This is a genomic window from Sphingobium lactosutens DS20, assembly GCF_000445105.1.
In the GTDB taxonomy this organism is placed as follows: domain Bacteria; phylum Pseudomonadota; class Alphaproteobacteria; order Sphingomonadales; family Sphingomonadaceae; genus Sphingobium; species Sphingobium lactosutens.
On sequence record NZ_ATDP01000110.1, the window covers coordinates 55,233 to 108,693 of the forward strand.

Here is a 53,461-nt window from a genome sequence, read left to right on the forward strand (position 1 = left end):
ATGCCTTCGCTCAGCAACGCACGGCACAGCGCGCTGATCTGCGTCAGGTTGAGCAGGCCGGGCGTCAGCCCGTCGACCAGCTGCGGCGCCACATCCTTCAGATTGTCGAGCAGCTTGCGCGCTTCGTCCAGGCCGAACATTTCGGCCGCGTTCATCGCGATCAGCTGGTTGAGATGCGTCGCGACGACCGTCGGCGGATCGACCACGGTATAGCCCGCCACGACCGCTTCGCTCCGCTTGGCCTGCGCAATCCAGACTGCGTCCAGCCCAAAAGTCGGGTCCTTGGCCGGGCGGCCGGTGACGGTGCCTTCCAGCGCGCCACTGTCAAGCGCCAGCAGGTCGTCGGGCCAGATTTCGTCCTCGCCCACGACGACGCCGGCGATGGTGATGCGATACTGGTTCGGTTCCAACGCCAGATTGTCCTTCACCCGCACCATCGGCACGACGAAGCCCAGTTCCTTGGACAGCTGGCGACGGATGCCGGTGATGCGGGCCATGAGCGGCGCGCCCTTGCGCTCGTCGACCAGGGAGATGAGGCCATAGCCGATCTCCAGCCCCAGGATCGCGCCGTCCGACACATCGTCCCATTCGATGAGCGCGGGGTTGGGCGCGGGCGGCGGCGGCGCGGGTTCGGCGGCCTTTTTCTGGCTCGCCTTGCGCAATTGCCACGCGATACCGCCGGCAACGGCAGCGGCCGGCAGGATGATCATGTGCGGCATGCCCGGCAGGATGCCCAGGAAGCCCAGGATCGCGGCGACCGGCACCCAGGCGCGGCCGGTGCCGAATTGCCCGGCGACCTGGGCCGACAGGTCCTGCTCGCTCTTGACGCGGGTAACGATGGATGCCGCCGCGATCGACAGCAGCAGCGCGGGAATCTGTGCCACCAGCGCGTCGCCGATCGCCAGGATGATATAGGTCTGCGCGGCCTCGCCGATGGCCAGGCCATGGCTGACAACGCCCAGGATGATGCCGCCGATGATGTTGATCACCAGGATCAGGATGCCCGCGACCGCATCACCCTTCACGAACTTGCTCGCGCCGTCCATCGACCCGTAGAAATCCGCTTCGGTCGCGACTTCGGCGCGGCGGAACTTGGCCTCTTCCGGGGTCAGCAGGCCCGCGTTCAGGTCGGCGTCGATCGCCATCTGCTTGCCCGGCAGGGCGTCCAGCGTGAAGCGCGCGGACACTTCGGACACGCGGCCCGCGCCCTTGGTGATGACGACCAGGTTGATGATCATCAGGATGGCGAAGACGAAGATGCCCACGACATAATCGCCGCCGATCAGGAAATGGCCGAACGCTTCGATCACCTGTCCCGCCGCATCCGCGCCTTCATGCCCCGACACCAGCACCACGCGGGTCGAGGCGACGTTGAGCGCCAGGCGCAGCAGCGTCGCGAACAGAAGCACGGTGGGAAAGCTGGAGAAGTCGAGCGGCTTGGCGGCGTTCAGCGCCACCATCAGCACGGCGAGCGAGATCATGATGTTGGTGATGAAGCCGATATCAAGCATGACCGCCGGGACCGGCACCATCATGAACAGGACCACCATCAGGGTCGCGAACGGCAGCACAGCGCCCTTGGCGGCGCTCATCCAGATCTTCGCTTTGACTTGGGCAGGGGACATGGTCGGCCGTTACCTTCCGAGGGTGGCAAGCATGAGATAGGCAAGACGCGCCGTCTGCGGCTGCGGCCGGACGCTGACGTCGGGCTGCTGGCTGAGGCGCTGGGTTTCGATCCGCACATAATCGGCGGGCTGGACGGTCCGTGCGCCGCTCGGCAAGCTGGCGGCGGCGCCGGAGGCGTCGGCATATTGGACCGGGCCGCCCAGGCTGTCGGAGCTTTTCTGCAACTTGGCGGCGAAACGGTCGCGAATTTCCGAAAAGCTGCGGGCATTGCCCGACCGGTCGTAGAAGATCGACCGGTTGGCGCGCGCGGCGGACGGGAAGAGCGAGGCGGCGCTCGCATCGGGTGCGCGATCATGGACCGACAGGAATTTGGTCGCCCCGCCCACGCCCAGGAAATGCGCGAGATAGAGGTCGACCGGCTCGGCCTCCCGGCCCAGCTTCGATTCCAGATAGGCCTTGTTATCGGCGGCATGCTGCGCCGCCATCACCGAAGCGGTTTCGGGATGCTTGCGAAGGTCGAGTATCTGCTGGCGCAATTGCGGATCGGACACATAATAGCGGCCATTGCTGCCCTGGCTGATCGCGTCCGAAGCCCAGCCCAGCCCATATTCGCTGCCATGCTTGTCGATGACGGCCAGCCAGCTCTGGTCGATGAACTGATAAAGGCCGGTGGCAGAGGAGGTGGTCGCGCGCGCCGTGGGGTTCAGGCTCGATTCGATCTTCGCCTGCCCCAGCAGATAGCTGAAGTCGACACCCGTGCGCCGACTCGCCATGGCGATCGCGTTGGTGACGCGATTGCCGGTCGATCCGGAGGTTGCCGAAATGTCTGCGAATGCCGACACGATGCTCAAAATCCTCAATTGCTAGCGAGGACATTAGAGCAAGGCTTGTGCCAAGATTTGGTTAACGCGGCGGCAGGAAATCGACCGCGCCCCGACGAAAAGCGGCGCCCGAAGGCGCCGCTTTAGCTTTAACGATGAATTTTTTTCAGCGGCCGTAGGTCAGCGGCGCGGCGCGCGCGCCATGCGACGCCAGGATGGACAGGCGCTGGCTGGCATGATCGGCCAGCAGGTTGACCCGCACCCGTGCGCTTTCGATGAGCGGCAGCATCGCGCTGATCCGCTCGACCACCGCCGGGTCGGATCGCCAGGCGCCAACGGCCCGTACCGCGGCAGCCGCGCGGCTCACCCGGTCGCTCGCCTGCTCAATCGCCGTCACGTCGCTGCCGGTCAGCGCGTCGCGCAAGCCGTCAAACGCGGTGAACAGGTCATCAAGGGCAGCAAGGCCAAGCGGCATGGCGGCAAATCCTTATGTCTGGGGCAGGTCGAGTTCGAGCATCCGTTCGGCGATCGCATCCGCATTCACCGGATAATTGCCCGACGCGATCGCGCTCTTGATCGCGGCGATCTTGTCCATGTCCACCGGCGCGCCTTCGGCCGCCATGCGGGCGGCGGGGCTGGCGACGTCCGCCGCAGCCGACGCCGGTACGGAACCGGTGGGCGCGGCAGCGCGGGTCTTGCCGCTTTCGCGCAGGCTGGTCGCGCCGATCGCATTGCCGATGCTCTGTCCAACAGAGTTGATCATGACTTTAATCCTTCACTCGTCCTTTGACCCTTATAACGGACAAGTTCAAAAATCATTAAATCCTGGAATGCGCACCATGCCCATATCGACGATCTGGGCGAAAATCGGCGGACTTTTGCGGTCTTCGCGCACGCGGATCGTGTCGCCGACCGCGCCGCCCTCGTCCGCGATCATCATGCGCGATACGCTGAAACTGGCATTGCCGGCCATCAGCTGCACGGGGTCGCCCTTGCGCACCACATCTTCCCTGGGCGCGGCGGCGACAGCGGCGCGGGTAAAGCCGCTCGACGGCGCGGCGCGCGGCGCGGCACCGGGCACGGGGCCATAGCTGGCGGCGGCGACGCCCTTGACCAACGGCACGCGGATGCGCCAGCCCAGCGCCTCGCACTTCACCATCGCCGCGCCGAAGACCGGACCTTCGACCGTGGGAGTGCTGGGGCAGGCGGCGAGGCGCAGCCGCCGATCGACCGGGGCGGCCGGACCGCCCGGCTCGCCCATATTGGCGCCGACGGTCATCGCGACAAGGCTGTCGATGCGATCGAGATTTTCGAACGTCTGCTGCGCCAGCGCGGGCTGCACGGTGGCAATCGCGGCGGTGGCGGAGAGGAGGAACGAAAGGCGAAGCACGGGCAGTCTCCTGTCAAAACAGAGTGTCTTCCCCTCGCTTCCGCAATTTTCGTGCCAGTCGGCTCAATGCGCGGCCTTGCTGCCGGGGGCGACGCGGATCCACTGCCCCTGCCCCGCCTGCCCGTCCGCCTGCCCGTCTGCCTGGTCCAGGCCCCGGATCAGCAGCCGGTCACGAGAAAGGCCGCGTGCCTGCAAGGCGCGCGCGACCGCGCCCAATCGCGCCGCGGCCAGGTCCCATTCGTCGAACCGTTCATGCTGCCGGTCCGCGCCACGACTGCGGATCTCGACGCTCGGCGCGCTGGCGAAACGGTGCGCCAAATCGGCAATCCGTGCCTCCCCCTGCGCGCTCAACAGAGCCTCGCCCGGCAGGAACAGATCAGCGGCGCGAATCTCGACGCCATCGGCCATCGGCCGCCCGCCAAATTGCCGACTGACCTGCGCGAGCATGGCGTCGCGCCGCGATCCGCTCGCCTGCAACAGCACGAAGAAAGCGAGCAGCAGCAAGAGCAGATCGGCAAAGCTGACCGCCCAGCGATTGCGCCGGGCAAGGGGGATAGGGGGCGCGCTCATGCCACTTCGCGCATGGCCGCGCGACGCAAAGGCGCATTTTCGCGCCGGGCGATCACCAGCATCCGGTCCGCCGCCTCACGCTGCCAGGCCAGTTCCCGCTCCGACAGGTCGGCCAGGCGCGCAGCGATGGGCGCGGCGAGGATGTTGGCGATCACGACGCCATAGAAAGTGGTGAGCAGCGCCAGCGCCATCGACGGTCCCAGCGCGGCGGGGTCCTCCATCGCGGCGAACATGCCGATCAGGCCCAATATCGTGCCCGCCATGCCCAGCGCCGGCGCAGCGTCGGCGACCGACAGCCAGACGCGATGCGCCGCGCCATGGCGCTGCGCGCGGTCGGCCAGCGTCTGCGTCGCCCACAGCGCGAACTGTTCGGTGCGGTCGCAATTGGCCAGCTTGTGCGCGGCCTGCGTCAGGAAAGGATGGGCGGTCTTCACGCGATCGGTGCAGGACAGGCCGCGTAGCTGCGCGACATGGTCGATCTGAAGCAGGGCGGCGCGCGCGGCGTCCTGGTCGCGCAACGGATCGGCGCGCAGCAACGGCGCCAGCGCCCCGATCGCGCGCCCGCAAGCAGCAAGGCCATTTTGAAACAGCGCCACCAGCGCCACCCCACCCAGCATCGCCAGCAGCGTTGCCGGATCGAACAATTGGCTGAAAATCGCGAGCATGCGCTATGTCGTCCCCATCGTTCATCGACGGCCGGCAACGCCCTGCCGCCGACCGGCAAAAATTTGCCGCCCTTGCCGCCCTGTCTGCGGAACGCCTGTATTTCCGTGCTTTCCCGCCGTGCCGATGCGTCACCCACGCAAATTGGCACGGCTCTTGCTGATCACAGGCTGGATCACCCGCAGGCGACGCCATCAGGCTTCAGAACGGCGGGTGAAGGCGAAACTTTAGAGCGAATTTTGAGCATGTCGGTCGAAGACAATCTGTTCGGAATACACGGAAAGGCGCTAGCGCTTCGTTCGCAACGCCTGTCGCTGCTCGCGTCCAACATCGCCAATGCCTCCACGCCCGGTTACAAGGCGCGCGACATCGACTTTGAAGCCGCGCTCAAGGAAGCGACGGCGCAATCGTCGGGCGCGACCTCCACCGACATGGGCAAGGCGGTCGAAGACGCCATGGGCTATCGCGTGCCGCTTCAGCCCAGCCTCGACGGCAATACGGTCGAACTCAGCACCGAGCAGACGCTGTTTGCCGAAAACGCCGTCAAATATCGCACGACCCTCTCCTTCCTTGAGGGCCGGATCAACACCATCAACCGCGCGCTGAAGGGAGAATGAGCATGAGCGGCAATGGCGCCATGAACATTTTCGATATCGCCGGCCGCGCCATGAGCGCGCAGCTGGTGCGTCTCAACACCACCGCGTCCAACATGGCGAATGCGGGCAATGTGACTGGCAGCGCGCAGGACGCCTATCGCGCGATCAAGCCGGTCTTCACATCCGTGACGGACAGCCCGGGCGTATCGACGGTCAAGGTGTCGGACGTCGTCACCACGAAGGCCGAACCGACCAAGCGCCACGACCCCAATCATCCGCTGGCCGACGCCAATGGCGATGTGTGGGAAGCGGCGGTCGATAGCAATGCCGAGCTGGTCGACATGATCGAGACCGCCCGCATGTACCAGAATAATGTCCAGGTGCTCAACACCGCCAAGTCCCTGATGCTCGAAACCATAAGGATCGGCAAATGACGAGCGTTTCCACCGTCACCGACAGCGCCGGGCTTTCGGTCTATAATCCCAACGCGACCGTCGGCACCGGCAGCGCGACAATGGATCAGGCGAGCTTCCTGAAGCTGCTGACCGCGCAGATGCAGTATCAGGACCCGTTCGAACCGGTCGACAATGCCGAAATGGTGTCGCAGATGGCGACCATCACCAATTCCAGCGGCATCGCCGAGATGAACGCCAATCTGGCGTCGATTAAGGAAGAGCTGACCGGAACGCGGCTGGGCGATGCGGCGAGCTGGATCGGCAAGTCGATGCTGGTCCAGAGCAATGTCGCCGTGCCCGACGCCAGCGGCTATTATGCCGGCCAGGTCACTTTCGCCGACGCCACCGATGGCGCGACCGTCGACCTGGTCGATGGCAGCGGCAATGTCGTCAAGACCATTGATCTTGGATCGCAGCAGGCGGGCGACGTCACCTTCTACTGGGATGGCAAGGACGACACGGGCGAAACCGTGTCCACCGACGCCCTGCAGGTGAAGGTCAACGGCGCCACCCCCAGCAAGGTCGCGACCTGGGCCACCATCGCCGCCGTCCAGTCACCCGCGGACGGGTCGTCTTCCAAACTGATCACCGCGCTGGGCAGCTACAGCCCGTCCGACGCGCTGAGCCTGATGTAATTTCCAACCCCATCCTTTTCACCCAAGGAGCAACGCCATGTCCTTTTATGTATCGCTTTCCGGCCTCAAGGGCGCGCAGGCTGACCTGTCCGCCATCTCCAACAATGTCGCCAACGTGAACTCCACCGCCTTCAAGAAAAGCAAGGCGCAGTTCGGCGACATCTTCGCCGCCTCGCCGATGCAGACGACGCATCAGGTCGCAGGCCAGGGCGTCCGCGTGCAGGGCATCACCCAGCAGTTCACGCAGGGCACGATCGAAACCACCGACAAGACGCTGGACCTCGCCATCACCGGCGAAGGCTTCTTCACCGTGAAGGGCGAGGATGGCACGATCAGCTACACCCGCAACGGCGCCTTTGCCGTCGACAATGACCGTTATGCCGTCGACACCACCGGTTCGCGCATTCAGGTGTTCGCGGTCGATCCCGAAACAGGCGAGCTGACCACGCCGCCGACCAGCGCCACCGGTCCGGGCGACCTTACCGACCTGCAAATCCCGACCACGTACAACAATGAAGCCGACGGCGCGCAGCTGACCAGCGTCGGCGTGTCGAAGGAAGGCCTGGTTTCGGCCATCTACGCCGATGGCAGCACCGTTTACCTGGGCCAGGTCGCGATGGCGTCCTTCAACAGCCTGGAAGGGCTGCGCCAGCAGGGCGACGCACACTGGACCTCCACCGTCGAAAGCGGCAACCCCATCCTGGGCACCGCCAATCAGGGCATGTTCGGTTCGGTCAACTCCGGCTCGCTGGAACGCTCCAACGTCGACATCACGGACGAACTGGTCCAGCTGATCGCCGCCCAGCGCAATTTCCAGGCGAACAGCAAGGCGATCGAGGCGGCCAATACGCTGACCACCACCATCGTCAACATCCGCACCTAACTTCTGCTCGCGGGGAAAGGCATCCCGTTCGTGCTGAGCAGAGGCTGAGCGTGTCGAAGCCTCCTATCGAAGCATCCTTCGATACGCCATTTCGACTTTGCTCAATGGCTACTCAGGACGAACGGCCGATAGAAAGGATAGGTAAGCCATGGACCGGCTCGTCAACACGGCACTGACGGCGATGCGCGGCGCGATGGCGCGGCAGGCGTCGATCGCGAACAACCTCGCCAATGCCAACACCGTTGGTTTTCGCGCGGAAATCGCCAATGCCGAAACGCGCTGGATTCAGGGCGAAAGCTTCGACACCCGCGCCCAGGCCTCCGAACAGGTGATCGCCGCTGACATGGCGCAAGGCGCGGTCACCGAAACGGGCAATCCGCTCGACGTGGCCCTGGACGGGGACGCACTGCTCACCGTCCAGGCCACCGACGGCAGCGAAGCCTATACGCGCCGCGGCGACCTCAAGGTTTCCGACAGCGGCCTGCTGACCACCGGCGACGGCCTGCCCGTGCTGGGCGAAGGCGGCCCGGTCATCCTGCCGCAAATGGACAGCGTCTCCATCGCCAAGGATGGCAGCATCTGGGGCGTGCCCCAGGGCGGCGACCCGGCCAATCCGCAGCAGGTCGACAAGCTCAAGCTGGTCAATGCGGCTGGCTCCAGCATCGCCAAGGGCAATGACGGCCTGTTCCGCGAAGTCAATGGCGGCGCCCTGCCCTCCGATCCGCTCGCCACCGTGACATCGGGATCGCTGGAAGGATCGAACGTCAATTCGACCCAGGCGCTGATCGACATGATCGAGGCCAGCCGCGCATGGGAAACGCAGGTCAAGATGATCGACACCGCCAAACAGCTGGACGATGGCGGCGCGTCGCTGATGCGCCTCGACAGCTAGGCCCTATGATTAATTTTGGCACGCCTCTTGCTTGGATGCGTGCATGAGCGGTCCGCTTGAGGATCGCGCCGAAGACTGAGCGGTCCGCATAAGGATCGCGCCACGGAGAATGCACGATGAGCAACGCCGCCCTTCATGTCGCCCGCACCGGCCTTGACGCGCAGAACACGAAGATGCGCGTCATCGCCAACAACCTGGCGAACGTCAACACGACCGGTTTCAAGAAGGACCGCGCCGATTTCGAGACGCTGGCCTATCAGCAGATCGTGCAGGCCGGGGCCAATTCCGACGCGGAAAACAAGTTCGCCACCGGGCTGAACCTGGGATCAGGCGTGGCGCTTCAGGGCACCAGCAAGATCAACACGCAAGGCACGCTGACCCAGACCAGCAATGCGCTGGACATGGCGATCGAGGGATCGGGCTATTTTCAGGTGCAGCAGCCTGACGGTTCCATCGCCTATACGCGCGCCGGCAACTTCAGCGTCACCGCCGAAGGGACGATCGTCACCGGCGACGGCCTGCCGCTCATCCCGCAGATCACCGTGCCGCAGGGCGCGACATCGGTGTCGATCGGCAATGACGGCACGGTGTCCGCGACGTTGCAGGGCGAAAGCGAACCCAGCCAGCTCGGCCAGATCGAGCTTGCCAGCTTCATGAATCCGTCGGGCCTGCAATCCGTCGGTGGCAACCTGCTGGTCGAAACCGCCGCCAGCGGCACGCCGCAGGTCGGGATCGCTGGGTTGGAAGGGCGCGGCGTCATCCGCTCGGGCTATCTGGAAACATCCAACGTCAACATCGTCGAGGAACTGGTCGACATGATCGAGACGCAGCGCGCCTATGAGGTCAACAGCAAGATGATCAAGGCGACCGACGAAATGCTCCAGTACGTCAACCAGAATATCTGAGCCATCATGATGCGCCTGTCCTTCGCCCTTGTCGCCGCCGTTTCCGTGCTTGCCCTCGCCGCGTCGCCCGCCGATGCGCGCAAGAAGAAGCGCGAGGTGGAGCGCGAATATTTCGCGCCGACCGTCATTGCCCAGCCGGCCGCGCCTGCCGCCAACGGCTCCATCTTCCAGACGTCGGTCGGCTATACGCCGCTGACCAGCGGCGCGCGCGCCACCACCGTTGGCGACATCATCACCATCGTGCTGGTCGAACGCACCCAGGCGTCCAAGAGCAACAGCGCCGACACCAGCCGCAGCGGCTCCTTCGGGCTGACGCCGCCGACCACCGGCGTTCTTTCCAAGCTGTTTTCGGCAAGCGACGTCGCGATGGGCGGCAATAACGGCTTCACCGGCAAGGGCGCGGCGACCCAGTCCAACGCGCTGTCGGGCGAAATCACCGTCACCATCGCGCAGGTCTATCCCAACGGCACCATGCTGGTGAAGGGCGAGAAGGCGTTGACGCTCAATCGCGGCGACGAATTCATCCAGATCAGCGGCCTCGTCCGCCAGGCCGACATCAGCCCGGACAACCGCATCGCCTCGACCCGCGTCGCCGACGCCAAGATCATCTACAAGGGCAAGGGCGAGATCGCCAATGCCAGCCGCCAGGGCTGGCTCCAGCGTTTCTTCTCCGCGATCAGCCCCTTCTGATGGAGAGCCCAGTGAGCGTTTTCCACCGCCTCTTTTCATTCCTCCCCTGGAAGGGGAGGTGGCAGGGCGCAGCCCGGACGGAGGGGTGTCACCCCATCGAAAGCGGGACGCCCCTCCACCACCAGCTTCGCTGGCGGTTCCCCTCCCCTTCAACGGGAGGATGGTGCGTCGCGCTGGTCGCCGCCTTCGCCCTCGTCACGCCCGCCCATGCCGAGCGGATCAAGGATCTCGGCACGTTCCAGGGCGTGCGCCCCAACCAGCTGACCGGCTACGGCATTGTCGTCGGCCTTGCCGGCACGGGCGACGACAGCATCGAATATGCGACGCAGGGCATGAAGGGCGTGGTGTCGCGCTTTGGCCTGACGCTGCCGCAGGGCGTCAATCCGGCGCTCAAGAACGCCGCGGCCGTGCTGGTGACGGCCGACCTGCCCGCCTTTTCCAAGCCCGGCCAGCGGCTGGACGTTACCGTGTCGGCGCTGGGCAAGGCCAAGTCGCTGCGCGGCGGCACGCTGATCATGACCCCGCTGCGCGGCGCAGACAATGAAATCTACGCCATGGCGCAGGGCAACCTTGCCGTCGGTGGCCTCGGCGTATCCGGCGCCGATGGCAGCCAAGTGTCGGTCAACATTCCCTCGGCCGGCCGCATCCCCAGCGGCGCGACGGTCGAACGGGCGGTGGCGACCGGTTTCGACACCGCGCCCACCTTGACCTTCAACCTTGCCGAAGCGGACCTCACTACCGCGCTGCGCGTGGCCGATGGCATCAACCGCGCCTTTGGCGACAACCGGGCGAGCGCGGTCGACGCTGTATCGGTGACAATCGCCGCCGCGCCCGGCGCGGAGCAGCGCATCATGATGATGGGCATGATCGAAAATATCGAGGTGGCGCCCGCCGACGCACCGGCCCGCGTCATCGTCAACGCGCGCACCGGCACAGTCGTCATCAACGGCGCGGTTAAGATCCATCCGGCCGCCGTCGCCCACGGAAAACTGACGGTCAGCGTCAATGAATCGCCCCGCGTGGTGCAGCCCGCGCCCTTCAGCCAGGGGCAGACCGCACTGGAGCCGTCGAGCAACATCAGCATCGACGAACAGAAAAAACCGATGGTCAATTTTAAAGGTGGGGCGTCGCTGGCCGATATAGTCAAGGCGGTCAACGCCATCGGGGCATCCCCGGCGGACATGGTCGCGATCCTCGAAGCCTTGAAACAGGCGGGCGCGATGAAAGCCGATCTGGTGGTGCTGTGATGCAGGTGACGACAACTTCTCCGACGACGGCAGCGACCGGGTCTGGCGCAGGCGGCGCGAACCGCGCCGCGCTGGACAAGGTCGCCCACCAGTTCGAAGCGGTGTTCCTGCGCCAGATGATCGGCGCGATGCGCTCGGCCAGCCTGGCCGAGGGCATCACCGATTCCAGCGCCACCCAGCAATTTCAGGACATGGCCGACGCGCGCACCGCCGACGCCATGGCGAGCAAGGGCGCCATGGGCATCGCCGAACTGCTCATCAAGCAATTTGGCGCGCGCGTCGCCCCCACAGCTGCCGACGCGCCCGCCCCTGACGGCGCGGCCGGGACGCCCGGCGCATGAGCGACCTTTTCATCATCGGGTCGTCGGGGACCAAGGCCTATCGCACCGCGATGGCCGCCATTTCCGAAAATATCGCCAATGCCGGCACCGACGGCTATGCCCGGCGCACGGTGACGACGGCGGAATCGGGCGCGTCGACCTCGACCATGTCGCTCTACATCGCCAAGGCGAATTTCGGCGGCACGCAGGTGATGGGCGTTGACCGCGCAAGCGACCCCTATCTCGACGCGACGGTGCGCTCGACCGGCATGACTTTGGGCAGCGCGACGGCGCGGCTGCGCTGGCTGACCGACGCGGAAACCGCGATGAACGACAGCAGCACGGGCGTTGGCCAGCTGATGACCAGCATGTTCCAGAATATGGAAAAGCTGGCGGCCAGCCCCGGCGACACGTCGCTGCGCGTCACCACGCTCGACAGCATCAGCCGCGTGGCGCAATCGTTCAACCAGACCGCGGCCGACCTTAAAAATGTGTCGGACGGCATCGCCACCGAAGCCACCGCCTCGGTCGAAACGATCAACCGTTCGCTCTCCGCGCTCGCTAATATCAACAACAGCCTGCTGCGCGCGCAACCGGGCACGTCCGCTTATGCCCAGTTGCTCGACAGCCGCGACGCGGCCTTGCAGGACCTGTCGGAAAATCTGAACGTCACGATCAGCTTCGGCGCGCATGACAGCGCCGAAATCAGCTTTGCCGGGCAGACATTGGTGAGCGGCAACAGCGCCGCCAGCCTGTCGGTCGCCGCCAATGCCGATGGCACGCTGGCGCTCAGCCTGGCCGACGGCACCGCGCTCGGCGCGCCCGCCAACGGCACGCTGGGCGGCCTGTTTTCCGCCGCGCAGACCGTCACCGAACGCCGCGCCAGCCTCGACACGCTGGCCGAAAAATTCGTCACCGACGTCAATGCCTGGCATGCGCAGGGCCTGACCGATGCTGGCGACGCGGGCGTTCCGCTGCTGTCTTATGGCGGCGGCGCGGCCAGTGTGACGGCGCTCGTCACCGATCCGGCCTTGCTGGCGCTCAAGTCCGCCGATGGCACGCTTAACGGCAATCTTCTGACCGTCACCTCCACCTTGCGCGGCAATGGCAGCGTCGAACAGGCCTGGACATCGCTGGTCGCCACCCACGCCAACCTGTTGGGCGCGACCCAGGCGGAATTTGACACCGCGACCAACCGCAGCGACCAGGCCATCGCCGCGCGCGAGGCGGTAAGCGGCGTCGATCTCGACATGGAAGCGGCCGACCTGTTGCGCCTGCAACAGGCCTATTCGGGCTGCGCCAAGATATTGCAGATCGCCAAGGAAACCATCGATTCCATCCTCAACATCATCTGACCGGCAAAGGGCTGACCCATGGTAGGCATCACCAACAAGATCATGCTCGCTGAAATGCGCCGGCAACAGAAATTGTCGCAAAGCATCGTCGACGGGCAGACCGCCATTTCGACCGGCATCACGCTCAACAAGCCGTCCGACAATGCGCTCGCCTGGGTGCAGGTGTCCGACATCGGCCGCGCGCAGGCGCAGCAGGCCGCCTGGCAGGCCAATGTCAGCTATGGCACGACCCGCGCCGCCACCGCCGAATCCAACCTGTCGGAAATCAACAACCTCCTCACCCGCGCGCAGGAACTGGTGACGTCGGCCCGCAACGGATCGCTGAACGACACCAGCCGCGCCGCCATTGTCGAGGAACTAGGCACGATCCGCACCACGATCGACGAAATGCTCAACCAGACCGATTATCAGGGCACGCCCGTATTCGATGACGGGCAAAGCACGCTCGTGCCGGTGAGCCGGGGCCTCAACCTGGCGGTTGTCGGCACCAAGCAGGAAGTGTCGGAGGGGATCGACGTCAATGGCACGCCCATGTCGATCAACGACGTGCTCGCCGCCAGCATCGCCGCCGTCGAAAGCGGCGTCGACGCGGACATCGCCGGCTCGCTCGACGGGGTGAAGGCGGCGCAGGCGCACATCACCGTCGAACAGGCCAAGCAAGGTGTGCGCAGCGACCGGCTGGAGGTGATCGGCGACCGGCTGACCGATGTCGACATTGACCTCACCGAACGGCGGGCGGACCTGGAATCCACCGATCTTCAGGAAGTGATTTCCCGCGTCCAGTCGCAGCTGCTGCAACTTGAAGCGGCGCAGTCCGCCTATGCGCGTATCAACCAGAAGACGCTGTTCGACCTCGTCAGTTGATGGTCGCGTAAAAAGGCGTCGACGTCCTAAAGCGGATGCTAACCAGTCCGTATTAACCAGAAAGGGACCAGCGCACCGGCGCTGACGCAGCCACCGCCACACAGGCGCTACTTTCGGGGATAGTCATGTTCGCAATCATCGGCCTTGTCGTGCTTCTGGGCATGGTGTTCGGCGGCTTCATCTTCACCGGCGGCGATATCGGCCCGGTGCTCCACGCGCTTCCGCACGAAATGCTGATCATCGGCGGCGCGGCCGTCGGCGCGCTCATCATCGGCAATTCGGGCGCGGACTTAAAAGCGCTGGGCGGCGGCCTTGCCAAGGTGTTCAAGGGGCCGGCCTACAAGAAACAGGATTTCCTCGACTGCATCTTCCTTGTCAGCAAGCTGATGAAGACGCTGCGGGTCGAAGGGCCGGTGGCGCTCGAACCCCATATCGAGGATCCGGGCACCTCCCCCATCTTCGCCGAATATCCCAAGCTGATGAAGGACAAGACGCTCATCCACCTGATCAGCGACACGCTGCGGCTGGTCGTCGTCTCGTCCGGCACGCTGGATCCGCATGCGGTGGAGGAGGTGATGGACAACAGCCTCAAGACCCATCACCATGAAGCCTTGAAGCCCGCCGACAATCTCCAGGGTCTGGCCGACGCGCTGCCGGCGCTGGGCATCGTCGCGGCGGTGCTGGGCGTGGTCAAGACGATGGGCTCGATCGACCAGCCGCCTTCGGTGCTGGGCGCGATGATCGGGTCGGCGCTGGTCGGCACGTTCCTGGGCGTGCTGCTCGCCTATGGCATGGTCAACCCCTTCGCCAACCGCTGCCGCGCGGTGATCGAGCAGGATGGCGCCATCTATCATGTGGTGAAGCAGATCATCATCGCCTCGCTGCACGGCCACCCGCAGCCGCTGGTGATCGAAGCCGCGCGTTCCAGCCTGATCCACGCCAACCAGCCCGGCTTTGCCGAGGTGTTCGACGGCATGCGGAACAAATAAGCCATGGCCGAGAAAAAGCGCGGCGCGAACGAGCCTGAACCAAGGCCGATCATCGTCAAGAAAATCATCGTCGACGGGCATGGCGGTCATCATGGCGGCGCGTGGAAGGTCGCCTATGCCGACTTCGTGACGGCGATGATGGCCTTCTTCCTGCTGATGTGGCTGCTGGGCGCGACCACGGAAAAGCAGCGCAAGGCGCTGGCCGACTATTTCACGCCGACGCTGGTGGAACTCAAAATGGCATCGGCCGGGTCGACCGGCCTGATGGGCGGCGACAGCCTGACGGGGAAGGATAATTATCCGACCACGGGAGGCGTGGGCAACCTGTCCATCACCATCCCGCGCGACGCCACCGGCACCAAGGACCAGGGCGGCAAGGCGATGCGCGCGGCCGACCGGCAGAAGTTCGAATCGATCAAGAAGGATCTGGAAGCGCGCATGAACCGCAAGGGCCTGTCGCGCCTGCGCAAGAATGTCCGCTTCACCGAAACCCGCGAAGGGTTGCGCATTGACCTGATCGACGAAGCCGATTTCGCGATGTTCGCCATGGGCACCGACCGGCTCGTCCCCGAAGCGCGCGCGCTGGTGGGCGAAGTGGCGAGCGTCCTGCAGACCATGCCCAACGACCTCATCGTGCGCGGCCATACCGACGCCCTGCCCTATGCGTCGGGCAAGTCGATGAACAACTGGCGCCTGTCGTCCGCCCGCGCGGAATCGACGCGCCAGGCGCTGGCGGACAGCGGCATCGGCAATCCCCGCTTCGCCCGGATCGAAGGCGTTGCCGACCGCGAACCGTTCGTGAAGGACAATCGCTACGACCCGCGCAACCGGCGCATGTCGATCATCCTGGGCTGGAGCCGCGGTGGCAGCGGCGATGCCAGCGACGAGGACACCGACGCCGAAACCCGCGCCGCGATCAGGGAACGCGACGATCCCCGCCGCGTCGCGCAGGAACAGGCGCGCAAGCTCGACATGGGCGGCACCGCCCTCCCCGCTGGCGTCGAACTGCTAAACCCCGCCGCGCCCGGCACGTCGAGCAAGCCCGGCAAGCATTGAGGCATGAGAACCGGGCGGCGACCGCCCGGGCCGCCGCCACGTCATGACATCCCCACCCTCCATCGCCTACGCCCCCCCGCCTGCTCGACCAAGCGCGGGCGGCACGGGATCGTCGGATGGATTGCGAACAGCCTCTCGCCATCGTCACTCCGCACCCATCGCTCTCGCCACCCCCACCGTCATCCCCGCGAACGCGGGGATCCATATCCCGGCAATGCACCCGCTATGACGTCAGGAGATGGGTCCTTGTTTCCGCAGGAATGACTGGGGTGGGTGGTTTGTGGACCGTGTGCTTCATATCGTCATCCCCGCGCAGGCGGGGATCCATCTTCTCAGCACGGCACATGGGCGATAGTCGAAAGATGGGTTCCCGCGTTCGCGGGAATGACGAAGAAGGGTGGAAATTTCTTCCGTCATGCCAGCGAAGGCTGGCATCTCAGGCGATGGCGCGCGGCGGGTACACCTACATCATGACCAACAAGGCTCGTGGCGTCCTCTACATTGGCGTTACCGCCAATCTCGCCGCACGGGTGCTTCAGCATCGAAACGGCGCCGGATCGACCTTCTGCAAGAAATATGGCCTCACGGTCTCGTGTTGGCGGAGCCTCACGATGACAGACGCTCGCCATTGCCCGCAAAAAGGCGCTCAAGGCCTGGAAGCGCGAATGGAAAATTCGATTGATCGAGGGCAGCAATCCAGATTGTCGCGATCTGTCAGACCTCATTGCATGACCGCCCGAGATCCCAGCCTTCGCTGGGATGACGGCTGTGGGGGCGAGCCCAAGGCGCTACTGAATGACCGGTAGTGGTCGCTTCAAGACAATCCTCCCCTGCAAGGGGAGGTGGCAATCCGAAGGATTGACGGAGGGGTGTCACGCTCTCGATAGGGCGATACCCCGCCACCACTTCGTAGTCCCCCTCCCCTTGCAGGGGAGGAAGATCCAGACCAAAGCAACAGCCGATTGCTAATCGTCATGCCGGGCTTGACCCGGCATCCCGCTCCCTTCGCACACCGTCAAACACAGGTTCGAACACGGCCGGTCCCGCATGGACCGCACCGGCCGACGCTGGCCTCAGTGCACGAAGCGCGCCACCACGTCGCGGTAGGAGCGGCTGACCTTCACCTGCGCGCCGCTTTCCAGCACCAGGAAACATTCGCCATTGGTGTGCGGCTTCACCTGCCGCACCTGGCTTAAGTTGACGATGGTGGAGCGGTGGACGCGCTGGAAATTGCGCGGGTCCAGCCGCTTTTCCAGGTCTTTCATGGTTTCGCGCAGAATCAGCGAGTTGTCGGCGGTGTAGATACACATATAGTCGCCGGCCGCATCGATGCGCTCGATCGAATCGACGTCGACGCGGAAAATCTGCCCACGATCCTTGATGTTGATGAGCTTTTCGAAGCGGTTGGACGCGGGCGCGCCATCCTCGCTCGCGGCGAAGTCGGTCATTGCCTGGGGCGCGACTTCGGCCAGCACCTCGCGCAGCTTTTCGACCTCCTGCACCTGCCGCTTTTCGGTCAGGCGCTGGCGCACCCGGTCGAGCGCGTCAGCCAGGCGCCCTTCCTCCACCGGCTTCATCAGATAATCGACCGCCTGCGCCTCGAATGCGCGGATCGCATGGTCGCTATAGGCGGTGACGAAGATGAACAGCGGCGGCTCGACCTCCATCATGCCCTGGACGACGGAAAAGCCGTCAAAGCCGGGCATCTGGATATCGAGGAACACAAGGTCGGGTTTGTGCGTCTTGATGGCGCGGATGGCCTCGCGGCCATTGGTGCAGGTTTCGACGATTTCGACATCCTCATGCGCTTGCAGACGCAGCTGAAGGCCCTGAATGGCCAGGCTTTCGTCGTCGACGAGGATTGTTCTGATGGTCATGCGGCGACTTTCGATCTTTCATCCATGTTAAGCGGAATTTCGATGATGACCGAAAATCCGCCCGGCGTGGAACGCGTTTCGAAGCGCTGTCGTTCCCCGAAGGCCTGAATTAACCGGTCCCGGATGTTCGGCAGGCCAACGCCCGTTCCCTCGCTCATGGGAATGTGCGGCTTGATGGCGCCATCGTTCAATCCCGGCCCGGTGTCCGATACGATGATCCGGACATTTTCACCGGCAGGTTGCGCCGTGACCGTGATATCGGCCCCTTCCTCCTTGGGCGTGACCGCATATTTGATCGCGTTTTCGACCAGCGGCTGCAACAGCAGTGATGGCAGGCGCGCATGGGACACGGCGGGATCGATCACGAAGGACGGGCGCAGCCTATCCTCGAACCGCATCTTCTCGATCTCCAGATAGAGTTTGAGCGTCTCCACCTCCTGCGCGATCGTCACCTGCGCGGTGGGTTCGTTGATCAGCGTGTAGCGCAGGAAGGAGGACAGGCGCGACAGCATCGCATTGGCCCGGTCGGTTTGCTTGAGCAGCACCAGCGTCGATATGCTGTTGAGCGTGTTGAACAGGAAATGGGGATTGAGCTGGTAGCGCAGCATCGCCAGTTGCGCGCTGGACGCCTGGGTTTCCAGTCGCGTGAGCTGGTCCGCCTGCTCCTCCACCGTCAGATAGAAATTGATCGCATAATAAAGCGCGGACCACGCGCCGATCAGCGTCACCGACAGATAGAAAGCGCCCAGAAACAGCTGCACGCCCGCCGTATCGCCGCTGCGATTCTGGGTGGAAAAGACCCAGGCGTCGATGAACGCCACCAGGCCCGCAGCTAGCACCACGGTCAGGATCGACACGCCCCAGGTGACGATCGGCCGTTGTTTGAGCAGATAGCGGAACGCCACCGCCATAAGCAGCGTCACCGAATAGCCCGTCACCGTGGAAATCAGCACCGGGATCAGGCTGGAAAAGGATTGCCCGTTCGCGATGGTGGAGGACCCGCGCAGCAGGAACGCGCCGGCCCATCCGAGCGATTGCAGGTTCCAGAAAGCGCGGTTCTTGTCAGCGAAAAAGGGCTGGGGCTGGATGCGGGTCACGGACATGGGGCCCATGCCTATGCCATTATCGCCCGGTCGGGAAGCCGGCTCACGCAGCGGCGGCCGGTTCCTCAGCCATGGGCGTCACTTCATCGGTGCACAGCCATACCAGGTCGGCCAGGTCCAGCGTCCGCCCGTCATGCGCCTGGATGGCGATGGGGCGGATCGGCTGTCCGTCGCGCTTGTCGGCCAGCACTTGGCACGCCTGCGTGCCGCAGCCCCAGCGTTCGCCCCACTGGCGCAGCGCGATCATCGCGGGCGCCAGGTCCTGCCCCTTGGGCGTCAGGCGATATTCCACCTTGCGCCGGTCGCACTGCATCGGCTGGCGCACCAATATGCCGTTTTCCACCAGCCGGGCGAGCCGGTTGGCCAGGATGTTGCGGGCGATGCCCAGGGTGGACTGAAATTCCTCGAAATGGCGGATGCCCGACAGGGCGCCGCGCAGGATAAGGAAGGACCAGCGTTCGCCCATCATCTCCAGCGCGCTGGGCAGCGCGCATTGTTCCAGATCCTGTGCCAGATTATGTTTCATCTGTCCCACATATAGCGCAAGGCAACACCCGTTGCAAAATCGCCACCTTATTATCGCAACATGGCGTTTTTTTGTTGCACGACAAGAGGGTTCCAACACAATCGGCGGCGATGCTGCGTCAATATGAACTTGTCGAACGGGTGAAGCGCTACGATCCGGATGCGGACGAGGCGATGATCAACCGCGCCTATGTTTTTTCGGTCCAGAAACATGGCTCGCAGAAGCGCGCCAGCGGCGACCCCTATTTCAGCCATCCGATCGAGGTCGCGGGCATCCTCACCGACTTCAACCTCGACGATCAGACCATCGTCACCGCCCTCCTCCACGACACGATCGAGGATACGCTCGTCACCTATGACGAGATTGAGAGCGCCTTTGGTCCCGATGTCGCCCGCATGGTCGATGGCGTGACCAAGCTGTCCAAGATCGAGGCCATGTCCGAAAATGAGCGGGCGGCCGAAAATCTGCGCAAGTTCCTGCTCGCCATGTCCGACGACATTCGCGTGTTGCTGGTCAAGCTGGCCGACCGGCTGCACAATATGCGCACGCTGCACTTCATCAAGAACGAGGCCAAGCGCCGCCGCATCGCGCGCGAAACCATGGACATCTACGCCCCGCTGGCCGAGCGGATCGGCATGTACGACTTCATGCGCGAGATGCAGCTGCTCGCCTTTCGCGAGCTGGAGCCGGAGGCCTATGACAGCATCACCCGGCGCCTCGAACATCTGAAGGAAGGCGGCCATGACAAGGTCGACCGCATCGGCGCGGAGCTGCAATTGCTGCTGGGCGGCAACGACCTGTCCGTGACCGTCTCGGGCCGCGAGAAACACCCTTATTCCATCTGGCGCAAGATGCAGGAGCGCCACATCAGTTTCGAACAGCTGACCGATGTCATGGCGTTCCGCGTCATCACCGACAGCACGGCCGACTGCTACCGCGCGCTCGGCATCATCCACCAGACCTTCAAGATGGTGCCCGGCCGCTTCAAGGATTATATCTCCACGCCCAAGCGGAACGGATACCGCTCGCTCCACACCACCGTCATCCATCAGGACAATGCCCGCATAGAGGTGCAGATTCGCAGTCGCGCGATGCACAATGACGCGGAACTGGGCCTTGCCGCCCATTGGGCCTACAAGCAGAAGGGCGACGCGACCGATCATCACGCCGCCTGGCTGCGCGACCTGGTCGAGATCCTCGAACAGAGCCAGGACGCGGACGAACTGCTCGAACATACCCGCATGGCGATGTATCAGGACCGCATCTTCGCCTTCACCCCCAAGGGCGAGCTGCACCAGCTGCCCAAGGGCTCCACGCCGGTCGATTTCGCCTATGCCGTCCACACGAGCCTCGGCAACCAGACCGTGGGGGCGAAGGTCAATGGCCGGGTCGTGCCGCTGCGCACCTCCCTCGACAATGGCGATCAGGTCGAAATATTGAAGTCGGAAGGGCAGGAGCCGCAGCCCGGCTGGCTCTCCTTCGCCATCACCGGCAAGGCGCGCGCCGCCATCCGCCGCTTCATCCGCCAGAAACAGCGCGGGGAGGAGATCAAGCTTGGCGAGAAACTCTATGAGGAGATTATCGGCCGCTTCCCCGCCGATCTTGCCAGCGAACTGGGCGACAAGGCGCTGAAGGCCGCGCTCAAGCGCTTGAAGCTGGAGGATCGCGCGGCGCTGATGGTCGCCATCGCCACCCACCGCGTGCTCGACCATGAAGTGATGGAGGCGCTCGTCCCCGGCTCCACCAGCGCGCAGGGGATGGAGGATGTGCATCCGCGCCAGCATGAACCCGTGTCGATCCGCGGCCTCACGCCGGGCATTGCCTATAACCTTGGCGATTGCTGCCATCCCGTGCCCGGCGACCGCATCGTGGGCGTCCGCCGCACCGGCGCGCCGATCGAGGTGCACACCATCGACTGCCGCTCGCTGGAGATGGAGCAGGATGACGACTGGGTCGATTTGAGCTGGGACAGCAAGTCCAAGGGCGGCACCGCCCGCCTCTCCGTCATCGTCAAGAACCAGCCCGGTGCGCTCGCCGCCGTCGCCAATGTCTTCGGCGCGACCAAGGCGAACATCCTGAACCTCCAGCTGGTCAACCGCGAAGGCCCCTTCCACACCGACATCATCGACCTGGAAGTGGCCGACGCCCAGCATCTGATGCGGATATTGTCGGCGCTACGGGCGATCGATGTCGTGGTGCAGGCGGACCGGGTTTAGGGAGCCAATATCCCAACCCATCTGCCATCGACAGCGATTTCGCTGCGACGGGCGGACGCCCGGATGACGCTGACACAGAGGGCTATTCACTTCACCTCCACCCCCGCTCAGTTTGGCATCGACATCCGGGCTTGACAAAAATCTACATAGGTAGATTTTATGCCCATGCCCCGAACGCGCAAACTTTCACCCCATGCCCGGACATTGCTCGCCGTGCTGCTCGAAGCGGGTCGCCACTGGTCGCACGGCTATGAGCTGGCACGGCTTGCCGACCTGAAGTCCGGCACGCTCTATCCGCTTCTGATCCGTCTGGAGAAGCAGGGCTATCTCGATGCGGAATGGCAGCCGCCGTCCGAAGCGGGACGACCGCCGCGCCATGCCTATCGGCTGACAGCGAGCGGCGTGGAGCTCGCCCGCGCCAATCCGCCTGCTGATCCCGTCCCGCCTGCCGGCCGACGCCGGGAGGCTACCATATGAGTGCTGGCCTTCGTCGCGGTCTGACCGACCTCGCCTGCCGTGCGCTTCTGGCCGCGCTGCCCCCCGCACTGAAATCCTGGGGATGGGCGGTGCGGTGTGAGGCCGCCAGCATCCCCGACGACAGCAGGGCGCTGCTGTTCGCACTCCACAGCCTCTGCGGGCTGATGCCCCGCGCCATCGCATTGCAGCTGTTTCGCCCCTTCGCCGCGCTATGCGGCCGGGCTGATCCTCTGTCCGAAAGATCGACCGCCATGCTTTTATTAGGCGCCGCAATGCATCGTCCCCGCGCTCTTGGCATGGGCTGCGCCATCGGCGCTGTTGCGCTCGGCCTTTATTACCTCGCGATCGCGGGCGCGCCGATGCGCTACATCGGCATCAATGCAGGCGCGCTTGTGATCGGCCTCGCTATGCTTGGGCTATTCGGCCGCGCCGTGACAGCGCGCCATCCCTGGGCCGGCGGCGCGATCTTCGCGATGGCTGTGGCGCTGCTCGCGACCGCACTGTTCGGGTCGCCGGTCGGGGGCGCGGCGCGATGGGTCAGCGTCGGCGGGTTCGCCATTCAGCCCAGCCTGATCCTGTTGCCGGTCATGCTCCTCATATTTGGACAAACCCGCGGCAGCTGGGCAACCGCCGGTATCGTCGTGGCCGCTGCCGCCATGGCGCTTCAACCCGACCGCGCGATGGCCGCCATGCTCGCATCATGCCTTGCTGTCTTGATGGTCACACGTCGCGACCGGCATAGCATAATTGCCTCCGTCGCCAGTGTAATCAGCCTCGCGGCAACATTCCTCCGCATCGATACGCTGCCGGCGGTCCCCTATGTCGATCGCATCCTCTATTCCTCTTTCGAGATTCACATGGCTGCCGGTCTGGCGGTGTCTGGGGGCTTGGTGCTGCTCCTGATCCCGGCGATCGCCGGTGTGCGTCGCGATCCCGAATATCGCGCGACCTATGCCGTTTTCGCCGCAATCTGGTTCGTCGCGATCATGGCGGCTGGGCTCGGCAATTACCCGACCCCGGTCGTCGGATATGGCGGCAGCGCCATCATCGGTTATCTGCTGAGCCTTCTGGCGCTGCCTGGACGGGCGGACGTTACCGCCCCGGCCCATTCCAGGACGGGCAGCGCCACGGATGACCTGTCGTCCGACGGGCAGCTGCGCCTTGCGCTGGCCTGACCCCATGATGTCCTTCGCCGCTTGGGGCAGGCTCTACCGCTGGGGAAGGCTGTTGCTGGCACGCCCCTATCGAAAATGGGTCATCGCGGCCCTTGTTGCCACCCTGATCTACATGCTGTGGGGAGAGGTGACGCGGACGCGGGGCGCTCAACGGGTGTCGTTCCGGCCGGCGCAGGAGGCATGTGGCAGCGCGGGACCGCTTTACTATTGCGTCTATCGCGATCGGCGGGGGACGAATGGCGATGTCGTCTACCATATGCATGGTCGCAACCTCGACGAGCGCATCTGGAACGACGACACCTATATGACGGCCTTGATCCAGTCGGAATGGCAGCGGCGTCCCGAGCTGCCACCGACGGTCGTGACCATATCCTACGGCTCTACCTGGCTGCTGACGCCGAAAGGGCAGAAATCCGACAGCGGGTTGCTGGATGATCTGATGACCCGTCTGCCGGCAATCGAAACGAAGATCGGGCGTCCGCGTCGGCGTCTGTTGCTGGGTGAATCGATGGGCGGGCTCAACGTCCTGATCGCCGGCCTGTCCTACCCCACGCGCTTCGCCAAGATCGCGGCGCTATGCCCCGGTGTATATGCGACCTCGCCATTCGCGTCCTTGTCTACCATCCGCCAGACCATCCAGCGCACAGGCGCAAACCCCAAAGTCATCTTTGGCATATGGATGATGGCGCGAAAATATGCGGCGAACGACGCCGAATGGCAGCGGGTCTCCCCTCTCGCCCTAATCGAACGGACAGGCCCTGCCTATCCGGCGCTCTACCTGTCGAACGGACTCTATGACATTTATGGTAATTTCGAGGGCACGCAGCGGCTCGTCGACAGGGCCCGCCAGCGCGGCGTCAGGACGCAGTGGCGTCCGCTCTATGGCGGGCATTGCGCTATGGACGCAGCGTCGGTGGCGGCATTTCTTTTGTCGAGATGATCGTCCAGATGGGCAAGCGCGGGTAAAAACCGGAGAGGCCGGGATTGTCGGGCTTCACGTAAGGTGCCTGCATCCTATTCCCCTTCCCTAATAGGATTTTCTCTGGTCTATCCTTGTCGATGGACCAGCCCGCCGCCTCGCCCGCTTTTTCCCGCCCCGTGCTTCCGAACTTCCCTCCCCTTACAGCTGTCGCTTCGTGGTCGCCTCATGGTCGCTTGGGCGTCGCGTCGCTTCCGGTTTTTCCATGTTTTGCGTCGGCGGACCCCCGACGACACTGTGAACTTCGTAGGAGAAATTCCGTCGCCCCCTCTTACGCCGCGCATGCCCCTACCAGCCCCCGCGCCAGATTTGGCGTGACAATGCCGGCCGCTTTCGCTAAGGGCGCACCCGCAGGCCGTGGCAGCGATGCCGTCGGCCTTCCGTCCGAGACAGTCGGTGAAGGGAATATGCCCTTCTTAATGCCCGGCCTAGACGGGGAAAAGCTCTTTACCGGACGGGCGCTCGCCCGATTCGGGTCTGCCTGTTCCTTTTGGGGTTCCAGGCCGGTTGATCTCTCCCCTTCGGACTTTGTGCCCCGTGCGCCTACCCGGCGTGCGGGTTTTGAGCCGTCCTGGCGCGGGCCTTCACCGGCGCTGCGCGGGACATGAAGTGGAGTAATGGCATGGATCGTAATCAGAAAGCTGAGGTCGTTTCCGCGCTGAACGCAGAGCTGGCAGAAGTTGGCGTGGTCGTCGTGACCCGCAACCTCGGCATGACCGTCGCCCAGTCGACCGTCCTGCGCCAGAAGATGCGCGACGCCGGTGCGTCCTACAAGGTTACGAAGAACCGCCTCGCCCGCATCGCCCTTGATGGCACCGACTATACCGCGCTGAGCGACATGCTCACCGGTCCGGTCGGCCTGGCCACCTCGGTCGATCCGGTCGCCGCCGCCAAGGTTGCGATCGATTTCGCCAAGACCAACGACAAGCTTGAGATCGTTGGCGGCGCGATGGGCGAAGTGCTGCTCGATGCAGAGGGCGTCAAGGCGCTCGCATCGATGCCGTCGCTGGATGAACTGCGTGCAAAGCTGGTCGGCCTCATCGTCGCGCCCGCTACCAAGCTCGCAACCGTCACCCAGGCGCCGGCCGCGCAGCTTGCGCGTGTCTTCAACGCCTATGCGGAGAAGGAAGCGGCCTGAGCCGTTCGCCCTCCGATTTTTTGACCCAAATCTGACGGGGCATATCGCCCCAAACAAGGAACTAAACACATGGCAGACATCAACGCTCTGGTCGATCAGCTTTCGGCCCTCACCGTCCTCGAAGCCGCCGAGCTGTCCAAGGCTCTGGAAGAAAAGTGGGGCGTTTCGGCCGCCGCCGCCGTCGCTGTCGCTGGCCCCGCCGGTGGCGCCCCGGCCGCTGCCGCTGAAGAAGTGAAGGACGAATTCGACGTCATCCTGACCGGCGACGGTGGCAAGAAGATCAACGTCATCAAGGAAGTCCGCGCCATCACGGGCCTGGGTCTGACCGAAGCCAAGGCGCTGGTCGAAGGCGCGCCCAAGGCTGTCAAGGAAGGCGTGAACAAGGAAGAAGCCGAAAAGCTCAAGAAGCAGCTGGAAGAAGCCGGCGCGACCGTCGAGCTGAAGTAATCGGCCAGGCGTTCGCGCGGGGGTATGCCTTCTCGCGAACGCGCCGATCCGGCCTATTGCGGCCGGGACAAAGAAAGGGCGGCGCCGTCAGGGCGCTGCCCTTTTCGCTTTCATGGGACGCGCGATTCGCGTGTTCCCTTCCTGCCCCGCCTCCCTTATCCTGGCGCGGCCCATGTCCGCTTCCTCCGCCCTCATCGAACGCTGGCGCGCTCATCTCGCCCTCGACCGCCGCCGGTCGGTCCACACCGTCCGCGCCTATCAGGCCACCGCTGAAAGGCTGGTCGCCTTCCTGGAACAGCATCGCGGCGAGGCGGTGACGCAGGCCATGCTGGCGAGCCTGGAGCAGGCCGACCTGCGCGCCTTCCTCACCAGCCGGCGCCACGATGGCATCGGCAATCTCTCCGCCGCGCGCGAGCTTTCGGCGGTCCGGGGTTTCCTCGCCTTCACCGGCGGCGAGGATGCCAGGCCCCCCCGGCTCAAGGGACCAAGGGTCAAGCGCGGCCTGCCCCGCCCCGTCTCCCCCGACGAAGCCATGGCGCTGGCCGCCGACATCGCCGAAACCGCCCGCGAAAACTGGATCGGCGCCCGCGACTGGGCAGTCCTCCTGCTGCTCTACGGCGCGGGCCTGCGCATCGGCGAGGCAATGGGGCTCACTGGCGCGGTCTGGCCGCTGGGCGACACGCTGCGCGTCACCGGCAAGCGCGGCAAGACCCGGCTCGTGCCCCTGCTGCCGCAACTGCGCGAAGCCATCGAAAGCTACGTCGCCGCCTGCCCCTATCCGCTGGAGCGCGACGCCCCGCTGTTTCGCGGCGCACGCGGCGGCCCGCTCTCCCCTGCGCTGATCCGTCGCGCCGTGCAGGGGGCACGCGGCCGCCTAGGCCTGTCAGAGCGCACTACGCCCCACGCCCTGCGCCACAGCTTCGCCACGCATCTGCTGGGTCGCGGCGCGGATTTGCGCAGCCTGCAGGAACTGCTGGGCCATGCCAGCCTGTCGTCCACGCAAATCTATACGCAGGTCGACGCCGCCCATCTGCTCGACATCTACCGCAACGCCCATCCCCGCGCCTGACCCTTCAGCCGCGCGGCCGCCAGGTCGCCAGACGCCAGAGATAGAAGATCACGGCACCGACCACGCACACGCTCGCCGCCGGACCCAGATAGCGGTCGATATCCTGGAAATGCCGCCCCAGCGCAAAGCCGGCATAGGCAAGGATGATGTTCCAGATCAGCGCCCCGCCAGCCGTCCACAGCAGGAAGCGGATATGACCCATGCGAAACAGACCGGCGGGCAGCGATATCATAGTTCGAAACGCCGGCAGGAAGCGGAACACGAAGACGACGATCTGTCCATATTTGCCGAACAGGCGATCCAGCGCCTCGACATCGCGCCACTCCAGCGTCGCCCAGCGGCCATAACGATCGACCAGCGGCTTCAATCGCTCGAACCCCAGCATATGCCCGACCAGATACCAGAAATAGTTGCCGATCGTGGTGCCCAGCGTCCCGGCCAGCAGCAGCCATTCCATCGCCATCCGCCCCTGCCCGACGCGAATGCCGCCAATCCCCATGATGAGTTCGGACGGGATGGGCGGAAAGACATTTTCCAGCACCATGAGGAAGCCGATGCCCCAATAGCCGCCCGCGTCGATCAGGCGCAGAACCCAGTCGGTCATGTCAGCGGCTCATGGTCTGGAAAAGGGATCACCGCGGCTCAACGCGCCAAGCGCCAGTCCGTTCAGTCCGCCGCCCGCGCCGCCAGCCGCACGTCGATCGCGTCCCAGATCATCCCGCCGGTGTCCGTGCCGTCGAACGCCTCGATCGACACGATGCCGGTGGGCGAGGTGACGTTGATTTCCGTCAGCCATTCGCCCCCGATCACGTCTATGCCCACAAACAGTAGCCCGCGTGCCTTGAGCTCCGGTCCCAAGGCGGCGCAGATTTCCCTTTCCCTGTCAGTAAGTTCTGTCTTGGCCGCCGATCCGCCAACAGCCAGGTTCGACCTAATTTCGCCCTTGCCCGGTATGCGGTTGACCGCGCCCATCACCTCGCCATCGACCAGCACGATGCGCTTGTCCCCTTCCGCGACGCCGGGGATGAAGGCCTGCACCATGAAGGGTTCGACCCATTTCTCCTTGAACAATTCGACCAGCGAGGACAGGTTCGCCCCGTTCGCGCCGACATGGAACACGGCGACGCCGCCATTGCCGTAAAGCGGCTTGACCACGATCTCGCCATGTTCCGCCAGGAAGCTTTTGACCTCGGCCAGGTCGCGGGTGATCATCGTGGGCGGCATGAAGTGCGCATAATCGAGCACGAACAGCTTTTCGGGCGCATCGCGCACGCTTGCGGGATCATTGACCACCAGCGTTTCGGCCTGCACCCGCTCCAGCAAATGGGTGGCGGTGATGTAGCTAAGGTCAAAGGGCGGGTCCTGCCGCATCAGCACCACGTCGACATCGCGGCCCAGGTCCAGCATCTCCCAATCGCCCAGCACGAAATGATCGCCCTGCACTTTCTGCACCTGCACCGGCCGCGCCTTCGCCAGCACCCGGCCGTCGCGATAGGTGAGGTCGGGCGCGAGGTAATGATACAGCTTATGCCCGCGCGCCTGCCCAGCCAGCATGATGTGGAAGGTCGAATCGCCGGCGATGTTGATCCCGTCCATCGGGTCCATCTGCACCGCGACGGTCAGGGGGTTGAATTGCGTCATTCCAAACACCTTCCACTCACAAGGACAGGGCGCGGCAGGCCGCCGTCACCCCCCATGCCAGACATTGGCCAGATGGCGCGGCGGGCGGCCCGGCGCAAGGAGGATGACGTCTATTCGCATATCGTCCCCCGGCTTCGCCAGATCATGCCAGAGGATTTCGGCCGCCGCCGCAACCCGCGCCAGACGGCGTTCGTCGATCGCCAGGTCAAGCTCCGCTGCATTCGCCCGCGCCTTCACCTCGACAAAGGCGATCATCGCGCCGCGCCGCGCCACTATGTCGACTTCACCTGCGCGCGTGCGCATCCGGCGGCCGACAATCTGCCACCCCTTGAGCCGCAGCCACCAGGCGGCGATGCGCTCGCCCTGCCGTCCGCGCTGATCCGCCTGGGCGCGGCTCATCCCTTTAGGTCCATCGCCCGGTCATAGAGAGTCCGGCGGTCAAGCCCCAGCTTCTTGGCGACCTCGCCAGCGGCTTTCGACACGGGCAGGCGCGTCATTGCCTCCAGCAGGGCAGCGTCGGCATCCTCCGCACTGGCCGGGGGCGCTTCGCCGGGCGGCCCGACTATGACAACGATCTCACCCTTGGGCGGCGTATCGGCGTAGCGCTGCGACAGGGCAGTCAGCGTGCCCGTCGCCGTTTCCTCGAACGCCTTGCTGATCTCCCGGCTGACGGCGGCATCCCGATCGCCCAGATGCACGGCCATCGCCGACAGGCTGTCGGACAGGCGCGGCCCGCTTTCGTAGAAGACCAGCGTCGCGCGCAGCGCCGCCACTTCGCCCAGCACATCGCCCCGCGCCTTGGCCTTGGCCGGCAGGAAGCCCATGAAAAGGAAGCGGTCAGTCGGCAGCCCCGAGAGCGTGAGCGCCGCGATCACCGCGCTGGGGCCGGGCAGCGTCGTCACCTTGCGTCCCGCCGCGCGTGCGTCGCGCACAAGTTTGTAGCCAGGATCGGAAATGAGCGGCGTGCCCGCGTCCGACAGCAACGCCACCGATTCGCTCGCCATCCGCTCAACCAGCCGCTGGCGCACATGATCGGCGCTGTGGTCGTGATAGGGCAGCATCGTCCGGTCAGACCCGGCATGGCGCAGCAGGCGGGCGCTGACCCGCGTATCCTCGACCGCGACCACGTCGGCCCGCCGCAATATCTCGGCCGCGCGCGGGGTCAGGTCTCCAAGGTTGCCGATCGGCCCCGCGACGATGTAAAGCCCGGGCTCCAGCCCAGAAAATTCAGTTTCCATAAGGACGCCAGATGACAGAGACGGATGCCCCCCGGCAAGCGAACATCTTCGCTTCGATGAAGCGCGGTGCGCGCGTCGCCTTCATGGGCGCGGCCCTGTTCCTGGCCGCCTGTCAGTCGATCGTGCCCAAGGCACCGGCCCCCACCACGCCTACGACGCCCACGCGGCCGACCACCCCCGAAGTCGTCCAGGGCCTGCCCACCGACACAGCCCGCCACCGCGTCGCGCTACTGGTGCCGATGAGCGGCGCCAATGCCGGCGTAGGCCAGTCGATCGCGAACGCCACGACGCTGGCGCTGCTGGACACCAAGACCGACAAGGTGCGCATCACCACCTATGACACGGCGATGGGCGCAGCGGCCGCCGTGAACAAGGCGCTGGCCGATGGCAACCGGCTGATCCTGGGACCGTTGCTGGCGGAAGATGCGCGGGTCGTGGGGCCGATCGCGGCGCGGGCGGATGTGCCGGTCATAAGCTTTTCCAACGACAGCAGCGTCGCGGGCAACGGCGTCTATATCATGGGCTACAACCCCAACCAGTCGATCGAGCGGGTGGTCGATTTCGCGCGCGCCAAGGGGCTGAGCCAGTTCGGCGCGCTGGTGCCGCGCGGCACCTATGGCGAACGAGCGGGCAATGCGATGCTGCGCGCAGTCGAGCAGGCCGGCGGGACCGTCGTGTCGATGCAGACATTCGACCGATCGGCAGGATCGATCGCCGCGGCGGTCAAGGCATTGCAGGCGTCCTCCAGCTATGACGCCCTGCTGATCGCCGATTCCGGACGCGTCGCGTTGCAGATCGCGCCGATCCTGCGCAAAAATGGTGGCGGCAGCGCCCGGTTGCTGGGCACCGAATTGTGGAATGCGGAACCATCGCTTGCCAGCAATCCGGCGCTGCGCGGCGCTTGGTTCGCCAGCGTCTCGGATGGCCTTTATCGCCAGCTCGTCGCCAAATATCGCGCCCGGTACGGGTCGGCGCCATTTCGTCTGTCGTCGCTCGGCTATGACGCGGTGTTGCTGACGGTGCGTATCGCGCAGCAGTGGAAAGCGGGCGCACCCTTCCCCGCCGCCCGCCTACGCGACGCGGGAGGATTTTCCGGTATCGACGGCGCCTTCCGCTTCACCCGCACGGGCGTTGCCGAACGCGCTCTTGAAGTCTCGGAGGTCGGCGCGGGCAATTTCACCGTCATCGATCCCGCCCCGCGCGGCTTTGGCGAGTGAGAAGCAGCTGGCGGCTTGCCCGCATCCGATCCGTTTGCCTGTCTGTGCAAGCCCTGACCGGAAAGAGCTGAACCCATGTCGTTGACCGTCCGCATCCTCATTGCCCTGGTCTTGGGGTTGGTCTGCGGCATCGCCATCGCCGAATGGGGCGGCGCCTGGGACGTGGCGATCGTCGGCGTGGTGCAGCCGATCGGCAAAGCGTGGCTTGGCGGATTGCAGATGCCGCTCATCCCGCTGATCTTTGCCCTATTGGTGACTGGCATCGCGCAGGCAGCGACGACAGCGCGCAATAATGGCCTTGCCGCGCGCGCGATCGGATTGTTCGCGATCCTGCTGATCGGGGCGGCAAGCGTCGCGGCGCTTGCCGGGCCGCTCCTGCTGACGCTCTGGCCGGTGCCGGAAGGCGCGGTGGGGGCGCTGGCGGGTGCAGGGCCGGTCAGCGAGGTCCCGGACGTGCGGCCGTCGGCGGAATGGCTGCTTGGCTTCATTCCCGTCAACCCACTCAAATCGGCAGCCGATGGGCAAGTGGTCGCCATCGTGCTGTTTGCGCTGATCTTCGGCTTTGCGGTGACGCGGATCGCGGCGGACAGGCGCGCGCAGCTGGTCGGCTTTTTTCAGGCGCTGGCCGACGCATTGCTCGTGGTGGTGAACTGGGTCTTGTGGCTTGCGCCCGTGGGCGTTTTCGCGCTGGCGCTGGTCGCGGGCGCGCGATCGGGCCTCGCGACGGCGGGCGCGCTGCTTCACTATATCCTGTTCATCGTGGCTTTGTGCCTGCTGGTGACTTTGCTCGTCTATCCGATGACGGTCCTGCTCGGCCGGATCGGCGTCGGCCGATTTGCCCGCGCCGCCTTTCCAGCGCAGGCCATCGCCTTTTCGACGCAAAGCTCGATCGCGTCGCTGCCTGCGATGATCCAGGCGAGCGATGGCGCGCTGGCGGTGCGGGAAACGAGCCGGTCCATCGTCCTGCCGCTGGCGATTTCCCTCTTTCGGATCACCAGCCCACCCGCCAATCTGGGCGTCGCCCTCTATGTCGCCGCCATGAATGGCGTCGATCTGGGCGCGACGCAGTTGGTCCTGGGGGTGCTGGTAGCGGCGGTGGTCAGCCTGGCCGCCGTGGGGCTTCCCAGTCAGATCACCTTCTTCACGACCACGGGCCCCATCTGCCTTGCCATGGGCGTGCCGGTGGAGGCGCTGCCGCTTTTGCTCGCGGTGGAAACGGTGCCCGACATCTTCCGCACTGTCGGCAATGTCACCGCCGACATGGGCGTTGCCCGCATCCTGGACCAGCGGCGCGCAGCGGACTGATCTGAGCGCCTCAGGGCGCGCGACGCACGCTGATGATCCTGACGGGTGTTTCGAGCATCTGGCCTTTCATGACGCCTTCACCCTTGGTCGACGATTTGGGCGCGGCCAGGATCGCCTTGATCACATCCAGCCCCTCCACCACATGGGCGAAGACCGCAAATCCCTGATTATCGCCGGGTGCGTCGGGATTGGCGTCCATGGACGGCATCCGCCCCAGCACGACGAAAAAGTCGCCAGTCGCGCTGCCCGGCGCATAACGCGCCATGGAAAGCGCCCCGTCATCATGGACCAGGCCCGTCTGGCTGGTCGGCTCATGCGCAATCGGCGGCAGGATCCGCTTAGGGTCATTTTGGGCGCCGCCCTGCACGAAGCCATAATCGGCAGCGCCAACGCCACGGTAGAACGCCGTGCCATCGAGCCGTTTCTGATCGACATATTTCAGGAAATTGGCGGCGGTGACGGGGGCCTTGCCGCTATGCACCGCAAGGACGACCGGCCCCTGCTCCGTCTGCATCAACACGCGAACGTCGGCGGGATGGGGGGCAGGATCGGGGGAGGGCGGTGGCGAAGTCTGCGCCGATGCGGGGACGATCGAGAGGAGGGCGGAGAGGATAAGGACAAGCTGGCGAATCATGTCCGCCAACCTAGCCGATCGGGCGCCACGCGCCAGAGGGGGCTTACCCCTCCAGCTGGCGCTGCAACGCGCGGATATCGGCGTCCATGTCGGGACTGGTTTCACGCAGCGCCTCGATCGTGCGCACGGCATGGATCACGGTGCTGTGGTCACGTCCGCCGAAGATGCGGCCGATCTCAGGCAGCGATCGCGGCGTCATCTTCTTGGCGAGATACATGGCCACCTGACGCGGACGGGCGACGGCGCGCGCGCGGCGCTTGGAGCGCATTTCCGCCGGATCGATCTTGAAATGCGCGGCGCAGGCCTTCTGGATTTCATCCACGGTGATGCGGCGGGCATTGGCGCGCACAGCATCGGCCAGCATCTGCTGGGCGAAATCCAGATCAATCGCGCGCCCGGTCAACTGGCCATAAGCGACCAGCTTGTTGAAGGCGCCTTCCAGTTCGCGCACGTTCGACCGGATCGAGCGGGCAAGGAAATCGATCACCATGTCGGGGACGGTCTTATCGCCGGCCAGAGCGCGCTTTGATTGAAGGATGGCGAGACGCAGGTCGAGGCCGGCGGCGCGAATGTCCGCGACCAGCCCACCGGCCAGTCGCGAGAGAATGCGCGCGTCGATCGCTTCGAGCATCTGCGGCGCACGATCAGCGGTGACGACGATGCGCGCGCCACTGTCGATCAGGTCATTGATCGTGTGGAGAAATTCCTCCTGCGTCGATCCTTTGCCCGCGATGAACTGGATATCGTCGATCAGCAGCAGGCGAGCCGCCCGCAGCCGCGCCTTGAACGCCATCGTCTCATTGGCGCGCATCGCGTTCACAAATTCCATCATGAAGCGTTCGGCCGACATATAGAGGACCGGGGCCGTGGGCGAATGCGCCGAGAAAGCCGCTGCGATGCCGTGCAGCAAGTGGGTCTTGCCCTGCCCCGTGCCGCCATGGATGAACAGCGGCGTAAAGCGCGGCTGCGCTTCGCCCGCCATCGCCTGCGCGGCGGACCAGGCCAGGCGGTTGGTGTCGCCTACGACAAAATCATCGAGCCTGTGGCGCGGCTGGAAGTTGGACGCGACAACCATTTTCGCGACGACGCCGGAGTCGGCTTCCGACAAGGACGCGATTTCCAGCAGGCGCGGTCCGGCAGCGTCCGGCGCGCGGCGCACCCGCACCTCGCGCACACCGACCCCGGCACTGCGCCACGCGATGCGCAGGCGATCGCCAAACTGACCCGACACGAAATTCGCGCTGAAGTCAGTGGCGACCAGCAGGTCGAGCGTCTGCGATTCGGGGCAATAGTCGCCAAGCCGCGCAGGCTTTAGCCACTGGTCGAAAAGACGCGCGCCAAGATCACGGCGCAGGCCCGTCCGGATCGCGCTCCAGGCGGAATCCAGGCCGGCGCCATTTTCACTGTCCGTTGCCTGACGTTCCACCAAAGCTGCCCTGACGTTCATACCTGAAGCGACCCCCCAAATCAGCCTGAACGACACAAGCGTAGCTATCCGGAAAAGCCATTGGCTTTCCGATCACCCTGCATCGTCTGACCTAATAACGACCGTCTGAAAACGATTCGAGCGGCGGCCGGAGGAGCAAAATAGACAGGCGCGATCCGCAGGATCAAGGCCGAGACACTTCAAAAAAATGAAATAAAGCCGTTGACTCGGCAAAGCCGCAGAAAAGGCCAACTTGCCATTTTACGACGGATTTTCAGTTATTTATTTGGTCACAATCTTTGCAATCCCGGCCGAATCGCGGGATTCCCGTGTGTCTGGCTGATGACAGAGATGTGACGCAGAAACGAAAGGCCCGCTCCGGCAATCCGGAGCGGGCGCTTATGCTCGTCATTCCCTTGCGGGGGGTGTCAGGCGATCGCGCTGACGGCCTTGGTCAGGCGGCCGAACTTGCGCGCGGCGGTATTCTTGTGCAGCACGCCGCGCGCAACGCCGCGCGCCAATTCTGGCTGAACGGTCTGCAGCGCGGTGGTGGCGGCATCCTTGTCGCCAGCGACGATGGCGGCTTCCACCTTCTTCACCAGGGTGCGGATCCGGCTGATGCGGGCGCCATTGATTGCGGCGCGACGCTCGTTGCGACGGATGCGCTTCTTGGCTTGCGGCGTATTGGCCATTCTATTCCTCGGTTCTCGTCAAATCTCGGGAAGAGGCCCGCCGAAAATGTCGACATGCCTCGTGAAGGTGCGCCCCTTACAGAGTATCGGGGCGGGCGTCAACGGATTCGCGGCCGGCTATTTCTGGCACGTGGGGCAATAGAATGTCGATCGCCCGCCATCGACGCGCCGTCGCACGGTGCCGCCGCACGGGCAAGGCTGCCCCTCCCGGCCATAGACGCGCCATTGCTTGGAAAAATAGCCCAATTCGCCATCTGGCCGGGCATAATCGCGCAGCGTCGATCCGCCAGCGGTGATGGCGGCCGTCAGCACGGTGCGAATCGCGTCCACCAGCAGCGCCAGGCGCGCGCCGCTGATTCGCCCGGCCGGACGGGTCGGAGCGATCCCCGCCATGTTGAGCGCCTCACAAACATAGATATTGCCAAGGCCGGCCACGATGCGCTGGTCCAGTAGCGCCGCCTTGATCGAGGCCCCCTTGCCTTTCAAGGCCGTGGCCAGCATCGCGGGCGAGAATTCATGCCCCAGCGGCTCCGGCCCCATGCGGGTAAAGGGCGCATAGCCGGACCAGGCGTCGGCCCGCACCAAGTCAAGCGATCCGAACCGGCGCGGGTCGTTGAGGGACAGAAGCCGCCCCTGATCGGTTTCGACGAGCAAATGATCATGGGCGCCGATCTCCGCCGGGTCGATACGCCAGCGCCCCGACATGCCAAGGTGGAAAATCATCATGTCGCCCCGGTCGGTTTCGATCAGGCCATATTTGGCTCGCCGGGACAGACCCGTGACCGTCGCGCCCGTCATCCGCTGGCGCAGGTCCGGCGGAATGGGAAAGCGCAAGTCGGCGCGGCGCGGTTCGACCCGCGTGAGCCGATTGCCGAGCAAGACCGACCGCAGGCCCGTCACAGTGGTTTCGACTTCGGGAAGTTCAGGCATGGGCCGTCATGTAGGGTCTATTCCCCCGCTGCAACAGGGGCGTCGGGATCGAGGTCCGGCCAGCGATCGATCAGCGCGGCGGTCACGCCATTGGTCCAGCCAAAGCCGTCCTGCAGCGGATATTCGCCGCCCCCGCCGGGCTTGCGCTCTTCCACATCATATTTTTCCAGCATCTTGCCACTCTGGCGGAAGGCTGCGGCGACCGTCGATATCCAGCGGCGCGCAATGTCCCTGGCGAGGGGCAGATGGCCTGTACGCGCCAGTCCGTCGATCGCCACCCATTGCAGCGGCGCCCAGCCATTGGGGCTGTCCCACTGCTGCCCTGTCGCGAGCCGGGTCGTGCGCAAGCCGCCCTCCCCGACAAGCTGATCGCGCGTGATCCAGGCAACAGCGTCGGCCTGGGCTTTGCTGGACAGGCCTACGAACAACGGAAAGAGCGTCGCTGCCGACAAAATGGGCGTGGGGCCATGGCTGTCCATGTCCCAGTCCGCATAATGCCCTGCGTCTGCCTGCCAGAGCCAACGGTCGATGGCGGCCTTGCGCCTTGCGGCCAGCTGATGGAACTCACGCGCGCAGCCGGCATCGCCCGCTGTCGCGCATCGGTCGGCAATCGCGCGCTCCAGCCGCCAGAGCAGGCTGTTGAGGTCGACGGGCACGATGTGCGTGGTGCGGATCGTGGCCAGGCGTTTGGAATCGGCAAGCCAGCGAGACGAAAAATCCCAGCCGCTTTCCGCACCGGCGCGCAGGTCGCGATAGACGTCGCCCTTGGCCCTGTTGCTTTCCCGCGCGGTCGCGACATCCTCGGCCCAGCTTTCGTCGCGCGGTCCGGGCCGATCATCCCAATAGCGGTTGAGCAGCGCGCCGTCGGGCATGCGCACCACGCGCAGCGCTGCGCCTGCACGGATGGCGCGATCGCTACCGCGCATCCAGAAGGCATGTTCGGCGCGCAACGCGGCGAAATGGCGAGGATCGTTTGGATTGCTGGCCAGATCGACCATCAGCGACAAAAAAGGCGGCTGCGATCGCCCCAGATAATAAGTGCGGGTGCCGTTGGGGATGAAGCCATAGCGGGCGATCAGGCTTTCAAAATCGGTCAGCATCGAATCGATCAGCGATTGCTGCCCATCCACCTTGAGGCCGAGCATCGTGAAATAGCTGTCCCAATAATAAATTTCGCGAAAGCGACCGCCCGGCACGACATAGGGCGCAGGCAGGGACAGCGCCGACGAACCGGCAGGCGGATCAAGCGCCGGCCGCGTGAGTGGCGGCCAGAGCCCCCGGATATGGTCGCGCAGCGATGGGGCCGGCCGCTCCCCCTCCTCGCCCGGCACGCTGAAATGGCGCAGAACGAATTGGCGCAAGGCTGAGCCCTCTGGTCGTTCCCGCCGATAGGCCTCGACAATGGCCGCGGGGTCGCCTTTGGGCACGGCGTCGACGAACGTCTTGCCGTCTTTAAATACCCGCCCGCCCTGCACCGCTTCGAATAAGGGACCGTAAATTTGCTGGGGGCTGGGCGGCGGCGCGGCCTGCGCCATGCAGAGCAGCGCGGCAAGCGCGACGGTGAAGCGGACGGGTCGGCGCATATCGACATTACCCCTTGCCGGTCGGTCGGACGAAGGAATGGATGACGCAGGCGAAACGTTCCGGCCGCCGCTGCCTTCGCGCTGGCATGGCGCCAAAACAGCCGCTAGAGCGGAGGTCATGAGCGAAACAGCATCCTTCGGCTATCGTGACGTCGATGCCGCCGAAAAAGCGGGCATGGTCCGCGCCGTCTTTTCCAATGTCGCGGCCAAATATGACCTGATGAACGACGCCATGTCGGGCGGCGCGCATCGGCTGTGGAAAGACCAGTTCGTACGCCGCGTAAAGCCGCGCGCGGGCGAAGAGATACTCGACATGGCCGGCGGCACGGGCGACATCGCGTTCCGCATGCACCGCCATGGCGCTCAGGTGACCGTGTCGGACATCAATCCCGAAATGCTGGCGGTTGGCGTCGAGCGGGCGCAGAAGAAGGGTTATGAAGGGCTGATCTGGTCTAAGCAGAATGCGGAAGGGCTGACTTTTGGCGACCGCACCTTCGACGCCTACACGATCGCCTTTGGCATCCGCAACGTCACCCATATCGATCAGGCGCTGGCAGAGGCGCATCGCGTGCTGAAATTTGGCGGGCGGTTTTTCTGCCTGGAATTTTCCACCACGACTTGGCCGGGCTTTTCGGACGTCTATGACGTCTATTCGCACAAGCTGGTGCCGCAATTGGGCAAGCTGTTCGCCAATGATGCCGACAGCTACCGCTATCTGATCGAATCGATCCGCCGCTTCCCGCCCATGCCCCAATTTGAAGGCATGATCCGCGACGCGGGTTTCGTGAATACCAAGGTCGAGCCAATCATGGGCGGACTGGTGGCCATCCATAGCGGGTGGAAGATCTGATCCACGCATGACGTCCCACATCACCCATATCTGGCGGCTCCTGAAATGGGGGCGCATATTGGCGCGGCATGGCGCGCTGCGCGGGATCGAGCGCGATCCGCTGACGCCTGCGCCCGTGCGCCGGCTGGTGCGGATCGCGCGGCTGGGCGCGCGTGTGCCCAGGCAGCCCCGCTATGCGGACGCGTTTCAGGCGATCGGCCCGGCGGCGATCAAGCTGGGCCAGACACTGGCGACCCGGCCCGACCTGGTCGGCGAGGAAGCGGCCAATGATCTGCTGCGCTTGCAGGACGCCCTGCCCCCCGTGCCGTTCGACACGATCCGCGCCCAGATCGAACAGAGTTTCGGCCGACCGATCGAAGCGCTTTACAGCCGGTTCGACGAAGCGCCGGTAGGTGCGGCATCGATCGCTCAGGTCCATCGCGCGCTCACCACCGACGGGCGGGACGTTGCGGTCAAGGTGATCCGCCCCGGCGTCATCGATCAGTTCAACCGCGACATCCAGACCTATGAATGGGCCGCGGCGCATATCGAACAGCTGGGCGGCGAAGTCGCGCGTCTGCGCCCGCGCCTGGTCATCGCCAACCTCAAGCGCTGGACCGCGCGCGAACTGGACCTGCGGCGCGAGGCGGCTTCGGCGTCCGAGCTGGCCGAGGCGATGGAGGCGATGCCTGGCTATCGCATCCCGGCAATCGACTGGGACCGCACGAGCGGCAAGGTCATGACGATGGAGTGGATCGACGGCATCAAGATCGCCGATCGCGCCGCGCTGGTCGCTGCCGGCCATGACATGAAGGATCTGGCCGCCCGTCTGGTCAATGCCTTCCTGCGACAAGCGATCGCCGAAGGCTTTTTCCACGCGGACATGCATCAGGGCAATTTGTTCGTGACGGCAAGCGGCGAGATTGTCGCTATCGACTTTGGCATCATGGGCCGGATCGACCGGCGCGCGCGCATGTGGCTGGCGGAAATTCTCTACGGCCTCATCACCGGCAATTACAAACGCGTCGCCGAAATCCATTTCGAGGCGCAATATGTGCCCGCCCATCACAATGTCGCCGAATTCGCGACGGCGCTGCGCGCCGTGGGCGAACCGATGCGTGGGAAAGCGGCAAGCGAACTGTCGGTCGGCGGCATGCTGGACGGCCTGTTCGCCATCACGCGCGATTTCGACATGCAGACTCAGCCGCATTTGCTGCTGCTGCAAAAGACCATGGTGATGGTGGAGGGCGTGGCCCATTCGCTCGATCCCGACATCAACATGTGGGAAACGAGCGGGCCTTATGTGAAGGGCTGGCTGCGCGACGAACTGGGGCCGGAGGCCAAGGCCGCCGATACGCTGATCGAAAATTGGCGCACCCTCCAGCGTCTGCCGGGCCTCATCAGGCGGATAGAGGATGCCTTCCCCGAAAAGGGCGGCGCCCCGCCCCCGCCGCCCCTCGCCGAGGTAAAGCTGATCCGCGTGGGCGGTGGGTGGCGCTATGCGCTGGTGGCGGTGGTTGCGGCGGTGGCTGGCGTTGGCGCGACATTGCTATTATCTTCATCGCTATGACCCGCGACGAAGCTATTGCCCGGATCCGGCCCCATGAGGCGGAATTGCGTGCCGCGGGGATCACTTCGCTGGCGCTGTTCGGATCGATCGCGCGAGGCGAGGGTCGGGAAGGTTCCGATATCGACCTGATGTGCGAGATTGATCGAGCCAGCCGGATGGACCTGATCCAGTTTGCCGGTTTGCAACGGCGATTGGAAGAATATGTGGAACGGCCGGTCGATCTGGTTGAACGGCATTCCATGCGGCCCCGTATCCGCGTGCGCGCCGAAGCCGATAAAGTCTTGATCTTCTGATGTCTGAATGGGATCGCGATCGCGACTTGCTGGAGCTGATCATCGAATTGATCGGTCATGTTCAACGTCGGGTGCCCAAATTGACGGCAGCAGATTTCCTGGTGGACAAGGACGAAATTGACCTGACAGCATTTCGTCTGCTTCACATTGGCGAAGCAACCAATAAGCTGTCGCCGGAGTTCAAAGCCCGATATCCTGCGATGCCTTGGGCTGATATCTACAGGATGCGCAACATCATCAGCCATGATTATTTCGGCCTAGACCCGCATATTGTGTGGCAAACGGCGATGCATGGGATGGAGGAGCTGCTGGTGATATGCCGCGCGGAATTGAATAGCCTAAACTGATGCCCCAGCGCGTCCTCCTCATCGTCTCCGGCGGGATCGCTGCCTATAAGTCGCTCGAACTTGTGCGGCTGTTGCGCAAGCGCGGCATTGCGGTGCGGGCGGTGCTGACGCGGAGCGCCAAGCAATTCGTGACGCCGCTGTCGCTGGGCGTGTTGACCGAGGACCAGGTCTATGACGATCTGTTCGACCTGAAGGCCGAATGCGAGATCGGGCATATCCAGCTCAGCCGTCAGGCCGATCTGGTGGTGGTCGCCCCCGCCACCGCCAATATCCTGGCCAAGATGGCGAACGGAATCGCGGACGATCTGGCGACGACGCTGCTGCTGGCCACAGACAAGCCGGTGCTGGCCGTGCCAGCAATGAATGTGCGCATGTGGCACCACAAGGCGACGCAGCGCAATCTGGCTCAGCTGCGCGCCGATGGCGTGCATGTCATGGAGCCGGATGATGGCGAAATGGCGTGCGGCGAATATGGCAAGGGGCGACTGCCCGAGCCGGAGGCCATAGCGGTGGAAGTCGAGCGGCTGCTTGCCCTGCCGTCGCGGGCCGATCCGCTGGCCGGACAGCAGGACTTTATGGGCGACACGGGATCGCTGGCGGGACAGCATGTCCTGATCACCGCCGGGCCGACGCATGAGCCGATCGACCCGGTGCGCTACATCGCCAACCGGTCTTCGGGCAAACAGGGTTTCGCTATCGCCGCCGCCGCCGCGCGCGCTGGTGCCCGCGTGACGCTGGTCGCCGGACCGGTGCAATTGCAGACGCCGGCGGGCGTGATCCGAATCGACGTGGAGACAGCGCGGGAGATGCTGTCCGCCGTCGAAGCAGCGTTGCCGGCAGATGCCGCGATCATCGTCGCCGCCGTGGCCGACTGGCGTGTGGCCGACGCTGCCGGGCAGAAGATCAAGAAGGATGGATCAGGCCAGCCCGCCCCCCTTGCCTTGGTAGAAAATCCCGACATTCTCGCCACGCTGGGGCATCATGCTCAACGACCAAAGCTGCTGGTCGGTTTTGCCGCCGAGACGGAAAAGGTCGCGGACCATGCGCAGGCCAAGCTGGCGAAGAAAGGCGCGGACTGGATCGTCGCCAATGACGTGTCCGGCGCTCCGGGCGAAAGCGTGATGGGCGGCGAGGACAATGCCGTGCAGATTGTCAGTGCGCAGGGCATCGAATGCTGGCCGCGCCTGCCCAAGCACGCCGTCGCCGACAAACTCATTGCAAAGGTTGCCCATGCCCTCTCCCCTTCCGCCGATTGAAATACGGATCAAGCGCCTGCCGCATGGGGAAGGCTTGCCATTGCCTGTCTACGCCACCGCGCAGGCGGCGGGCATGGACGTGGTTTCGGCCGAGGATTTGATCCTGCCGCCAGGCGGACGCCATGCGGTCGCCACCGGCTTTGCCATGGCGATACCCGAAGGCTATGAAATACAGGCCCGCCCGCGATCTGGCCTGGCGCTCAAACATGGCATCGGCCTGCCCAACAGTCCCGGAACGATCGACGCCGATTATCGGGGCGAGGTGAAGGTCATCCTCATCAACTTTAGCGACCAGCCCTTTGCCATCGCGCGCGGCGACCGGATCGCCCAGCTGGTGGTCGCGCCGGTCCAGCTTGCCAGTTTCGTCCAGGTCGATAGTCTGGACGATACCGCCCGCGGACAGGGCGGCTTTGGTTCGACGGGAGTGTGACGCCATGACCATCCTGCTTTCCCTGATGTTGGCGGCGACGCCCGCACCAGCCGCGATGCCGCCAATGCCGCAGGATTTGAGCCAGGTGCCGGTGATCGAAGGATGGCTGGGCCGGAAAATTTCGCCGCGCTGGTCAGAGGATGTGGCGCGGCAATATCGCAAGGGGAAATGTTCTGGCGCGGTGCCCTTCGAGGGGTCCCACCTGCTGGAAATCGACATGCTGTTCCTGCTGTCTGGCGACGGCAAGCCTTTGAAGGTCGCGCCGGTCAATGCGCACTGTCCCGAGGTAGAGCAGTTTATCAGCAATCGCATTTTGGGATCGCTGCGCGGATCCTTCCCCAAGAGCGGATCGGCCGAGCCGCAATGGATGCGATCGCAGGTGCGTTTCCTCTGGTCGGACGCGCCGTGACGCTGACCGACGCGCAACTGGATCGCTACGCCCGGCATATCGTCCTGCGGGAAATCGGGGGCGCGGGACAGATGCGGCTGCTGGGTGCGGATGTGGCCGTGATCGGCGCGGGCGGGATCGGCAGCCCCGCGATCCTGTACCTGGCGGCTGCGGGCGTCGGCACGATCCGCGTGATCGACGATGACGCCGTTGCCTTGTCCAACCTGCAACGACAGGTGTTGTTCGGCACGGACGATGTAGGGACGCCTAAGGCCGAAGCGGCGATGGCGGCGGTGGCGCGGATCAACCCCGACGTCAAGCTGATCCCCATCAACGCGCGGATCGATCCCGACAACGCCGGCTTGATGCTGCGCGACGCCGATGTGGTGCTGGACGGGAGCGACAATTTCGCGACCCGCCTGACCGTGGCCGACGCCGCGCAGCGGTTGCGCATTCCGCTGGTATCGGCGGCCGTCGGCCCATTTGAAGGACAGATCGCGACCTATCGGGGATGGGAGGCGGACAAACCCTGCTATCGTTGTCTGGTGGGTGATCCGCAGGACGCGCCGGAACGTAATTGCGCCGAAACCGGCGTCATCGGCGCGCTGACCGGCACGATCGGCAGCCTGGCGGCACTGGAGACGATCCGCGCGCTTGTGCCGTTCGGGACGGACATGGCGGGCAAATTGCTGATCGCCGATCTTCTGACGATGCGCTTTCGCACTCTGGATGTCGCCAAGGACCCGGCCTGCTCGGGATGCGCGATGGAAATATGCGCGCCCTGACCATCATCGTCGCGACACCGGACCCGGAGCGTTTTCGTGGCGCGCTGATGCTGGCGGCGGCGCAGGCGGCGCTGGGCGGGGCGGCGCGGATATTCCTGCAACTGGATGCAGTCGCTCTGCTTCGTTCCCCTGTCGCAGCGCCGCGTGACGCCGGGCATGAGGCGGCAGGACTCCCGCCGCTCAAGAATTTGCTGGAAGAGGCGATTTCGCTTGGCGTCCATTTGAGCGCCTGCCAAAGCGGGATGAGCCTGGCGGGCCTCAGCATCGCTGATCTTCCCGCCGGGACCGACGTCACCGGGCCGATCGCCCTGTTGCAGAAGCTGAACGAGGATGAGCGGCTGGTCTTCGCCTGAAGCGTTCAGCGCAGGATCGGCAGGCGCCAATGGAGACGCGGCGGCCGGGCGTGGGCGACGGGGCCGGCCGATACGGCCTCGGCCCGCCAGCCCAGCGCCGACGGCAGCACTCCGACATGCGCCGCGCCCCATAGTGCGGCAAGGCACATCAGGATCGCCGCACTGGCGCGCACCAGCCTCATTCCCCCGCTCCTTCTTCGTCGCGCAGGAAAATATCCTCAATGCGCAGTGCAAACACGTCGGCGATGCGAAAGGCAAGCGGGAGCGAGGGATCATATTTCCCGGTTTCGATCGCGTTGACGCTTTGGCGCGAAATGCCGAGCCGGGAGGCGAGTTCGCCCTGGCTCCAGTCGCGCTCGGCCCGCAGCAGCTTGAGCCGGTTCTTCATGCCCGCGCCCAGGTCAGGCAACGCGACACGCCGATGGCGATGACGAAAACGGGAATGGCGGCCCAAGCGGGGACATGGGGGACGAGCCGGAATTGTTCGAGGAATCCCCAGACCGTAGCGAGAACCAGCAAGGCCCCGGTGCCGAACAGCGCGGATTGCGCCAATTTGAGGCGCAGATATTCATCCTTCTCCTCGATCAGCAGCCGCGCCATGGCAAAGACCATCGCCAAGGCGCCAAGGGCCGGCAACAGGGCTAGACCCCACAGCACCGCGCCGGCCGGGGCCCAGTTTTTATAGGCATAGACCGCCAGGAACAGACCCAGCGTGTAGAAAAGGCTGCCCGCCACCATCCGGCGATTATAGCGCCGCATTGCAGGCGACAGATTGCCTTCGACCCGCGCCGACCGCTCCGCGGCCCGGACGATCGGAATGGTCATTCCGGTGGCCGTCAGCATGACCGCCAGCGTCCCGGCCCAACTCAGGTCGAATTTGTGGATGACCAGCGCCGCGACGATCATCGCGCCGCAAAAGGCGAGGCACCAGAGCAGGACGGGGTGGCGTGAGCGAGCGTGAACGGAGTGCATGGCAAAGCTCCTTTGACATAATGTAAAGCGTCATTGACATAGCTAGGGACTTTTTGTCAAGGATAGTTGACATCCCTGTCGCTGACCTGCCCATCTTCTTCCTGCTCGACTTGGGTCCGGACAGGACGCTAAGAAGGGCGCATGATGAAGCTCTTTATCGGCAACAAGGCCTATTCCAGCTGGTCGCTGCGCGGCTGGCTGGCGTGCAAATTATCGGGCCTCCCCTTTGAAGAAGTGGTGGTGCCGCTCTATGACCAGGCATGGGAGAAGCGGCGCGAGGGCGACGAGTTCGCGCCATCGTCGGGCAAGGTGCCGATATTGTGGGATGGCGACGACATCGTCGTGTGGGACAGCTTGGCCATCGTTGAATATCTGAATGAAAAGAGCGGCGGCGACCGCTTCTGGCCGGCGGACCCCGCGCCACGCGCCATGGCCCGGTCGATGGCGGCGGAGATGCACAGCAGCTTTGCCGCGCTACGCCGCGAGCACAGCATGAACATCCGCCAGATCTACGATCCTGTCCCGCCATCGGATGGCGTCGCGCAGGATATAGCGCGCATCATGGAATTATGGGCGCAGGCGCGCGCGCGGTATGGCGGCGAAGGCGACTTCCTGTTCGGCGAATTTGGCGCAGCCGACATCATGTTCGCGCCGGTCGTGACTCGCTTCATCACCTATCAGTTGCGCGTTGCCCGTTTCGCCCAAGGCTATATGCAGGCGATCATCGCTCATCCCTGGATGCAGGAATGGATCGGCGGTGCGCAGGCGGAGGATTGGGTCATCGACCGTTTCGAAGGCCCGCCGCAGACGGTGTGACGATGACGGACGAATCGGAAACGACCGGCGAAACGGCCAAGGAAGCGCGTGCCAAGGAGGCCGCCGCGATAAGGCGGCGCTGGATCACGCTGGGCGAAGGCATCGCGGTGCTGGCGGTAACGATCTCGGCGATGACGCTCTATATCAACTGGTCGGACAAGCAGGACCGGCGCGCCGAAAAGACGGCGGAAAGCCAGGCGGCATCCGTCCGCGCGGCGCGGCTGGTGCTGCACGCCGATTCGGTCGAGGGCGACCGCATTCGCCTCCGCCCGACCGACCCTCGCCAGGTCGTGCAGAGCCAGACTATCCTGTTCCCCAAGGCGCTGGAGCTGACGCCAGTCGATACCACCGGCGAGCCGCGCATTGAGGCGGACTGGTTCGCCAATCCCCTGAAGCGCGCGCGCGAGCAGGCGAAGCTGCCCGATGACAGCGTGGGCGACGAAAAGCTGCCCGTGGCGATCATCACCCGCTTCGTCATCGACGGTGAACCGCATGAGAGCGCGGCGCTCTACGATATTGGCTATGGCATTACCGGCCGCTGGTTGGCGGGGCATCGGTTGAGCCTGCGGGGTCTATCGCTGGTGAATGCCGTCACGGTCGCGGGCGCGCAAAAGGCGCTGGACCGGCGTTGGGCGGGGATGCCGGCGGGGCGATCCGTCCAATAACCGCGCGCCCATGAAAAAGGGGCCACCTTGCGGCCGCCCCTTGTTCATCCCGATCGGGTCAGGCGTCGATCAGCCGACGATTTCTTCGGGCTTAAAGAAATAGGCGATTTCGATCGCGGCATTTTCCTCACTGTCCGACCCATGGACCGAATTGGCTTCGATCGATTCGGCATAATCCTTGCGGATCGTGCCTTCGTCTGCGTTGGCGGGGTTGGTGGCGCCCATGATGTCGCGGTTGCGCTTCACGGCGTCCTCGCCTTCCAGCACCTGCACGACCACCGGGCCGGAGATCATGAAGGCGACCAGGTCGGCGAAGAAGGGGCGCTCCTTGTGGACGGCGTAAAAGCCCTCGGCCTGTTCGCGGCTCATACGGATACGCTTGGAAGCGACGACGCGCAGGCCCGCATCTTCCAGCTTCTTGGTGACCGCTCCGGTCAGGTTGCGACGGGTCGCGTCGGGCTTGATGATCGAAAAGGTGCGCGTGACGGCCATGGCCCTCGAAACTCCGGATTGTTGGAAAGTTGCGCGCCCTTTAGACGCGGGCGGCGCGGGCTGCAAGAGGGGGTGGCGTCAGCAGATGGGTTCCCGCTTTCGTGGGAATGACGGGCTGGGTGGGAAGTGGACATGCCGCTCCCGTTTGCCCATCCTTCTGACTGCCAGGCGCCCGCGCCTACGGCCCCTGCACCCATTTCCGTCCCTCCTGCCGCCAGAAGCGCGGTTCGACGCCCTCCGCCTTGCTGAGCGTGCGCCAGCTTGTCCGGGCGCCGTCGATGGTTTCGGCGTCGAAGAAATAGAAGGCGCGATCGAAGCCCAGCGCCTCCTCGCGCCACAGGCCGTCGGCAAGCGCGATGTGGCGCGCGCCATTGCCCGCATTGCAGGCGTCGCTCAGGAGGATCGGCTGGTGCGCCTCCCCGCCTTCGCCGGCGCGACCATGGGCAAGGAAGCTTTCGGGCGGCCCCGCCCACAGGCCCTGCGAAATGCGGTCGAGCCGGTCGCCCTCCCCCGCCACCACCAGCAACCGCGCGCCCATCGCCAGAATGCGCCCGGCGATCGCGGACAACACCTGTTCGACCGGATCGCGGCTCAGCTGGTAGAAGTCGACCTGCATCGCCTGCGCGTCAGCGTTCGAACCGGTCCGTCACGAACCGGTCGAGCAGGCGCACGCCATAGCCGGTCGCGCCCTTGTCCCATGTCGCGCCGGGCTTGTCGGACCAGACCATGCCGGCAATGTCGAGATGCGCCCATTTGACGCCTTCGTCGACGAACCGCTTGATGAACTGGGCGGCGGTGATCGACCCGGCATAGCGCGGGCCGATATTCTTCATGTCGGCGATGGGGCTGTCGAGCAGCTTGTCATAGGCGTCGGACAGCGGGAAGCGCCACAGCTTTTCCCCCACGCTCTGCCCAGCCTTCGCCAGCGCGTCGGCGAGCGCGTCGTCATTGGCGAAGAGGCCGCCATGTTCATGGCCCAGCGCGACGATCATCGCGCCGGTCAGCGTCGCCAGGTCGACGATCATGTCGGGATTATAGGTTTTCTGAGCCCAGGTGACGGCGTCGCACAGCACCAGCCGCCCTTCGGCATCGGTGTTGAGCACTTCGATCGTCTGGCCCGACATGGAGGTGACGACATCCCCCGGCCGCTGCGCATTGCCGTCGGGCATATTTTCAACAAGGCCGCAAATGCCCACGACCCGCGCCTTCGCCTTGCGCCCGGCCAGCGCCTTCATCGCGCCCGCGACAGCGCCCGCGCCGCCCATGTCCCACTTCATGTCCTCCATGCCCGCGCCGGGCTTGAGCGAGATGCCGCCGGTATCGAAGGTCACGCCCTTGCCGATGAAGACCAGCGGCTTGTCCTGCGCGCCGTCGGTGCCGTCCCATTCCATCGCCAGCAGGCGCGGTTCGCGCACCGAACCCTGCGCGACGCCCAGCAAGGCGCCCATGCCAAGCTGCGTCATCGCATCCTTGTCGAGCACGGTGAGCTTGACGCCCAGCTGTTCGAGATGACGGCAGCGTTCGACGAAGCTTTCGGGATAGAGGATGTTGGCGGGTTCGGCGACCAGTTCGCGGGTGAAGGCGACGCCATCTGCGAGCGCGGCCTGCCGTTCCCAGGCGGCGTCGGCATCGCCGGCAACGATAGTGATGGCCTTGAGCGTGGGCTTGGCCTTTTCACTCTGGCGCGTGCGGTACGTGTCGAAGCGCCAGCTGCGCAGGCGCGCACCAAAGGCCAGCGTGGCGGCCGCCCCACCGCCCAGGCCTTCCACCGCCGCATGGGTCGCGCCACTGGTCGCCAGTTTCGCCACCAGCGCGCCGCCGGCCTTTTCCAGATCCTGGTCGCCGCCCGCCCCGGTGCCGATCAGCAGGACACGAATGGTCCGGCCGCCTTCTTCGGCGAAACTTTCAAAGCTGCTGCCTGCCTCACCGCTAAAGCGCGAGGCCGTCGCGCCCGCCGACAAAGTCGATGCGGCCGACAGCGGCAGAGCATCAAGCCCGCCCTTGGCAACGGCCAGGACCAGGGTGTCGGCGGCTTCGGGGCGGGTCGGGCTGAATTGGATATCCATCGGGGCGCTTTTCCTCTTGTCGATGTCTTGGCGGCGGCCGAGGGCCGCGCTGTCTGTTCCGCAGATAGTGCCGCCCGGCGCGTCTGGCAAAGGCGTTCGACCGATTTTGCATGATTCGATCCACGGCTGGCGATTGCGGAGCGCGCGGCAGTGCGATAGGCGGGAAGGCCAGACGCGCCGTCCATAGAGGCCCATTGCTTGCAGACCGCCTTGCCTTCCCCATTTTCCTGCGCTTCCCTCCGTGCCGTCCTGTTGGGCGGCGCGGCGCTGATCGCATGCCAGCCCGCGCTGGCGCAGCAACTGAACGAGCCGCAGACGCCGATCAGCGCGCCCGACGCGCCCATGCCGACCAGCGACGATCAGATCGGCTTTGCCGCCGACACGCTGGAATATAATAGCGAGACGGAGATCGTCACGGCGAGCGGCAATGTGCAATTGCTGCGCGAAGGCAATCGCCTGCGCGCCGACAAGGTCGTTTGGGACCGGAATAGCGGCAAGGTGGAGGCACAGGGCAATGTGTCCGTCACCGACCCCGATGGCAATGTTGCCTATGGCGACCGCTTCGATGTCACCGACAGCCTGAAGGACGGCGCGGTCGACAATATGCTGCTGGTGCTGCAATCGGGCGGGCGGCTGGCCGCGGTCAAGGGCACCCGCACCAATGGCGTCTACACGCTGGAGCGCGCTGCCTATACCGGCTGCTCGGTCGAGGACAGCGACGGCTGCCCCAAGGAGCCGACCTGGCAGATCAACGCCGTGCGGGTCGTCTATGACCCGACCCGCGAGCGTGTCACCTATCGCAACGCCAATATCGAGCTGTTTGGCCTGCCGCTCATTCCACTGCCCGGTTTCAGCCATCCCGTGGGCGACAATGGCGGCAGCGGTCTGCTGGTGCCCAATTTGCGCTACGATCGGAACAATGGTTTTGAAGTCGCGCTGCCCTATTATTTCAAGCTGGCACCCAATCGCGACCTGACGATCACGCCGCATGTCTATACCGACACGCTGCCGATGCTGGAGACCAATTTCCGGCACCTCTACGACCGCGGCGCCTATCAAATTACTGGCTACGTGACTCATGGCCGCCGCGTCGCCACAGGCGAAAGCCCGGCGGGAACGACGGCGGCTGACAGCGAAAAGGATCTTCGCGGCTATCTCGACGCGTCGGGCGCGATGCAATTGTCGCCCGAATGGAGCCTGGACGGGTCGATCCGGGTCGCGACCGATCGCACCTTCCTGCGCCGCTACGACATCAGTCGCGAAGACCGGCTGCGGTCGACCATCGGCGCGCAGCGTATCGGCGAGAACAGCTATTTCTCGATTCGCGGCTGGGCGGTGCAGACGCTGCGCCAAGGCGATTCGCAGGGCCAGACGCCGATCGCGCTGCCGGTCATCGACTATCGGCTGCGGATGAAGGACCCATGGCTGGGCGGCGTGTTGCAGTTGCAGGCGAACACGTTGGCGATCACCCGCACCGCCGGGCAGGATACACAGCGCGCCTTTGCTGGCGCGGAATGGAATTTGCGCACGCTGACGGGCCTGGGGCAGGAAGTGACCTTCACAGGCTATCTGCGCGGCGACGTCTATCACAGCAGCGACAATGCGCTGACATCGGTCGCCAGCTATGCGGGCGATCCGGGCTGGCAGGCGCGCGGTATCGCGGCGGCGGCGGTGGACATGCGCTGGCCGTTCGTGGGCGAAGCCTTTGGCGGCGTGCAGCGGATCGCGCCGCGCGTCCAGATCGTCGCGTCCCCGCATCTTGCCAACCTGTCGCTGCCCAATGAGGATGCGCGCGCGGTGGACCTGGAGGACAGCAACCTCTTCGCGCTCAACCGCTTTGCCGGCTATGACCGGTTCGAGGATAGCTCGCGTGTCACCTACGGTCTGGAATATGGGCTGGACCTGCCCAATTTTTCGCTGAGCGCGATCATCGGCCAAAGCTATCGACTGGATCGGCAGGAAAGCATTTTGCCCGATGGCACCGGCCTGTCGGATCGCACGTCCGATATCGTCGGGCGCACCACCATCCGCTACAAGAATTTCGTCAGCCTGATCCACCGCTATCGGCTGGACAAGGACAATCTGTCGGTGCGCCGCAACGAGATCGACGCGACCGTGGGCAGCAAGAAAACCTATGCGATGGTCGGCTATCTGCGGCTCAACCGCAATGCGCTCACCGGGCTGGAGGATTTGCAGGACCGCGAGGAACTGCGCCTCGGCGGCCGAGTGCAGTTTGCGCGCTTCTGGTCGGTGTTCGGATCGACCGTCGTCGACCTTACCGACGCGAAGGAAGACCCGGTCAGCATATCGGACGGCTATGAACCGGTCCGCCACCGGCTGGGCGTCGCTTATGAAGATGACTGCCTGACGCTGGGCTTCACCTGGCGACGCGATTACCAGACCAATGGCGACGCGCGAAAGGGCAATGGTTTCCAGCTACGGCTAGCTTTCCGCAATATTGGCATATAAGGAACGGGCTTCGTCCTCTCGTCAGGGCCGGTTAAGGCGGGGCTGTGCATCAGGCGCGGACCCGCATTGGAGTTTATTGCCGACGATGCTGCCTGCCGTTTCCTCGTCCAGCCGCCTGACCCGCGGCGCGCGTGTCCGCTTGCGCACCCTTGTCCTGTCATCGGCCCTGGTCGCCGCGGGCATCCAGCCCGTCGCCGCACAGACGGTCGACGACGATGACGCGAGCATGACCACGCAGCAGCTGAACCTGCCGCAGGACGTCACCGTCTTTGGCAAGAGCGATCCCAATGTTCGCAAGGCTACGGCCATCGTCAACGGCCGCATCATCACCGGCACCGATGTCGACCAGCGCCTGGCGCTGATCATCACCGCCAATGGCGGCAAGGTTTCGGATGAGGAAAAGGAGCGGCTGCGCGTGCAGGTGCTGCGCAACCTGATCGATGAGACGCTCCAGATTCAGGAAGCGGCCGCCAACGACATCAAAATCGCGCCGGAAGAAATCGAGCAGAGCTATCAGCGGGTCGCGGCCAATTTCCGCAAATCCCCCGCCGAATTCGACGCCTATTTGCGCAGCCAGGGCAGTTCGGCCGCCAGCATCAAGCGCCAGATCGAAGGCGAGCTGGCGTGGAGCCGCCTGCTCCGTCGCAACATCCAGCCCTTCGTCAACGTGTCCGAAGACGAAGTCAAATCGGTCATCGACCGGCTGAACGCGGCCAAGGGCAGCGACGAATATCGGATCGGCGAAATCTATCTGTCGGCGACGCCCGAAAACCAGGCGCAGATTGTCGCCAATGCACGCAACATCATCCAGCAAATCCAGCAGGGCGGCAGCTTCCAGGCCTATGCCCGGCAGTTTTCCGAAGCCTCCACTGCGGCCGTCGGCGGCGATCTGGGCTGGATTCGTCCCGCGCAATTGCCACCTGAACTGGCGCAGGCTGCCGCCGAGATGCAGGTCGGCCAGATTGCCGGCCCCATCGAGACGGTGGGCGGGGTGTCGATCATCTACGTCATGGACAAGCGCAAGGTGCTGACCGCCGATCCGCGTGACGCATTGCTGAGCCTGAAGCAATTGTCCGTCATGTTCCCCAAGGGCACCACCAAGGAACAGGCAGGCGCCAAGGCCGCGGAATTCGCCGCGGCGGTGAAGGAAATCAAGGGTTGCGGCCAAGCCAATGAGATTGGCGCGCGCATCGGCGCGGATGTGGTCGACAACGACAATGTGAAGGTGCGCGACCTGCCGCCGCAATTGCAGGAAATCCTGCTGAACCTCCAAGTCGGTGAAACCACCCCGCCCTTCGGATCGATCACGGACGGCGTGCGGGTTCTAGTGGTGTGCGGACGCGACGATCCGGCGTCGGCGAATGCGCCCAATGCTGACCAGATCATGGCGCAGCTGGAAGAGGAACGGGTCAACAAGCGCGCGCGCATCTATTTGCGTGACCTTCGCCGCGATGCGGTCATCGATTATAACTGACGCTGTGCCTCCGCTGGCGCCCTTCGCCGTGTCGCTGGGCGATCCGGCCGGGATTGGCCCGGAAATCGTCGCCAAAAGCTGGGTGATGCGTGAAGCGCGCGGCCTGCCGCCCTTTTTCGCGGTGGGCGATGTAGCATCGTTGCGCGCCGTCTGGCTCGGCCCGGTCGAGCGGATCGACAGCCCGGAGGAGGCCGCCGAGGTGTTCCCGCGCGCGCTGCCCTGCCTTCAGGTCGCAGACGCGGGCGAGATCGTTCCCGGCGCGCCCGGCGTCGATGGCGCGCGGGTCGCGTTCCAGTCGCTGGAGGTCGCCGTTGGCCTGGCCCGTTCCGGGTCCGCGGCGGGGATCGTCACCGCGCCGGTCGGCAAGGAACAGCTTTATGGCGTGGGCTTCACACATCCCGGCCAGACCGAATTCATCGCAGAACGCTGCGGCGTCGCCCCTCACAACGCCGTGATGATGCTGGCCGGGCCAGCGCTCAAGGTCGTGCCGATCACGATCCATATCGCGCTCGCCGACGTGTCCGCCGCGCTGACCATCGACCTGATCCGTGCCCGGGCGCTGACCACGGCCAAGGGATTGCAGCGCAATTTTAATATCGGCCGGCCACGGCTGGCAGTGGCGGGGC

The 53,461-nt window shown here is 64.8% G+C and carries 61 protein-coding genes and 1 pseudogene (2 of these 62 only partly in view); 37 read left to right on the forward strand and 25 right to left on the reverse strand.

The annotated features are described in order from the left end of the window. The 7 genes from flhA to RLDS_RS53930 form a co-directional block, all read right to left on the reverse strand. Positions 1–1,625, reverse strand: the 5' portion of a protein-coding gene (flhA, locus tag RLDS_RS53900; protein WP_031299286.1) for a flagellar biosynthesis protein FlhA. 508 nt of this gene lie to the left of the window's left edge; the window shows 1,625 of its 2,133 coding nt (coding positions 1–1,625); the start codon lies at positions 1,623–1,625; the stop codon falls past the left edge of the window. Between the two features lie 9 nt (positions 1,626–1,634). Then, positions 1,635–2,468 carry a lysozyme family protein gene (locus tag RLDS_RS53905; protein ID WP_031299287.1) on the reverse strand — a complete coding sequence of 278 codons (834 nt, stop codon included), beginning with the start codon at positions 2,466–2,468 and terminating at the stop codon, positions 1,635–1,637. A gap of 145 nt (positions 2,469–2,613) precedes the next feature. Next, positions 2,614–2,922: a hypothetical protein gene (locus RLDS_RS53910; protein WP_021228788.1), complete on the reverse strand. Its 309-nt coding sequence runs from the start codon at positions 2,920–2,922 to the stop codon at positions 2,614–2,616. Between the two features lie 12 nt (positions 2,923–2,934). Then, a complete protein-coding gene (gene flgM, locus RLDS_RS53915) occupies positions 2,935–3,210 on the reverse strand; it encodes a flagellar biosynthesis anti-sigma factor FlgM (protein ID WP_021228789.1) in 276 nt (91 codons plus the stop codon). 45 nt (positions 3,211–3,255) lie between these two features. Then, entirely contained in the window at positions 3,256–3,837 is a 582-nt protein-coding gene (locus RLDS_RS53920; RefSeq protein ID WP_021228790.1) for a flagella basal body P-ring formation protein FlgA, read from the reverse strand. Positions 3,838–3,900: 63 nt separating this feature from the next. After that, on the reverse strand, positions 3,901–4,407 hold the full coding sequence (locus tag RLDS_RS53925; RefSeq protein WP_021228791.1) for a flagellar motor protein MotB: 507 nt from the start codon (positions 4,405–4,407) through the stop codon (positions 3,901–3,903). Further along, positions 4,404–5,072 (reverse strand): MotA/TolQ/ExbB proton channel family protein, encoded by a 669-nt coding sequence (locus tag RLDS_RS53930; RefSeq protein WP_021228792.1) that lies wholly within the window; start codon positions 5,070–5,072, stop codon positions 4,404–4,406. The genes RLDS_RS53925 and RLDS_RS53930 overlap by 4 nt, the downstream gene beginning before the upstream one ends. Before the next feature lie 243 nt (positions 5,073–5,315). On the opposite strand from RLDS_RS53930, the gene flgB reads away from it, so the two are divergent. The 14 genes and pseudogenes from flgB (at position 5,316) to RLDS_RS55685 (ending at position 16,689) form a co-directional block, all read left to right on the forward strand. Further along, entirely contained in the window at positions 5,316–5,687 is a 372-nt protein-coding gene (gene flgB / locus RLDS_RS53935; protein ID WP_009820812.1) for a flagellar basal body rod protein FlgB, read from the forward strand. A 2-nt stretch (positions 5,688–5,689) separates the two neighbouring features. Further along, a complete protein-coding gene (flgC, locus tag RLDS_RS53940) occupies positions 5,690–6,100 on the forward strand; it encodes a flagellar basal body rod protein FlgC (RefSeq protein WP_021228793.1) in 411 nt (136 codons plus the stop codon). Continuing rightward, positions 6,097–6,756, forward strand: a complete 660-nt coding sequence (locus RLDS_RS53945; RefSeq protein ID WP_021228794.1) for a flagellar hook assembly protein FlgD — start codon at positions 6,097–6,099, stop codon at positions 6,754–6,756. Before flgC ends, RLDS_RS53945 begins: the two co-directional genes overlap by 4 nt. Positions 6,757–6,793: 37 nt before the next feature. After that, entirely contained in the window at positions 6,794–7,639 is an 846-nt protein-coding gene (locus tag RLDS_RS53950; protein ID WP_021228795.1) for a flagellar hook-basal body complex protein, read from the forward strand. A 148-nt stretch (positions 7,640–7,787) separates the two neighbouring features. Then, complete coding sequence (locus RLDS_RS53955; protein ID WP_021228796.1) at positions 7,788–8,531, forward strand: flagellar basal body rod protein FlgF; 744 nt, start codon at positions 7,788–7,790, stop codon at positions 8,529–8,531. Between the two features lie 116 nt (positions 8,532–8,647). Next, entirely contained in the window at positions 8,648–9,436 is a 789-nt protein-coding gene (gene flgG, locus RLDS_RS53960; protein ID WP_021228797.1) for a flagellar basal-body rod protein FlgG, read from the forward strand. A gap of 9 nt (positions 9,437–9,445) precedes the next feature. Further along, positions 9,446–10,126 carry a flagellar basal body L-ring protein FlgH gene (locus RLDS_RS53965; RefSeq protein WP_031299290.1) on the forward strand — a complete coding sequence of 227 codons (681 nt, stop codon included), beginning with the start codon at positions 9,446–9,448 and terminating at the stop codon, positions 10,124–10,126. Between the two features lie 173 nt (positions 10,127–10,299). Further along, positions 10,300–11,373, forward strand: coding sequence for a flagellar basal body P-ring protein FlgI (locus RLDS_RS53970; protein WP_031299292.1), 1,074 nt, complete (start codon positions 10,300–10,302; stop codon positions 11,371–11,373). Continuing rightward, complete coding sequence (locus RLDS_RS53975; RefSeq protein ID WP_021228800.1) at positions 11,373–11,714, forward strand: rod-binding protein; 342 nt, start codon at positions 11,373–11,375, stop codon at positions 11,712–11,714. The genes RLDS_RS53970 and RLDS_RS53975 overlap by 1 nt, the downstream gene beginning before the upstream one ends. Beyond that, positions 11,711–13,048 carry a flagellar hook-associated protein FlgK gene (flgK, locus tag RLDS_RS53980; protein ID WP_021228801.1) on the forward strand — a complete coding sequence of 446 codons (1,338 nt, stop codon included), beginning with the start codon at positions 11,711–11,713 and terminating at the stop codon, positions 13,046–13,048. Before RLDS_RS53975 ends, flgK begins: the two co-directional genes overlap by 4 nt. Positions 13,049–13,066: 18 nt before the next feature. After that, entirely contained in the window at positions 13,067–13,912 is an 846-nt protein-coding gene (locus RLDS_RS53985) for a flagellin (RefSeq protein WP_021228802.1), read from the forward strand. Between the two features lie 125 nt (positions 13,913–14,037). Next, complete coding sequence (gene motA / locus RLDS_RS53990) at positions 14,038–14,901, forward strand: flagellar motor stator protein MotA (RefSeq protein ID WP_021228803.1); 864 nt, start codon at positions 14,038–14,040, stop codon at positions 14,899–14,901. Positions 14,902–14,904: 3 nt separating this feature from the next. Continuing rightward, positions 14,905–15,957 carry a flagellar motor protein MotB gene (locus RLDS_RS53995; RefSeq protein WP_021228804.1) on the forward strand — a complete coding sequence of 351 codons (1,053 nt, stop codon included), beginning with the start codon at positions 14,905–14,907 and terminating at the stop codon, positions 15,955–15,957. Positions 15,958–16,400: 443 nt separating this feature from the next. Beyond that, positions 16,401–16,689 (forward strand): annotated as a pseudogene (locus RLDS_RS55685) (GIY-YIG nuclease family protein). Positions 16,690–17,030: 341 nt separating this feature from the next. On the opposite strand, the gene RLDS_RS54000 reads toward RLDS_RS55685, so the two are convergent. The 3 genes from RLDS_RS54000 to RLDS_RS54010 are packed head-to-tail and all read right to left on the reverse strand — an operon-like array spanning position 17,031 to position 19,463. Then, positions 17,031–17,834: a LytR/AlgR family response regulator transcription factor gene (locus tag RLDS_RS54000; RefSeq protein WP_021228806.1), complete on the reverse strand. Its 804-nt coding sequence runs from the start codon at positions 17,832–17,834 to the stop codon at positions 17,031–17,033. Continuing rightward, positions 17,831–18,937, reverse strand: a complete 1,107-nt coding sequence (locus RLDS_RS54005; RefSeq protein ID WP_031299296.1) for a sensor histidine kinase — start codon at positions 18,935–18,937, stop codon at positions 17,831–17,833. Before RLDS_RS54005 ends, RLDS_RS54000 begins: the two co-directional genes overlap by 4 nt. Before the next feature lie 43 nt (positions 18,938–18,980). Beyond that, positions 18,981–19,463, reverse strand: a complete 483-nt coding sequence (locus RLDS_RS54010; RefSeq protein ID WP_021228808.1) for a winged helix-turn-helix transcriptional regulator — start codon at positions 19,461–19,463, stop codon at positions 18,981–18,983. A 110-nt stretch (positions 19,464–19,573) separates the two neighbouring features. Between RLDS_RS54010 and RLDS_RS54015 the strand changes: the two genes are divergently transcribed. From RLDS_RS54015 to RLDS_RS54040, 7 genes are all read left to right on the forward strand, one after another. Further along, the gene (locus RLDS_RS54015) at positions 19,574–21,679 is read left to right on the forward strand and encodes a RelA/SpoT family protein (RefSeq protein ID WP_021228809.1); all 2,106 of its coding nucleotides are present in this window, start codon (positions 19,574–19,576) and stop codon (positions 21,677–21,679) included. Positions 21,680–21,838: 159 nt separating this feature from the next. Next, positions 21,839–22,156: a PadR family transcriptional regulator gene (locus tag RLDS_RS54020; RefSeq protein ID WP_236616950.1), complete on the forward strand. Its 318-nt coding sequence runs from the start codon at positions 21,839–21,841 to the stop codon at positions 22,154–22,156. Next, a complete protein-coding gene (locus RLDS_RS0129205) occupies positions 22,153–23,331 on the forward strand; it encodes a hypothetical protein (protein ID WP_021228811.1) in 1,179 nt (392 codons plus the stop codon). The genes RLDS_RS54020 and RLDS_RS0129205 overlap by 4 nt, the downstream gene beginning before the upstream one ends. Before the next feature lie 4 nt (positions 23,332–23,335). Then, a complete protein-coding gene (locus RLDS_RS54025) occupies positions 23,336–24,271 on the forward strand; it encodes an alpha/beta hydrolase-fold protein (RefSeq protein ID WP_201767520.1) in 936 nt (311 codons plus the stop codon). A 661-nt stretch (positions 24,272–24,932) separates the two neighbouring features. Next, on the forward strand, positions 24,933–25,448 hold the full coding sequence (gene rplJ, locus RLDS_RS54030; protein ID WP_021228813.1) for a 50S ribosomal protein L10: 516 nt from the start codon (positions 24,933–24,935) through the stop codon (positions 25,446–25,448). A gap of 69 nt (positions 25,449–25,517) precedes the next feature. Then, complete coding sequence (gene rplL / locus RLDS_RS54035) at positions 25,518–25,895, forward strand: 50S ribosomal protein L7/L12 (RefSeq protein ID WP_021228814.1); 378 nt, start codon at positions 25,518–25,520, stop codon at positions 25,893–25,895. 172 nt (positions 25,896–26,067) lie between these two features. Then, positions 26,068–26,964, forward strand: coding sequence for a tyrosine recombinase XerC (locus tag RLDS_RS54040; RefSeq protein WP_021228815.1), 897 nt, complete (start codon positions 26,068–26,070; stop codon positions 26,962–26,964). Between the two features lie 4 nt (positions 26,965–26,968). Here RLDS_RS54040 and RLDS_RS54045 read toward each other — a convergent pair whose 3' ends face one another. From RLDS_RS54045 to rsmI, 4 genes are all read right to left on the reverse strand, one after another. Next, positions 26,969–27,568: a DedA family protein gene (locus tag RLDS_RS54045; RefSeq protein ID WP_021228816.1), complete on the reverse strand. Its 600-nt coding sequence runs from the start codon at positions 27,566–27,568 to the stop codon at positions 26,969–26,971. A 62-nt stretch (positions 27,569–27,630) separates the two neighbouring features. Beyond that, entirely contained in the window at positions 27,631–28,605 is a 975-nt protein-coding gene (gshB, locus tag RLDS_RS54050; RefSeq protein ID WP_021228817.1) for a glutathione synthase, read from the reverse strand. Positions 28,606–28,650: 45 nt separating this feature from the next. Further along, positions 28,651–29,004 carry a YraN family protein gene (locus tag RLDS_RS54055; RefSeq protein ID WP_021228818.1) on the reverse strand — a complete coding sequence of 118 codons (354 nt, stop codon included), beginning with the start codon at positions 29,002–29,004 and terminating at the stop codon, positions 28,651–28,653. Then, positions 29,001–29,843 carry a 16S rRNA (cytidine(1402)-2'-O)-methyltransferase gene (rsmI, locus tag RLDS_RS54060; RefSeq protein ID WP_021228819.1) on the reverse strand — a complete coding sequence of 281 codons (843 nt, stop codon included), beginning with the start codon at positions 29,841–29,843 and terminating at the stop codon, positions 29,001–29,003. The genes RLDS_RS54055 and rsmI overlap by 4 nt, the downstream gene beginning before the upstream one ends. A gap of 11 nt (positions 29,844–29,854) precedes the next feature. Between rsmI and RLDS_RS54065 the strand changes: the two genes are divergently transcribed. Both RLDS_RS54065 and RLDS_RS54070 read left to right on the forward strand, forming a co-directional pair. Next, positions 29,855–31,060 (forward strand): penicillin-binding protein activator, encoded by a 1,206-nt coding sequence (locus tag RLDS_RS54065; RefSeq protein ID WP_021228820.1) that lies wholly within the window; start codon positions 29,855–29,857, stop codon positions 31,058–31,060. Positions 31,061–31,135: 75 nt separating this feature from the next. Next, positions 31,136–32,365 (forward strand): dicarboxylate/amino acid:cation symporter, encoded by a 1,230-nt coding sequence (locus tag RLDS_RS54070; protein WP_021228821.1) that lies wholly within the window; start codon positions 31,136–31,138, stop codon positions 32,363–32,365. A gap of 10 nt (positions 32,366–32,375) precedes the next feature. Here RLDS_RS54070 and RLDS_RS54075 read toward each other — a convergent pair whose 3' ends face one another. The 5 genes from RLDS_RS54075 to treF form a co-directional block, all read right to left on the reverse strand. Continuing rightward, positions 32,376–32,999, reverse strand: a complete 624-nt coding sequence (locus RLDS_RS54075; protein WP_021228822.1) for a peptidylprolyl isomerase — start codon at positions 32,997–32,999, stop codon at positions 32,376–32,378. Between the two features lie 43 nt (positions 33,000–33,042). Continuing rightward, positions 33,043–34,446 carry a chromosomal replication initiator protein DnaA gene (gene dnaA / locus RLDS_RS54080; protein WP_021228823.1) on the reverse strand — a complete coding sequence of 468 codons (1,404 nt, stop codon included), beginning with the start codon at positions 34,444–34,446 and terminating at the stop codon, positions 33,043–33,045. A gap of 407 nt (positions 34,447–34,853) precedes the next feature. Beyond that, positions 34,854–35,117 (reverse strand): 30S ribosomal protein S20, encoded by a 264-nt coding sequence (gene rpsT / locus RLDS_RS54085; protein WP_009820781.1) that lies wholly within the window; start codon positions 35,115–35,117, stop codon positions 34,854–34,856. A 117-nt stretch (positions 35,118–35,234) separates the two neighbouring features. Continuing rightward, positions 35,235–36,047, reverse strand: coding sequence for a bifunctional DNA-formamidopyrimidine glycosylase/DNA-(apurinic or apyrimidinic site) lyase (gene mutM / locus RLDS_RS54090; protein WP_021228824.1), 813 nt, complete (start codon positions 36,045–36,047; stop codon positions 35,235–35,237). A 17-nt stretch (positions 36,048–36,064) separates the two neighbouring features. Beyond that, the gene (gene treF, locus RLDS_RS54095; protein WP_021228825.1) at positions 36,065–37,630 is read right to left on the reverse strand and encodes an alpha,alpha-trehalase TreF; all 1,566 of its coding nucleotides are present in this window, start codon (positions 37,628–37,630) and stop codon (positions 36,065–36,067) included. Between the two features lie 118 nt (positions 37,631–37,748). On the opposite strand from treF, the gene RLDS_RS54100 reads away from it, so the two are divergent. Genes RLDS_RS54100 through RLDS_RS54140 form a run of 9 tightly spaced genes read left to right on the forward strand, consistent with a single transcriptional unit; the run spans position 37,749 to position 43,881 of the window. Then, entirely contained in the window at positions 37,749–38,480 is a 732-nt protein-coding gene (locus tag RLDS_RS54100) for a class I SAM-dependent methyltransferase (RefSeq protein ID WP_031299301.1), read from the forward strand. Between the two features lie 7 nt (positions 38,481–38,487). Beyond that, entirely contained in the window at positions 38,488–40,029 is a 1,542-nt protein-coding gene (gene ubiB / locus RLDS_RS54105; protein ID WP_021228827.1) for a 2-polyprenylphenol 6-hydroxylase, read from the forward strand. Continuing rightward, positions 40,026–40,322: a nucleotidyltransferase family protein gene (locus RLDS_RS54110; RefSeq protein WP_021228828.1), complete on the forward strand. Its 297-nt coding sequence runs from the start codon at positions 40,026–40,028 to the stop codon at positions 40,320–40,322. The genes ubiB and RLDS_RS54110 overlap by 4 nt, the downstream gene beginning before the upstream one ends. Continuing rightward, positions 40,322–40,669: a HepT-like ribonuclease domain-containing protein gene (locus tag RLDS_RS54115; RefSeq protein ID WP_021228829.1), complete on the forward strand. Its 348-nt coding sequence runs from the start codon at positions 40,322–40,324 to the stop codon at positions 40,667–40,669. Before RLDS_RS54110 ends, RLDS_RS54115 begins: the two co-directional genes overlap by 1 nt. After that, the gene (gene coaBC, locus RLDS_RS54120) at positions 40,669–41,925 is read left to right on the forward strand and encodes a bifunctional phosphopantothenoylcysteine decarboxylase/phosphopantothenate--cysteine ligase CoaBC (RefSeq protein WP_021228830.1); all 1,257 of its coding nucleotides are present in this window, start codon (positions 40,669–40,671) and stop codon (positions 41,923–41,925) included. The genes RLDS_RS54115 and coaBC overlap by 1 nt, the downstream gene beginning before the upstream one ends. After that, positions 41,900–42,355, forward strand: a complete 456-nt coding sequence (gene dut / locus RLDS_RS54125) for a dUTP diphosphatase (RefSeq protein WP_021228831.1) — start codon at positions 41,900–41,902, stop codon at positions 42,353–42,355. The genes coaBC and dut overlap by 26 nt, the downstream gene beginning before the upstream one ends. Positions 42,356–42,359: 4 nt before the next feature. Next, complete coding sequence (locus RLDS_RS54130; protein ID WP_021228832.1) at positions 42,360–42,764, forward strand: hypothetical protein; 405 nt, start codon at positions 42,360–42,362, stop codon at positions 42,762–42,764. Continuing rightward, entirely contained in the window at positions 42,761–43,528 is a 768-nt protein-coding gene (locus tag RLDS_RS54135) for a HesA/MoeB/ThiF family protein (protein WP_031299303.1), read from the forward strand. Before RLDS_RS54130 ends, RLDS_RS54135 begins: the two co-directional genes overlap by 4 nt. Next, positions 43,516–43,881 (forward strand): DsrE family protein, encoded by a 366-nt coding sequence (locus RLDS_RS54140; protein WP_021228834.1) that lies wholly within the window; start codon positions 43,516–43,518, stop codon positions 43,879–43,881. The genes RLDS_RS54135 and RLDS_RS54140 overlap by 13 nt, the downstream gene beginning before the upstream one ends. 5 nt (positions 43,882–43,886) lie before the next feature. On the opposite strand, the gene RLDS_RS56425 is transcribed toward RLDS_RS54140, so the two are convergent. The 3 genes from RLDS_RS56425 to RLDS_RS54150 are packed head-to-tail and all read right to left on the reverse strand — an operon-like array spanning position 43,887 to position 44,853. After that, a complete protein-coding gene (locus tag RLDS_RS56425) occupies positions 43,887–44,063 on the reverse strand; it encodes a hypothetical protein (protein WP_021228835.1) in 177 nt (58 codons plus the stop codon). Further along, complete coding sequence (locus tag RLDS_RS54145; RefSeq protein WP_021228836.1) at positions 44,060–44,269, reverse strand: helix-turn-helix transcriptional regulator; 210 nt, start codon at positions 44,267–44,269, stop codon at positions 44,060–44,062. The genes RLDS_RS56425 and RLDS_RS54145 overlap by 4 nt, the downstream gene beginning before the upstream one ends. Further along, positions 44,266–44,853, reverse strand: a complete 588-nt coding sequence (locus tag RLDS_RS54150) for a hypothetical protein (protein WP_021228837.1) — start codon at positions 44,851–44,853, stop codon at positions 44,266–44,268. Before RLDS_RS54150 ends, RLDS_RS54145 begins: the two co-directional genes overlap by 4 nt. A 141-nt stretch (positions 44,854–44,994) precedes the next feature. Here RLDS_RS54150 and RLDS_RS54155 point away from each other — a divergent pair, with 141 nt between their 5' ends. Both RLDS_RS54155 and RLDS_RS54160 read left to right on the forward strand, forming a co-directional pair. After that, a complete protein-coding gene (locus RLDS_RS54155) occupies positions 44,995–45,669 on the forward strand; it encodes a glutathione S-transferase family protein (protein WP_021228838.1) in 675 nt (224 codons plus the stop codon). Positions 45,670–45,671: 2 nt separating this feature from the next. Next, positions 45,672–46,334, forward strand: a complete 663-nt coding sequence (locus RLDS_RS54160; protein ID WP_031299305.1) for a hypothetical protein — start codon at positions 45,672–45,674, stop codon at positions 46,332–46,334. 69 nt (positions 46,335–46,403) lie between these two features. On the opposite strand, the gene ndk is transcribed toward RLDS_RS54160, so the two are convergent. From ndk to RLDS_RS54175, 3 genes are all read right to left on the reverse strand, one after another. After that, positions 46,404–46,826: a nucleoside-diphosphate kinase gene (ndk, locus tag RLDS_RS54165; protein ID WP_021228840.1), complete on the reverse strand. Its 423-nt coding sequence runs from the start codon at positions 46,824–46,826 to the stop codon at positions 46,404–46,406. Between the two features lie 178 nt (positions 46,827–47,004). Next, positions 47,005–47,442, reverse strand: coding sequence for a DNA polymerase III subunit chi (locus RLDS_RS54170; RefSeq protein WP_021228841.1), 438 nt, complete (start codon positions 47,440–47,442; stop codon positions 47,005–47,007). Between the two features lie 10 nt (positions 47,443–47,452). After that, positions 47,453–48,892: a leucyl aminopeptidase gene (locus RLDS_RS54175; protein ID WP_031299306.1), complete on the reverse strand. Its 1,440-nt coding sequence runs from the start codon at positions 48,890–48,892 to the stop codon at positions 47,453–47,455. Between the two features lie 249 nt (positions 48,893–49,141). On the opposite strand from RLDS_RS54175, the gene RLDS_RS54180 reads away from it, so the two are divergent. From RLDS_RS54180 to pdxA, 3 genes are all read left to right on the forward strand, one after another. Then, the gene (locus tag RLDS_RS54180) at positions 49,142–51,361 is read left to right on the forward strand and encodes an LPS-assembly protein LptD (RefSeq protein ID WP_040604064.1); all 2,220 of its coding nucleotides are present in this window, start codon (positions 49,142–49,144) and stop codon (positions 51,359–51,361) included. Between the two features lie 85 nt (positions 51,362–51,446). Further along, on the forward strand, positions 51,447–52,835 hold the full coding sequence (locus RLDS_RS54185) for a peptidylprolyl isomerase (RefSeq protein ID WP_021228844.1): 1,389 nt from the start codon (positions 51,447–51,449) through the stop codon (positions 52,833–52,835). Further along, positions 52,813–53,461, forward strand: the 5' portion of a protein-coding gene (pdxA, locus tag RLDS_RS54190; RefSeq protein WP_031299310.1) for a 4-hydroxythreonine-4-phosphate dehydrogenase PdxA. Its footprint extends 377 nt past the window's final position; only the first 649 of its 1,026 coding nucleotides appear in the window; its start codon is at positions 52,813–52,815; the stop codon falls past the right edge of the window. Before RLDS_RS54185 ends, pdxA begins: the two co-directional genes overlap by 23 nt.

Excerpts from the sequence above, each read along its gene's own strand:
- RLDS_RS54010 (WP_021228808.1), bottom strand. The coding sequence starts at position 19,463 with ATGAAACATAATCTGGCACAGGATCTGGAACAATGCGCGCTGCCCAGC.
- RLDS_RS54145 (WP_021228836.1), bottom strand. The coding sequence starts at position 44,269 with ATGAAGAACCGGCTCAAGCTGCTGCGGGCCGAGCGCGACTGGAGCCAG.
- flgG (WP_021228797.1), top strand. The coding sequence starts at position 8,648 with ATGAGCAACGCCGCCCTTCATGTCGCCCGCACCGGCCTTGACGCGCAG.
- RLDS_RS53955 (WP_021228796.1), top strand. The coding sequence starts at position 7,788 with ATGGACCGGCTCGTCAACACGGCACTGACGGCGATGCGCGGCGCGATG.
- RLDS_RS54155 (WP_021228838.1), top strand. The coding sequence starts at position 44,995 with ATGATGAAGCTCTTTATCGGCAACAAGGCCTATTCCAGCTGGTCGCTG.
- RLDS_RS56425 (WP_021228835.1), bottom strand. The coding sequence starts at position 44,063 with ATGAGGCTGGTGCGCGCCAGTGCGGCGATCCTGATGTGCCTTGCCGCA.
- RLDS_RS53975 (WP_021228800.1), top strand. The coding sequence starts at position 11,373 with ATGCAGGTGACGACAACTTCTCCGACGACGGCAGCGACCGGGTCTGGC.
- RLDS_RS54015 (WP_021228809.1), top strand. The coding sequence starts at position 19,574 with ATGCTGCGTCAATATGAACTTGTCGAACGGGTGAAGCGCTACGATCCG.
- RLDS_RS53995 (WP_021228804.1), top strand. The coding sequence starts at position 14,905 with ATGGCCGAGAAAAAGCGCGGCGCGAACGAGCCTGAACCAAGGCCGATC.
- RLDS_RS53950 (WP_021228795.1), top strand. The coding sequence starts at position 6,794 with ATGTCCTTTTATGTATCGCTTTCCGGCCTCAAGGGCGCGCAGGCTGAC.
- RLDS_RS53910 (WP_021228788.1), bottom strand. The coding sequence starts at position 2,922 with ATGCCGCTTGGCCTTGCTGCCCTTGATGACCTGTTCACCGCGTTTGAC.
- RLDS_RS54055 (WP_021228818.1), bottom strand. The coding sequence starts at position 29,004 with ATGAGCCGCGCCCAGGCGGATCAGCGCGGACGGCAGGGCGAGCGCATC.
- RLDS_RS54150 (WP_021228837.1), bottom strand. The coding sequence starts at position 44,853 with ATGCACTCCGTTCACGCTCGCTCACGCCACCCCGTCCTGCTCTGGTGC.
- RLDS_RS54020 (WP_236616950.1), top strand. The coding sequence starts at position 21,839 with ATGCCCATGCCCCGAACGCGCAAACTTTCACCCCATGCCCGGACATTG.
- RLDS_RS54040 (WP_021228815.1), top strand. The coding sequence starts at position 26,068 with ATGTCCGCTTCCTCCGCCCTCATCGAACGCTGGCGCGCTCATCTCGCC.
- treF (WP_021228825.1), bottom strand. The coding sequence starts at position 37,630 with ATGCGCCGACCCGTCCGCTTCACCGTCGCGCTTGCCGCGCTGCTCTGC.
- flgM (WP_021228789.1), bottom strand. The coding sequence starts at position 3,210 with ATGATCAACTCTGTTGGACAGAGCATCGGCAATGCGATCGGCGCGACC.
- RLDS_RS54140 (WP_021228834.1), top strand. The coding sequence starts at position 43,516 with ATGCGCGCCCTGACCATCATCGTCGCGACACCGGACCCGGAGCGTTTT.
- mutM (WP_021228824.1), bottom strand. The coding sequence starts at position 36,047 with ATGCCTGAACTTCCCGAAGTCGAAACCACTGTGACGGGCCTGCGGTCG.
- RLDS_RS54170 (WP_021228841.1), bottom strand. The coding sequence starts at position 47,442 with ATGCAGGTCGACTTCTACCAGCTGAGCCGCGATCCGGTCGAACAGGTG.
- rplL (WP_021228814.1), top strand. The coding sequence starts at position 25,518 with ATGGCAGACATCAACGCTCTGGTCGATCAGCTTTCGGCCCTCACCGTC.
- flgK (WP_021228801.1), top strand. The coding sequence starts at position 11,711 with ATGAGCGACCTTTTCATCATCGGGTCGTCGGGGACCAAGGCCTATCGC.
- RLDS_RS54185 (WP_021228844.1), top strand. The coding sequence starts at position 51,447 with ATGCTGCCTGCCGTTTCCTCGTCCAGCCGCCTGACCCGCGGCGCGCGT.
- RLDS_RS54065 (WP_021228820.1), top strand. The coding sequence starts at position 29,855 with ATGACAGAGACGGATGCCCCCCGGCAAGCGAACATCTTCGCTTCGATG.
- RLDS_RS54110 (WP_021228828.1), top strand. The coding sequence starts at position 40,026 with ATGACCCGCGACGAAGCTATTGCCCGGATCCGGCCCCATGAGGCGGAA.
- RLDS_RS53945 (WP_021228794.1), top strand. The coding sequence starts at position 6,097 with ATGACGAGCGTTTCCACCGTCACCGACAGCGCCGGGCTTTCGGTCTAT.
- RLDS_RS54070 (WP_021228821.1), top strand. The coding sequence starts at position 31,136 with ATGTCGTTGACCGTCCGCATCCTCATTGCCCTGGTCTTGGGGTTGGTC.
- RLDS_RS54100 (WP_031299301.1), top strand. The coding sequence starts at position 37,749 with ATGAGCGAAACAGCATCCTTCGGCTATCGTGACGTCGATGCCGCCGAA.
- RLDS_RS54115 (WP_021228829.1), top strand. The coding sequence starts at position 40,322 with ATGTCTGAATGGGATCGCGATCGCGACTTGCTGGAGCTGATCATCGAA.
- RLDS_RS54175 (WP_031299306.1), bottom strand. The coding sequence starts at position 48,892 with ATGGATATCCAATTCAGCCCGACCCGCCCCGAAGCCGCCGACACCCTG.
- RLDS_RS0129205 (WP_021228811.1), top strand. The coding sequence starts at position 22,153 with ATGAGTGCTGGCCTTCGTCGCGGTCTGACCGACCTCGCCTGCCGTGCG.
- ubiB (WP_021228827.1), top strand. The coding sequence starts at position 38,488 with ATGACGTCCCACATCACCCATATCTGGCGGCTCCTGAAATGGGGGCGC.
- RLDS_RS54025 (WP_201767520.1), top strand. The coding sequence starts at position 23,336 with ATGATGTCCTTCGCCGCTTGGGGCAGGCTCTACCGCTGGGGAAGGCTG.
- flgB (WP_009820812.1), top strand. The coding sequence starts at position 5,316 with ATGTCGGTCGAAGACAATCTGTTCGGAATACACGGAAAGGCGCTAGCG.
- dut (WP_021228831.1), top strand. The coding sequence starts at position 41,900 with ATGCCCTCTCCCCTTCCGCCGATTGAAATACGGATCAAGCGCCTGCCG.
- RLDS_RS54160 (WP_031299305.1), top strand. The coding sequence starts at position 45,672 with ATGACGGACGAATCGGAAACGACCGGCGAAACGGCCAAGGAAGCGCGT.
- RLDS_RS53985 (WP_021228802.1), top strand. The coding sequence starts at position 13,067 with ATGGTAGGCATCACCAACAAGATCATGCTCGCTGAAATGCGCCGGCAA.
- flgC (WP_021228793.1), top strand. The coding sequence starts at position 5,690 with ATGAGCGGCAATGGCGCCATGAACATTTTCGATATCGCCGGCCGCGCC.
- RLDS_RS53925 (WP_021228791.1), bottom strand. The coding sequence starts at position 4,407 with ATGAGCGCGCCCCCTATCCCCCTTGCCCGGCGCAATCGCTGGGCGGTC.
- rsmI (WP_021228819.1), bottom strand. The coding sequence starts at position 29,843 with ATGGAAACTGAATTTTCTGGGCTGGAGCCCGGGCTTTACATCGTCGCG.
- rpsT (WP_009820781.1), bottom strand. The coding sequence starts at position 35,117 with ATGGCCAATACGCCGCAAGCCAAGAAGCGCATCCGTCGCAACGAGCGT.
- rplJ (WP_021228813.1), top strand. The coding sequence starts at position 24,933 with ATGGATCGTAATCAGAAAGCTGAGGTCGTTTCCGCGCTGAACGCAGAG.
- gshB (WP_021228817.1), bottom strand. The coding sequence starts at position 28,605 with ATGACGCAATTCAACCCCCTGACCGTCGCGGTGCAGATGGACCCGATG.
- RLDS_RS54130 (WP_021228832.1), top strand. The coding sequence starts at position 42,360 with ATGACCATCCTGCTTTCCCTGATGTTGGCGGCGACGCCCGCACCAGCC.
- coaBC (WP_021228830.1), top strand. The coding sequence starts at position 40,669 with ATGCCCCAGCGCGTCCTCCTCATCGTCTCCGGCGGGATCGCTGCCTAT.
- RLDS_RS53930 (WP_021228792.1), bottom strand. The coding sequence starts at position 5,072 with ATGCTCGCGATTTTCAGCCAATTGTTCGATCCGGCAACGCTGCTGGCG.
- ndk (WP_021228840.1), bottom strand. The coding sequence starts at position 46,826 with ATGGCCGTCACGCGCACCTTTTCGATCATCAAGCCCGACGCGACCCGT.
- RLDS_RS54005 (WP_031299296.1), bottom strand. The coding sequence starts at position 18,937 with ATGTCCGTGACCCGCATCCAGCCCCAGCCCTTTTTCGCTGACAAGAAC.
- RLDS_RS53965 (WP_031299290.1), top strand. The coding sequence starts at position 9,446 with ATGCGCCTGTCCTTCGCCCTTGTCGCCGCCGTTTCCGTGCTTGCCCTC.
- motA (WP_021228803.1), top strand. The coding sequence starts at position 14,038 with ATGTTCGCAATCATCGGCCTTGTCGTGCTTCTGGGCATGGTGTTCGGC.
- RLDS_RS54075 (WP_021228822.1), bottom strand. The coding sequence starts at position 32,999 with ATGATTCGCCAGCTTGTCCTTATCCTCTCCGCCCTCCTCTCGATCGTC.
- RLDS_RS54045 (WP_021228816.1), bottom strand. The coding sequence starts at position 27,568 with ATGACCGACTGGGTTCTGCGCCTGATCGACGCGGGCGGCTATTGGGGC.
- RLDS_RS54000 (WP_021228806.1), bottom strand. The coding sequence starts at position 17,834 with ATGACCATCAGAACAATCCTCGTCGACGACGAAAGCCTGGCCATTCAG.
- dnaA (WP_021228823.1), bottom strand. The coding sequence starts at position 34,446 with ATGAACGTCAGGGCAGCTTTGGTGGAACGTCAGGCAACGGACAGTGAA.